45 protein-coding genes (2 of these 45 cut by a window edge) are annotated in these 57,671 nt (G+C 71.9%); 18 read left to right on the forward strand and 27 right to left on the reverse strand.

The window, feature by feature from the left end; all coding sequences use genetic code 11:
- Positions 1–944, forward strand: partial view of a glycoside hydrolase family 16 protein gene (locus E1269_RS13020; protein WP_131895100.1) — the 3' portion only. 79 nt of this gene lie to the left of the window's left edge; 944 of the gene's 1,023 nt are visible here — the last part of the coding sequence; its start codon lies beyond the left edge, outside the window; it ends in the stop codon at positions 942–944.
- A gap of 4 nt (positions 945–948) precedes the next feature.
- Here E1269_RS13020 and E1269_RS13025 read toward each other — a convergent pair whose 3' ends face one another.
- The 12 genes from E1269_RS13025 to E1269_RS13080 form a co-directional block, all read right to left on the reverse strand.
- Complete coding sequence (locus tag E1269_RS13025) at positions 949–3,132, reverse strand: glycoside hydrolase family 3 N-terminal domain-containing protein (RefSeq protein WP_131895102.1); 2,184 nt, start codon at positions 3,130–3,132, stop codon at positions 949–951.
- Positions 3,133–3,141: 9 nt separating this feature from the next.
- Complete coding sequence (locus E1269_RS13030; protein WP_131895104.1) at positions 3,142–5,079, reverse strand: formylglycine-generating enzyme family protein; 1,938 nt, start codon at positions 5,077–5,079, stop codon at positions 3,142–3,144.
- Positions 5,076–6,377: a hypothetical protein gene (locus E1269_RS13035; RefSeq protein ID WP_131895106.1), complete on the reverse strand. Its 1,302-nt coding sequence runs from the start codon at positions 6,375–6,377 to the stop codon at positions 5,076–5,078. Before E1269_RS13035 ends, E1269_RS13030 begins: the two co-directional genes overlap by 4 nt.
- Positions 6,355–8,088: an ABC transporter substrate-binding protein gene (locus E1269_RS13040; RefSeq protein ID WP_162606391.1), complete on the reverse strand. Its 1,734-nt coding sequence runs from the start codon at positions 8,086–8,088 to the stop codon at positions 6,355–6,357. The genes E1269_RS13035 and E1269_RS13040 overlap by 23 nt, the downstream gene beginning before the upstream one ends.
- Positions 8,089–8,090: 2 nt before the next feature.
- Positions 8,091–10,097 carry a hypothetical protein gene (locus tag E1269_RS13045; RefSeq protein WP_131895110.1) on the reverse strand — a complete coding sequence of 669 codons (2,007 nt, stop codon included), beginning with the start codon at positions 10,095–10,097 and terminating at the stop codon, positions 8,091–8,093.
- A 29-nt stretch (positions 10,098–10,126) separates the two neighbouring features.
- On the reverse strand, positions 10,127–12,949 hold the full coding sequence (locus tag E1269_RS13050; protein ID WP_131895112.1) for a transglutaminase TgpA family protein: 2,823 nt from the start codon (positions 12,947–12,949) through the stop codon (positions 10,127–10,129).
- The gene (locus tag E1269_RS13055) at positions 12,946–14,157 is read right to left on the reverse strand and encodes a DUF58 domain-containing protein (RefSeq protein ID WP_131895114.1); all 1,212 of its coding nucleotides are present in this window, start codon (positions 14,155–14,157) and stop codon (positions 12,946–12,948) included. Before E1269_RS13055 ends, E1269_RS13050 begins: the two co-directional genes overlap by 4 nt.
- Complete coding sequence (locus E1269_RS13060; protein ID WP_131895116.1) at positions 14,154–15,167, reverse strand: AAA family ATPase; 1,014 nt, start codon at positions 15,165–15,167, stop codon at positions 14,154–14,156. The genes E1269_RS13055 and E1269_RS13060 overlap by 4 nt, the downstream gene beginning before the upstream one ends.
- On the reverse strand, positions 15,164–18,307 hold the full coding sequence (locus E1269_RS13065) for an MFS transporter (protein ID WP_131895118.1): 3,144 nt from the start codon (positions 18,305–18,307) through the stop codon (positions 15,164–15,166). Before E1269_RS13065 ends, E1269_RS13060 begins: the two co-directional genes overlap by 4 nt.
- Positions 18,300–20,588, reverse strand: a complete 2,289-nt coding sequence (locus tag E1269_RS13070; protein ID WP_131895120.1) for an ABC transporter permease — start codon at positions 20,586–20,588, stop codon at positions 18,300–18,302. The genes E1269_RS13065 and E1269_RS13070 overlap by 8 nt, the downstream gene beginning before the upstream one ends.
- On the reverse strand, positions 20,572–22,233 hold the full coding sequence (locus E1269_RS13075) for a type 1 periplasmic-binding domain-containing protein (protein ID WP_131895122.1): 1,662 nt from the start codon (positions 22,231–22,233) through the stop codon (positions 20,572–20,574). Before E1269_RS13075 ends, E1269_RS13070 begins: the two co-directional genes overlap by 17 nt.
- A 103-nt stretch (positions 22,234–22,336) precedes the next feature.
- On the reverse strand, positions 22,337–23,401 hold the full coding sequence (locus E1269_RS13080; protein WP_131895124.1) for a DUF4185 domain-containing protein: 1,065 nt from the start codon (positions 23,399–23,401) through the stop codon (positions 22,337–22,339).
- Between the two features lie 38 nt (positions 23,402–23,439).
- Between E1269_RS13080 and E1269_RS13085 the strand changes: the two genes are divergently transcribed.
- Both E1269_RS13085 and E1269_RS13090 read left to right on the forward strand, forming a co-directional pair.
- Complete coding sequence (locus E1269_RS13085; protein WP_131895126.1) at positions 23,440–24,093, forward strand: SGNH/GDSL hydrolase family protein; 654 nt, start codon at positions 23,440–23,442, stop codon at positions 24,091–24,093.
- A gap of 2 nt (positions 24,094–24,095) precedes the next feature.
- Positions 24,096–26,273: a beta-L-arabinofuranosidase domain-containing protein gene (locus E1269_RS13090; protein ID WP_162606392.1), complete on the forward strand. Its 2,178-nt coding sequence runs from the start codon at positions 24,096–24,098 to the stop codon at positions 26,271–26,273.
- 5 nt (positions 26,274–26,278) lie between these two features.
- Here the strand turns inward: E1269_RS13090 and E1269_RS13095 are convergent, their stop codons facing one another.
- Genes E1269_RS13095 through E1269_RS13125 form a run of 7 tightly spaced genes read right to left on the reverse strand, consistent with a single transcriptional unit; the run spans position 26,279 to position 32,437 of the window.
- Positions 26,279–27,361, reverse strand: a complete 1,083-nt coding sequence (locus E1269_RS13095; RefSeq protein ID WP_131895130.1) for a Gfo/Idh/MocA family protein — start codon at positions 27,359–27,361, stop codon at positions 26,279–26,281.
- Entirely contained in the window at positions 27,358–28,350 is a 993-nt protein-coding gene (locus E1269_RS13100) for an aldo/keto reductase (RefSeq protein WP_131895132.1), read from the reverse strand. The genes E1269_RS13095 and E1269_RS13100 overlap by 4 nt, the downstream gene beginning before the upstream one ends.
- An 11-nt stretch (positions 28,351–28,361) precedes the next feature.
- Positions 28,362–29,291: a cyclase family protein gene (locus tag E1269_RS13105; protein WP_131895134.1), complete on the reverse strand. Its 930-nt coding sequence runs from the start codon at positions 29,289–29,291 to the stop codon at positions 28,362–28,364.
- Entirely contained in the window at positions 29,288–29,773 is a 486-nt protein-coding gene (locus E1269_RS13110; RefSeq protein WP_203433475.1) for a nuclear transport factor 2 family protein, read from the reverse strand. The genes E1269_RS13105 and E1269_RS13110 overlap by 4 nt, the downstream gene beginning before the upstream one ends.
- Before the next feature lie 11 nt (positions 29,774–29,784).
- On the reverse strand, positions 29,785–30,564 hold the full coding sequence (locus E1269_RS13115; RefSeq protein ID WP_131895136.1) for a 2-keto-4-pentenoate hydratase: 780 nt from the start codon (positions 30,562–30,564) through the stop codon (positions 29,785–29,787).
- Positions 30,564–31,661, reverse strand: coding sequence for a mandelate racemase/muconate lactonizing enzyme family protein (locus E1269_RS13120; RefSeq protein WP_131895138.1), 1,098 nt, complete (start codon positions 31,659–31,661; stop codon positions 30,564–30,566). Before E1269_RS13120 ends, E1269_RS13115 begins: the two co-directional genes overlap by 1 nt.
- Positions 31,658–32,437, reverse strand: a complete 780-nt coding sequence (locus E1269_RS13125; RefSeq protein ID WP_131895140.1) for an HpcH/HpaI aldolase family protein — start codon at positions 32,435–32,437, stop codon at positions 31,658–31,660. The genes E1269_RS13120 and E1269_RS13125 overlap by 4 nt, the downstream gene beginning before the upstream one ends.
- A gap of 46 nt (positions 32,438–32,483) precedes the next feature.
- On the opposite strand from E1269_RS13125, the gene E1269_RS13130 reads away from it, so the two are divergent.
- A complete protein-coding gene (locus E1269_RS13130; RefSeq protein WP_131895142.1) occupies positions 32,484–33,695 on the forward strand; it encodes a glycoside hydrolase family 172 protein in 1,212 nt (403 codons plus the stop codon).
- Positions 33,692–34,789, forward strand: coding sequence for a serine hydrolase domain-containing protein (locus tag E1269_RS13135; protein ID WP_131895144.1), 1,098 nt, complete (start codon positions 33,692–33,694; stop codon positions 34,787–34,789). Before E1269_RS13130 ends, E1269_RS13135 begins: the two co-directional genes overlap by 4 nt.
- Here the strand turns inward: E1269_RS13135 and E1269_RS13140 are convergent.
- Positions 34,779–35,735, reverse strand: a complete 957-nt coding sequence (locus E1269_RS13140) for an alkaline phosphatase family protein (protein ID WP_131895146.1) — start codon at positions 35,733–35,735, stop codon at positions 34,779–34,781. The two genes, E1269_RS13135 and E1269_RS13140, sit on opposite strands and share 11 nt — an antisense overlap.
- Positions 35,732–37,201 carry a DUF4185 domain-containing protein gene (locus E1269_RS13145; RefSeq protein ID WP_162606393.1) on the reverse strand — a complete coding sequence of 490 codons (1,470 nt, stop codon included), beginning with the start codon at positions 37,199–37,201 and terminating at the stop codon, positions 35,732–35,734. Before E1269_RS13145 ends, E1269_RS13140 begins: the two co-directional genes overlap by 4 nt.
- 82 nt (positions 37,202–37,283) lie before the next feature.
- Between E1269_RS13145 and E1269_RS13150 the strand changes: the two genes are divergently transcribed.
- The 11 genes from E1269_RS13150 (at position 37,284) to E1269_RS13200 (ending at position 49,587) form a co-directional block, all read left to right on the forward strand.
- On the forward strand, positions 37,284–38,270 hold the full coding sequence (locus E1269_RS13150) for a mannonate dehydratase (RefSeq protein WP_203433477.1): 987 nt from the start codon (positions 37,284–37,286) through the stop codon (positions 38,268–38,270).
- A complete protein-coding gene (locus tag E1269_RS13155) occupies positions 38,267–39,034 on the forward strand; it encodes an RraA family protein (protein WP_203433479.1) in 768 nt (255 codons plus the stop codon). The genes E1269_RS13150 and E1269_RS13155 overlap by 4 nt, the downstream gene beginning before the upstream one ends.
- 7 nt (positions 39,035–39,041) lie before the next feature.
- Positions 39,042–39,839: an SDR family NAD(P)-dependent oxidoreductase gene (locus E1269_RS13160; RefSeq protein ID WP_131895152.1), complete on the forward strand. Its 798-nt coding sequence runs from the start codon at positions 39,042–39,044 to the stop codon at positions 39,837–39,839.
- Positions 39,840–39,989: 150 nt separating this feature from the next.
- Complete coding sequence (locus tag E1269_RS13165; RefSeq protein ID WP_131895154.1) at positions 39,990–40,715, forward strand: GntR family transcriptional regulator; 726 nt, start codon at positions 39,990–39,992, stop codon at positions 40,713–40,715.
- 272 nt (positions 40,716–40,987) lie between these two features.
- The gene (locus E1269_RS13170) at positions 40,988–42,070 is read left to right on the forward strand and encodes a glycoside hydrolase family 172 protein (RefSeq protein WP_131895156.1); all 1,083 of its coding nucleotides are present in this window, start codon (positions 40,988–40,990) and stop codon (positions 42,068–42,070) included.
- 75 nt (positions 42,071–42,145) lie between these two features.
- Entirely contained in the window at positions 42,146–43,963 is a 1,818-nt protein-coding gene (locus E1269_RS13175; RefSeq protein ID WP_162606394.1) for an ABC transporter substrate-binding protein, read from the forward strand.
- 34 nt (positions 43,964–43,997) lie between these two features.
- Positions 43,998–45,836, forward strand: a complete 1,839-nt coding sequence (locus E1269_RS13180) for an ABC transporter substrate-binding protein (protein ID WP_162606395.1) — start codon at positions 43,998–44,000, stop codon at positions 45,834–45,836.
- 1 nt (position 45,837) lies between these two features.
- Positions 45,838–46,848: an ABC transporter permease gene (locus E1269_RS13185; RefSeq protein ID WP_131895162.1), complete on the forward strand. Its 1,011-nt coding sequence runs from the start codon at positions 45,838–45,840 to the stop codon at positions 46,846–46,848.
- Between the two features lie 3 nt (positions 46,849–46,851).
- Positions 46,852–47,769 carry an ABC transporter permease gene (locus E1269_RS13190; protein WP_131895164.1) on the forward strand — a complete coding sequence of 306 codons (918 nt, stop codon included), beginning with the start codon at positions 46,852–46,854 and terminating at the stop codon, positions 47,767–47,769.
- Positions 47,766–48,749, forward strand: a complete 984-nt coding sequence (locus tag E1269_RS13195; RefSeq protein WP_131895166.1) for an ABC transporter ATP-binding protein — start codon at positions 47,766–47,768, stop codon at positions 48,747–48,749. The genes E1269_RS13190 and E1269_RS13195 overlap by 4 nt, the downstream gene beginning before the upstream one ends.
- The gene (locus tag E1269_RS13200) at positions 48,742–49,587 is read left to right on the forward strand and encodes an ABC transporter ATP-binding protein (protein ID WP_131895168.1); all 846 of its coding nucleotides are present in this window, start codon (positions 48,742–48,744) and stop codon (positions 49,585–49,587) included. Before E1269_RS13195 ends, E1269_RS13200 begins: the two co-directional genes overlap by 8 nt.
- 69 nt (positions 49,588–49,656) lie before the next feature.
- On the opposite strand, the gene E1269_RS13205 is transcribed toward E1269_RS13200, so the two are convergent.
- The 5 genes from E1269_RS13205 to E1269_RS13225 all read right to left on the reverse strand — a co-directional run bounded on the left by E1269_RS13205 (position 49,657) and on the right by E1269_RS13225 (position 55,956).
- A complete protein-coding gene (locus E1269_RS13205; RefSeq protein WP_131895170.1) occupies positions 49,657–50,865 on the reverse strand; it encodes a Tm-1-like ATP-binding domain-containing protein in 1,209 nt (402 codons plus the stop codon).
- A 21-nt stretch (positions 50,866–50,886) separates the two neighbouring features.
- Positions 50,887–51,492, reverse strand: a complete 606-nt coding sequence (locus E1269_RS13210) for a cupin domain-containing protein (RefSeq protein ID WP_131895172.1) — start codon at positions 51,490–51,492, stop codon at positions 50,887–50,889.
- Positions 51,476–52,420 carry a DUF6807 domain-containing protein gene (locus E1269_RS13215; protein WP_203433481.1) on the reverse strand — a complete coding sequence of 315 codons (945 nt, stop codon included), beginning with the start codon at positions 52,418–52,420 and terminating at the stop codon, positions 51,476–51,478. The genes E1269_RS13210 and E1269_RS13215 overlap by 17 nt, the downstream gene beginning before the upstream one ends.
- A gap of 16 nt (positions 52,421–52,436) precedes the next feature.
- Positions 52,437–53,723 carry an enolase C-terminal domain-like protein gene (locus E1269_RS13220; protein ID WP_131895174.1) on the reverse strand — a complete coding sequence of 429 codons (1,287 nt, stop codon included), beginning with the start codon at positions 53,721–53,723 and terminating at the stop codon, positions 52,437–52,439.
- A gap of 118 nt (positions 53,724–53,841) precedes the next feature.
- Positions 53,842–55,956, reverse strand: a complete 2,115-nt coding sequence (locus tag E1269_RS13225; RefSeq protein ID WP_131895176.1) for a glucosidase family protein — start codon at positions 55,954–55,956, stop codon at positions 53,842–53,844.
- A 107-nt stretch (positions 55,957–56,063) separates the two neighbouring features.
- Here E1269_RS13225 and E1269_RS13230 point away from each other — a divergent pair, with 107 nt between their 5' ends.
- The gene (locus E1269_RS13230; RefSeq protein ID WP_131895178.1) at positions 56,064–56,912 is read left to right on the forward strand and encodes an SMP-30/gluconolactonase/LRE family protein; all 849 of its coding nucleotides are present in this window, start codon (positions 56,064–56,066) and stop codon (positions 56,910–56,912) included.
- A gap of 131 nt (positions 56,913–57,043) precedes the next feature.
- Here the strand turns inward: E1269_RS13230 and E1269_RS13235 are convergent, their stop codons facing one another.
- Positions 57,044–57,268 (reverse strand): hypothetical protein, encoded by a 225-nt coding sequence (locus E1269_RS13235; protein WP_131895180.1) that lies wholly within the window; start codon positions 57,266–57,268, stop codon positions 57,044–57,046.
- 143 nt (positions 57,269–57,411) lie between these two features.
- Here E1269_RS13235 and E1269_RS13240 point away from each other — a divergent pair, with 143 nt between their 5' ends.
- On the forward strand, positions 57,412–57,671 hold the 5' portion of the coding sequence (locus E1269_RS13240) for an ArsR/SmtB family transcription factor (RefSeq protein ID WP_131895182.1). The gene runs 106 nt beyond the window's last position; 260 of the gene's 366 nt are visible here — the first part of the coding sequence; its start codon is at positions 57,412–57,414; the stop codon falls past the right edge of the window.

The following is a 57,671-nucleotide window of genomic DNA, read 5'->3' on the forward strand; positions in this document are numbered from 1 at the left end:
TCGCCGGCACCCCCTCGCTGGCCCGGGCCACCGAGTCCCAGGTCGTGTTCTTCGACGACTTCACGTCGGCCGCGACGATCGACGTCGGCGCCACCGATGCGCCGGGCTACAACTGGTATCCGCGCAAGTGGTTCCGGACCACGGCGACCCGGCCGGAGAACATCAGTGTCAGCGACTCGGTCCTCACCCTCGGCGGCAACGGCGGCGAGTCGGACCTGACCAGGCTGTCGACCGCGATCGCCGTCGACACCAGCCCCTACGCCCGCGGGACCGTCTTCCACGGCGGCTACTTCGAGGCCCGCATCGCCTTCGACCATGCCGAACGCCCGCCGACAGCCGGCGCCAACCCCGCGTTCTGGTCGATGGCCATCGAGCACGTCGCCCACCAGTACGTCGGCACGTTCTACACGCAGTGGCCCGGGCAGGCGGCCGGCTACTCGCACTACATCGAGCTCGACTTCATGGAGCACTTCAGCGATCCGCGGCAGAGCTACGTCTGCACGGTCCACGACTGGTCCGGCCCATACGCCACGCCGCCGGGCAGCGACGACGACCCGTTCTGGTGGTACGACATCGCCAACGGCAACAACATCGTCCAGGTCGGCCCGGTCGACTGGAGCGAGTTCCACACCTACAGCTGCTACTGGGCGCCGCAGAACGGCAGCACGCCCGGGCACGTGCAGTGGTTCTTCGACGGCCTCGCCGGCCCGACCACCAACGTCTACTGGGCCGGCCCGATCGGCGCGCCGCCACTGCCGGGACAGGCCCCGGAGCCTGGCACCCCCGCGCACACGAGCTTCACGCCCGACACGCCGGCCGAAGCCGACCGGACGTTCGCGATCCTCGACCAGCAGCGCATCGCCCTCACGCTCACGACCGACCCCGGTTTCCCGATGTACGTCGACTGGGTCCGCGTCTCCGACAGCACCGTCGAGGTCCTGTAGCGGCTCACGGCAGGTCGAAGCGAGCCTCGTTCGTGGTGGTGCTGTCGCCGCCCACCATGACCGCGAACTCGCCGGGCTCGACAACTCGCTCGCCGGCGGCGTTCCAGAACGCCAGGTCGTCCCGGCTGAGCGTGAACACGACGCGGCGTGCCTCGCCGGCGCGCAGTGTCACCCGACGGAACGCCTTGAGCTGGCGCATCGGCCGCTTCAGCGAGGCGACCAGGTCCCGGAGGTAGAGCTGGGCGACCTCGACGCCGTCGCGGTCCCCGGTGTTGGTGACCTCCACCGTGACCGTGACGTCCTGGCCGACCTCCACGCCGACCTCCCCGTACTCGAACGTCGTGTACGACAGCCCGTGCCCGAACGGGAACCGCGGCGCCACCGGCGTGTTCACGTACCGGCCCCGCTCGTCGCGGCCGGTGTGCATGTAGTCGTAGGTGGACGGCAGCTGGGCGGTCGCCGCCGGCCACTGCACGGGCAGCTTCCCGCTCGGTGCCACGTCGCCGAAGAGCACGTCGGCCAGTGCGCTGCCACCCTCCTCCCCCGGGTTCCACGCCGCCACGGCGGCCGCGACATGGTCGAACGCCCACTCCATCGTGTTCGGCCGGCCGCCGATGTGCACCAGGACCACCGGCGTCCCGGTGGCGTGGACGGCGCGGATCAGCTCGTCCTGCCGCCCGGTCAGGTCCAGCTCGCCGGCGTCGCGGATCTCGCCGCTGGTGGCGGCGGACCCGCCGACCACGACGACGGCGACGTCCGCGCGCGCGGCGATCCGGGCCGCCGCGGCGATGCCGGCGTCGTCCGGCGGCTGGTCGACCACGGGGCACCCCTCGGTGTACAGCACGGCGGTTCCCGTACCGGCCCGTGCGCCGATGCCGGCCAGCGGGGTGACCAGGTCGGGGTTGCGGCCGCTGTAGTCGCCGGTCTCGGCCACGCCGGCGTTGGGCCCGATGACGGCGATGGTGCCCAGGTCCGCTCGCAGTGGCAGCGTGCCGTCGTTCTGGAGCAGGACGACGGACTGCCGGGCCGCCTCGCGTGCCAGGGCCCGGTGCTCGGGGCTGTCGCAGACGGCGTCGGCGGTGGTGGCATCGACGTAGGGGTCCTCGAACAGGCCCAGCTCCACCTTGGTGCGCAGCACCCGGCGCACCGCCCGGTCCAGGACCTCCTCGTCGAGGACGCCGGCACGCACCGCGTCGACGACCGGCGGGCCCAGCGCGCTGGCGAAGCTCTGGTCGACCCCCGCGCGCAGCGCCTGGACGGCCGCGTCGGCGGTGTCGGCGGCCACGGCGTGCGCGGTGTGCAGGAAGCCGATCGCGCCCATGTCCTCGATCACGAACCCGCCGAAGCCCCACTCGTCGCGCAGGATCTCGGTGAGCAGCTCGTGGGAGGCGTTGCAGGGGACGTAGCACCAGTCGCTGTAGGCCGCCATGACGCCGCCGGCGCCGGCCTCGCGGACGGCCGCCTCGAACGGCGGCAGCGCGAACTCGCGCAGGAACTCCCGCCCGTGGCCCGACGGCGCGCTGTCCCGGCCGCCCTGCGGCGCGCCGTGCCCGGCGAAGTGCTTCACGGTGGCGACGAGGCCGGGCCCCGCGCCGTCGCCGCCCTGCAGGCCGCGCACCATCGCCACGCCGAGCCGGGACACCAGGAACGGGTCCTCGCCGTAGGTCTCCTCCAGGCGGCCCCACCGCGGGTCGCGGCACACGTCCAGCACCGGGGACAGTCCGACATGGGTGCCGACGGCGCGTGCCTCGCGCGCCGTCGCCAACCCGACCTGTTCCAGCAACTCCGGGTTCCAGCTCGCCGCCAGCCCGATGGCCTGCGGAAACACCGTCGTACCCGCGGGACCGACCAGCCCGTGCAGCGTCTCGCCGATGAACAGCGCCGGGATGCCCAGCCGGGTGTGCTCGGCCAGGTACCGCTGGACGGCGTTCGAGCTCTCCGCGTAGGCATGTGGCGAGGCGTCGTCCTGGCGCTGCGACAGCGAGCCATGTCCGTCCGGTCCGAGGTTCGCCGCGGCGGTAGCCGGGTCGAACCGCCCGTCGCGCAGGAAGCTCTCGCCGTCGCCCCAGGACCGGTCGAGCATCTGCAGCTGCTGGCCCTTCTCGGCCGGCGTCATCCGGGCCAGCAGGTCGTCGACCCGTTCGGCCGGCTTCGCGGCAGGGTCGCGGTACAGGGGGAGGTCACTCATCGTCGGTTCTCAGCTCTCGTTCGGGGTCAGGTCGACGGCGCAGCGGAAGCCGACGGTGGAACAGCGGTCCAGCTCGGGCCAGGACAAGATGAACTTGACGGTGAACTGCGGCGGCCGCGGACCACCGTCCACGTACCAGACCGAGCCGTACGCGGTGAAGTCGGCGCCGCCCTTGAGCAGGCAGAATCTCGTGTGCCCGTCGGAGTGCACGCTCTCGGTCCACTCCCACACCCGGGCGTTGCCGTACCCGGCGGCACCGGTCTCGAGGGCGTGCTGCCACTCGTGCTCGGTCGGCAGCCGCCGCCCGGCCCAGCGGGCGTAGGCCCGCGCGTCGGCCAGGTCGACGTTCACCACCGGGAGGTGCTCGATGCCCGGCGCAGGTCCGCCGTCCGGCCAGTGCCGGAGGAATCCGCCGGGGTCGTCGGGCCGGTAGCCGGTGGCGGCGACGAACGCGGCGAACTCGGCGTTGGTGACCGGGGCGGCGTCGATCGCGTAGGCGCCGAGCACGGCGTGCACGACCTCCCGCACCGGGTGGTGGAACCGCGGCGCATGGTCGTCAAGCACCGGCGCGCCCTCGTACGTCCCGCACTCACGCAGTCGGAAGACGACGTCGAGGTCGCGCTCCACCCCGGCGACGGCGGCCATCGCGGCCGGCGCCGAGGTCGCCGCGGCCGGTGCGACCGGCAACCGCCCGATCGACGGCGTCGCGGTCGCGATCGTCCGGGCCACCGGCGCCGCCCCGTCCGGTGACGCGGCCAGCAGCGGGGTGACCCGCCGTGCCCAGGCGTCGGCATCGGCGACGACGACGCACGCCAGCCCGCGCGGCGGGAGCGGCCCGTCCAGCGTGACGGTGTCACCGTCGCCCGGCAGCTCACGGCCCGACACCAGCTCCGCGGACCGCAGGCCCGGCTCGGCGGCCAGGGACAGCAGCGGCCCCGTCGCCTCGTCCGTCGACCGGTTGACGACCGTCCACAGCCGCACATCGTCGCCGTCCCACCGGCTCGCGTACACGCCGTCGGCGAGCGTGTCGACGAGCGGCGTCCACTCCCCGGTCGTGAACAGGTCGGCGAAGGCGCGCTGCAGCGGGACGATGGCGCGCAGCAGGGCACGGTCACGCTCGGACCAGCCGTTCCACGTGCCGAAGACGTTCTCCCACACCAGCACGCCGGCGCCGTTCATCCAGGCGGCGTGCACCTCGTCGGAGTGGTCGCGGTCCCACCGGTGGATCAGGTGATGCTGGTGGCCGCGCTCGACCCAGCGGTTGCGCAGCACGGCCGGCGCGGTCTCGCCGACGTCGAACCACTGACCCCAGGACATGTGGTGGTCGTGCAAGTGCTCCAGCGGCAGGTGCCCCTCGGCCTCGAACACGACGCCGTCACGGCGGGCGTCGACCGCGGCGCGCAGCTCCCGACCCTGGTTCATCGTGTCCAGGAAGACGCCATCGGCGTCGACCGTGGCGATCAGGTCGGCCAGTGCCTCAGCGTCACCGACCAGTTCCCGGCGGGTCCCGACGTCCCACGGGTTGTAGTCGAGGAACACCCGCACGCCATGCCCGTGCAGCTCGTCGACGAGGCGGCGCAGGCCCGGCAGGCCGCCGGGGACCTGGCGGTAGAAGTCGAACTGGTTGCGCTCGTCCACGCCGATGCGCGGGTAGGCGTGCCACAGGACGACGGCGTCGTAGCCGCCGAACTGCTCCACGCCGCGGCGCAGGTACGACTCGACGGTGAACGAGCGGATCGCCGGATCGTGGAACTCCTCGTCCCACAGCATCACCATCGCGCACGAGTAGCACGAGCGCGTCCAGGCGAACTCCGGGCGCTGGTAGCGCCTGGACTCCAGGTCCAGCTCGCGCCGCACCGACTCGCGCCACCGCCGCAGCTCCGCCCGCCAGGCGGCGGCGTCGTCGGGCGGATCCGGCGCGTGGATGACCCCGAAGCCGAACCTCACGGTAGCGGCAGTCCCAGCGGATCGCGGAAGTGCGGCCCGTAGAGCATGACGTTCTGCAGCACGTCGTTGTCCGGCGTGCACGGGTTGCCCTCGTCCGGGTCGCACCCGGCCCCGTTCGTGCTGAACACCACCATCGGATCGGTCGGCGAGGTGCCCGGGACGTTGGTGACCATCTGCCCGCCGTAGTTCTGCCGGAGCTGTGGCCAGGTGGTCCCCGCGGTCACGTCGACCGGCTGGCCGGCGCCGTCGCGGACGACGGTCCACGGTCCGGCCGGCGACGGTGCCCGCCACAGGTACACCTGCGGCCCGAGGAACCACAGCGGACCCTGCTTGGCGGTCATGAGGAAGCCGCTGCCCCACGGGATGAGGCCGGCGAGCCCGACGGTGTTCGTGTCGGCCGGGAAGTCCAGGGCCATCGGCCGGGCCTGGCCGACCGTGGCCGACCACGTGCTGCCGGTCCAGTACTGCCAGCTGGACCCGGTGAGCAGCTCGTCGTCCGGTGCGCGCGCGACGTAGACTCCCGGCGCGAACGGCCCGCCCGCCGACGGCCCGTCGGGCTGGAAACCGCCGGCCCGGCCGTACAGGTACACGTAGCCGCCGTGGTGGAAGATCTTCGAACCGAAGTGCGGCATGTCCAGGGCGTCCGGGTCGTAGGGCACGGAGCTGACCGAGATCACGTCGAGCGTGGACGCCGACAACGTGAAGATCTTCACCGTGCACACCCGCCAGGCCTCGCCCGGGCAGACGCCGCTGGCGGTGATCCGGATGACCGCCGGGCTGACGGTGGAGTCGACGTAGCCGCCGGCGGCCCAGAAGATGACGCCGTCCTGGTCGGGCAGGAACGACGTCGGCGCGGACGTAGTGCCGCGGGTCACCGGGGTGAAGCAGGCGCCGTCCTGCAGCTGGGCGCTGCGGACCATCCGCCAGCCCGGCAGGAGCGCGTCGTTCTCGTCGATCTGGCCCATGAACGTGTCGCCGAACAGCCAGAGCTCGCGCCCGTCGGGCAGCGAGATAGGCCAGGCGCCGTCACCGCCGGCCCAGCCGCCAGAGCGGTGGTCGAAAGCCTCCTGGTAGTCGGCCGGGCCGCTCGGAACAGCGTCCAGGCAGTGCGTCGGCCACTCGACGGCGTCGACGGCCAGTGCCGCGTCGACGGCCAGTGCCGCGCCGGCGGTCACCCCCGCGTCGGTCTCGGCTGCCGGCGCGGTGCCTCCGGCGGGTGGCGCGGACACCGTCAGTGCCGCCATCGTCAGCAGACCGGTGGCGATCGCGCTGGCTCTAGCTCTCGGTGGTCGGTGCATCGGTGGTGGCCTCCTCGGTGGGTTGTGGTTCGACCCACACCTCGCGCAGTGCGGGCTCACCGAAGCGGTCGAGGACGGATTCGCGTGCCGAGCCCAGTGCCTCGGCACGCACCAGCCAATGCGAGCGCATGCTGACCACGGGGATCACCGGCATCAGCTCGCACACGCGCTGCTCCGCCCGCTCCAGCGCGATCAGTTGCTCCTCCTCGACGTCCAGGCCCGGCCCGGCCTGCCCGCCGAACGGGGTGACGTCGTTGATGAAGTAGCGGTCCAGCACGGGGTCGCTGAACCGGGCGACGTTGGCCGCCTCGCCCGTCACGACCAGGGACTGCAGGTACTCCTCCGGCGTGCCCATCCGGTCACCGTCCCAGCCCGTGAGGAAGGGCCCGTCGAAGCCGCCCTCGGCCATGGCCAGGAAGTCCTCCTCCGGCAGCGGCGTCGGCTCGACGGTCAGTCCGTACGCCGCCCAGGCCGCCACCACCTGGTCGGCGACCAGGGCGTTGGCCGGGTAGCCGTCGTAGAAGTACAGCGGCACGGTCTGCCCGTCCAGGGCGGCAGGTGCGCTGTCGGTGTCTGGCACGGCGGGCAGCTGGTCCGGGCACGCGTCCTCGTGGTAGGCCGGGCCGACCAGCGGCGGCAGGAAGCCGGTGGCCGGAACGGCACCGCCGGCGTACGCGGTGTCGGCGATCGCCTGCCGGTCCAGGCCGCGGCTGAGCGCCAGCCGGACCTCGGGGTCCTCGAACAGGTTGCCCGGCTGCCAGGGCAGCCCCACGTACACCATCAGCGGGTCGTTGCCGGTGACGTAGTTGTCCGGCTCCGCTTCGCTGATCGCGGCCCGCTCGGCGGGCAACGGCTGGACGATGTCGACCCAGCCGTCGACGTAGGCCTGGTGGGCCTCCTCCGGGGTGGCGAACGTGTAGAAGTGGATCTCGTCGGCGTAGCCGGCGCCGTCGGCGGTGTAGCCGGCGGGCGAGCCGTTGTAGTGCTCGTTGCGCACCAGCCGGATGATCGGGTCGCCCGGGTTCCACGGCGCGGCCAGCTGGTACGGGCCCGCGCACACGGGCTGGCGGGCGAAGCGCAACGGGTCGGCGCGGGCCGCCTCGTCGTCGACGATCGCCGTCGCCGCGTTCGCCAGCCGGCGCACCCAGCCCGCGTCCTCGAGCCGCGGCAGCACGATCTCCAGGCCGAACGGGTCGGAGACGCGGACGCCGGTGAGGTACTCGGTGCTGCGGTCCGGCGGGTCCTCGGTCTCGCCGCGGATGTGGTCGTATCCCTGCACGTCGCGTAGCAGCGTGGCCATCGACCCGGCGGTCTCCTCGCGGGCCAGCCGGGACAGTGAGTCCACCACGGTCCGCGCGTCCACCTGGGTGCCGTCCGGGAAGTACACGTCCTCGCGCAGGGACAGCAGGATCCGGGTGCCGCCGTAGTTCGCGTTCGGTGTCCACTCGTCGGAGATGCCTGGCACCAGCTCGCCGGTGACGGCGTCGGTGAGCAGCAGGGAGTCGCACATCGTGCGTACCACGAGCTGGCTGGCCGGGTCCGAGGCGTCGGCGGGGTCCAGCGACCGGGGCTGGAGGATACCGACCTTGATCACGCCGCCGGACTGCGCGTCGTCGCTCCCCGACGGCGTCCCGACCTCCTCGGTGGGCAGGCTCACGCACGAGGTGACGGTCAGCGCGAGCAGCGCCGCGCCCAGGAGCATCTTTCGCATGATCATGGCACCTCGGGTCGGCTCGCCAGGGTGTAGGCCAGGTTCTGCTGGAACGTCTCGACGCGGTCCACGCTGCTCACCGTCGAGCGGTACGCCACCGGCAGCCCGCCGAGGGCCGGCGCGAGAGCGAGCGCGTAGCTGGTCTCGACGTGTCCCTGGTCGTGCAGCAGGTCGGTGTAGCTGCGCATCAGGGCCAGCCCGGAGCGCGGTCCCGCGGCGGGCGCCGACGGGAGCGGCGGCTCCGGTGGTGCCGCGGTGGCCTCCGGCGGCGTCGGCTCCTCCGGAGGCAAGAGCCGGGTGTCGATGTACTCCTGCGGCGGCGGCTTCGGCGCCGGCTCGGTGCCCGGTGAGATGACGACGTCGACGGTCCAGGTCTCCACCGGCGTGCCGCACACCTCGACGACGGTGTTCGGCGAGAGGTAGCTCGCGGCCACCACGTCGCCGGTGCCGTCGGTGCCGACCGAGACGTACTCGGCAGCGGCGGAGCCGGCGACGGGGAACGGCACGATCAGCAGGCCGTCGCCGTCGTTGTAGGTGACGGTGTGGCCGTCGGGGTGCAGCGTGGACACCAGGTAGATCCCGGGCGCGCCCGGCTCGGGGCGCGCCGGCGGCGGTTCCGTCCCCGCCGCCGGCCCCGGCACGACGCGGTACGTCGTCACCGTCACCGAGCCGCCGAGGTCGTCGGCGACCTCGTACTCGAAGTACTCCCGCCCGGTCGGGTCCCACCGCACGTTCCGCACCGTCCGCACCATCGTGGTCGGGAACTTGCCGGCGTCGGGGCTGACGCCGTTCACCGTGTACGTGCTGACGGCGAAGCCCACGGACGGGGTCCGCATCACGTAGGTCGCCTCGACCGGCGGGGCGGCGATGCGATCCACGGCCGGTAGCGCCGGGCCGCCCACGGCGTCGGCCGGGCAACCGGCCGGTGGCGGCGGCGGACCGGGCGGCCGCGGCGCGCCCACCATCCGGGCGCTGATGGTCTGCTCCACCGACGACGTGGCGTCGCTGCCGACGGCGGTGGTCCGGCTGTCCGCGACGATGACGCCCCCGAACTGCGTCGCGACGTTGTAGACGGCGTCGACGCTGGCGCTCGGCCCGTCGCCGGCCAGCGGCGCGACGGTGGCGGAGATCTGCACCGGCAGGCTGTCCAGCCGGGTGCCGCACGCCTCGACCACACCGTCGTCCAGCACCGTGGAGGTGTAGGCGACGTGCTGGGCGGCATCGCCGGTGCCGACGGTGGCCTGGCCGTGGAAGGTGTCGCCGGCGTAGGCCGGCCAGCGCACCAGCAGCATGCCCTGGCCGGCGTTGAACGGGACCGGCTCGCCGCCGTCGGCCGCCATCGACATGACGTACATGCCCGGCTGCGCGGGGGTGCCGACACGGGTGGTGCCGACCACCGGCGGGAAAGCCGACGGGTCGAGGCTGGGCGGCGGCTCGCCGACATTGACCGGCCGCGGCACGTCCGGGCGGACCACCGAGGCGTCGTCGAGCACGACGCGGTAGGTCGTGGTCGTGGTCCCGTGCGGAGCCTCCACGACGAGGTCGAAGTCGTAGCTGGTGCCCCCGGCACCGAGCCGGAGGTTGCTCACCGTCCGGGTCATCTCGGCGGGCATCACGGCGTACTCGCCGCCGTCGGTGGACACCGCCTCGTGCCGGCCCTCGGCGAAGAACCGGTACTCGCCCACGGCCGGCGGCGCGACCGGCGACTCCAGCGCCGCCACCACCTGCTGGCGGGGGTCGGTGAACGGGCACGCCGCGGAGCCCTCGGCCGCCGGTTCCGGCTGGTCGCTCAGCCGCGGGTTGACCACCCAGTTCGCCGGCGGCCCGTCCTCGCCGCCGGCCAGGTACGGCGGCAGCGCGACCACCCCGGCGGCGAGGCTCGCCTGGTCCAGCCCCAGCTGGGCGAGCTCGCCGCGCACGTCCACCTCGACCTGCTGGGCGGGGCCGGCGCAGCCGGTCACGGCCAGCACGGCGACGACCGCCGCGGCCCAGCCTCGCTTCGCGTGCATCTGCCGCTCTCCTCTGCCGACGGGCCGGGTCATCCGGGACTCCCCAGACGCGGATCGGGCTGCGGCGGCGCCTCGCGCACGTTGACGATCTCGTGCACGTCGCCGCGCTGATAGGCCAGCAGGCCCTTGAGAATGCGTTCGAGCGCCTCCACCGGCAGGTCCTTGCGCGTCACCACGAGCTGGTAGTAGGTGTCGCCGGGTGCGAACCAGACCACGACGTTGGCGTCGGCGGCCTCCTTGACGTAGGCGCGCTCCTCACCGATGCGGGAGAAGACGAACTCCCCCGTCTCGATGGAGGCCAGCATCTGCCGCTTCGCCTCGTCCCGGTCCTCGATGCCGCTCTTGAACCAGGCGATCTGCAGCAGCGCCTGGCGCTGCGATCCCTGGTAGATCTCGTAGACGCGGCCGTCGGTCACCAGCGACTGGTCGGCCAGGCCGGTGAAGGCCTGCTCCGCAGACGGGCTGCGCAGCAGCGCGAACTCGGCGACGGTCTCCGGCACCACCGGCTGCACCGCTCGCTGCGGGTCCGGCGGGCCGCTCTCGATGACGACGCTGGAGCAGCCGCCCAGGGTGAAGAACGCCAGCCCGACGACGACGGCCGCGCGCAGCGTCGCCGGCCGGCGCAGCAGACCTCGCAGCGCCGACCCGATCGCCGTGAGCGGGCCGCGCCGGCGCCGCGGCCACAGGTTCGGGATCTCCCGGGTGTAGGGGTCGCGCAATGACTGCCGCGAGATGCCGGCCAGGACCCGCAGCGGCAGCGGCTGGGCCCGCGCCAGCCGCCGGCGCACCGAGCGGGCCAGGTCCTCGGCGAGCTCGGCGTCCTCGATGCGCAGGTCGCGGGCGAGGTCGCCCCACAGCGCGCGGGTGGTCAGCCAGGCCAGCTCGCGGTGCTCACGGTCCGGCCGCAGCGTGTCGAGGAACTGGATCGGGGTCAGCGTCGGGTGGCCGATGCCGAAGTCGTTGGCCACGTCGCGCAGGTCGGCGTATGCGACGGCGATGCGCTCGCGCAGCCCGCGGGCCGCCGCCCAGCGCCGGCGCTTGCCCCGTCGCAGCACCTTCAGCACCGCCGGGTACCACACCCAGGCCAGCACCAGGGCCAGCACCCAGGGCACGATCACCAGCACCCAGTAGCCGACGAACTCGTAGGCCAGCCGCACGGTCTGCACCCGCGTCGGCACATAGACGAGCAGGGCGCGGTCCTCGCTGGCGGTGACCTCCGGCCGCTCGGCCTCCGGCGCTGCCTCCACCGGCGGCGGCGCCTGCTCCGGCGACCTGGGCTGCGGCACCCAGCCGATGCCCTCGTGGTAGGTCTCCAGCCAGGTGGCACCGTCCTCCGGGCGCACCTCGACCACGCCCTCGGCGTTCGGCTCGCGCCCCTCGGTGTAGTAGCCGTAGCCGATCCGCGACGGCACCCCCAGCCAGCGCGCGAGCAGCGCATCGGCGGCGGTGATCTCGTAAGGTGACGCCTTGGTGCCGGGCTGGACGATGATGTCCTGGGCGCGTTCGGCGGAGACGTCGACCGGCTCGCCGCTGCCGGCGGCGACGACGTTCTCGTACAGCGCGGTCCGGGCGAACTGCAGCCGTTCGTACTGGCCGTCGGCCTCCGGCGGCGCGGTCAGCAGCAGTTGCTCGACCAGAGCCGGGATCTCCGGCGCCGCCAGGAACTCGGACAGCTCCTCCGACGTCGACGGCGGTGCCTCGGCCAGCGTGTCCCGGTCGACCGCCACCGACGCCACGGTGTACTCGGTACCGTCGGCGATCCGCCCGGTGGACTGGAAGGTCTGGGTGCGTGGGTCGTACTGCGCGGACACCCCGGACAGGGTGGCGACGTCGCCGCTGACCGGCAGCTCGCGCCCGCCGCCGGCGACGACCGTGATCACGGCCTCCTCGGCGTCGTCCGGGCTCGGCCCGTCGTCGCCGGGCACCGCACCGGACTCGGGCAGCGGCACGAACCTGTCCGGGTCGTAGGGCGGGGTCAGCCAGGCGTTCTCGTCCACCGAGTAGACGTCGAGCACACCCGTGCGCCAGATGTGGTCGGTGCCGTCGGGCTCGCTCACCTCGAAGACGACGGCCGCGTCCGACGGTGGCGGCGTGCCGGGCCGCTGCGGCGGGAAGCTGTCGTCGTCGTCGCCAGCCGGGTAGAGGAAACCGACCTGGCTCAGCCCGGCGACCCCGGCACCGAGCACCGCCACGACGACGGCGCCACGAGCCAGCCGGCGCACCTCGAACCGGCCGCCGCCGACGCCCTCCTGGCTGAGCCGGACGCCGTAGGAGACACCGAGCCCGGCCAGCACGAACACGAGCGCGACGACGGCGGTGACGGTCTCGCCGGTGCTGGGCTGCACCAGCATGCCGCCGACGATCACGACCAGCGGGACCGCCAGCGCCAGCCGAGGCATCGCGAACTCCACCGCCAGCGCAACCCCGGTGACCACCACCACGGTGCACAGCACCACGACGATGACCCGCCAGCCGGGGTCGAAGGCGATCGGCGGGGTGGAGAGCCCGCCCTGCTCGAACGCGTCGCGGACGAACCCGGGCAGCTCACCCAGGTCGCCGCCGGAGTCCGGCAGGACGAGCAGCGATCCGGCCACCAGGGCCGCGGGCACCGCCAGCAGCTGCATCAGCGCCGGCCGGCTCGTGCGGTACGACGCCCAGGCGATCAGCGCGCCGAGCACCGCGCCGCCGATCGCGGTCAGCCGGGCCAGCCCGCCGCCGAAGACGCCGCCGATCACCCAGGCGGCGCCCGCACCGCCCAGCAGGGCGGCGGCGGTCGTCGCCAGCACGCCGACGGGCCGGCCGCTCTCCTGCCGCTCGGTCCCCTGCGGCTCGGTCTGCTGAAGCTCGCTCATCGTCTCACCCCCGTCACGCCGACGACGTGCTCGAAGACCTGCCGCATGGAGCTTCCCGCCGACACCTGCACGAGGTTGCAGCCGAGCAGGCCGGCCCGGTGCAGCGTCGCCGGCTCGGTGTCGTCCCACACGGTCAGCACGAGGAGGACGGCCACGCCCTGGCTGCGCAGCAGCCGGATCCGGCGGGCCGCCACCGGGTCGATCTCGGGGGTGACGACGACGTTGTGCGCGTGCCGCATCGGGTCGATCAGCAGCCGCTCCAGTGCCTGGCTCAGCGGCGCCCGCTCAGTGTCGACGACCGCGAGTTGGTCGAGGAGGCGCACGTGCTGGGTGCGCCCGCGCAGCGGCCCGGCCAGCCGCTCGCTGTTCAGGTCGAGGTTGAGCCCGAACCCGTTGTCCAGGTGGTGCACGGCCAGCGACGCGGCGACGCTCACGGCGAGCTCGAACGTCTCGCTGGGCGTGCCCGGGCTGTGCCGGCGCGCGTCGGTGTCGAGCAGGATGTTGACCCGGTCGGTGATGCCTTGCTCGGACTCGCGCACCAGGTAGCGGTCGTACCGGCCGACCGCGCGCCACACGATCCGGCGCGGGTCGTCGCCGGGCACGTAGTCGCGCAGGCCGTAGAACTCGAACCCGGTCGGCCAGGGCTTCAGCACGGGCGGGCGGACCGGCGGGTCCTCCCATTCGCGGGTGGTGATCCGGTCGGTCACCCGCTCCACCCGTGGGTGCACGATGACCTCCTGCGGCTCGACCAGGGTGACGCGCCGCCTGGTCAGCCCGAACGGGTCGCTCCACTCCGCAACCAGCGGGCCGACCCGGAAGACCCCTCGGGCCTGCGGGACGAAACCGTAGGTGTGCCGCACGGACCGACCGCCCGGGAGGACGGCCACGGGGAACCGGGACGACTGGCCCAGCCGTTCGTCGAGCTCGTCCTCCACGACGACGGTGCTGACCCGTCGCCGCGCGGTCAGCTCCACCTCCACCTCGACGCGCCGGCCCGGCCGGACCCGCGGCGGCGGCGTGGACCGGCTGGCCGAGAGCGCGGGGCGTCGCTGGCCGAGCAGCCACGAGACGACGAGCGCGACGATGCCGCCGTAGACCAGGAGGAACACCCCCCGGCTCTCCAGCAGCCGGCCGATCGCCCAGCCGGCGGCGCCGAGGACCACGACGGCCACGCCGGCGGCCGTGAGGCCGAGCCTGCGCTCGATCATGCCGGGGTGACTTCCAGGCCCTGCGGGACCTTGACCCGGTGCAGGATCCGGTCGATCACCGCGTCCACCCGCTCCTCCTGCAGCTGGGCGTCCGGTGTCAGGACCAGCCGGTGGTTGAGCACGGCGCCCGCGATCAGCTTCACGTCGTCGGGCAGCACGTCGTCGCGGCCCTGGGACGCGGCCATCACCCGTGACGCGCGCATCAGCGCCTCCGCGGCCCTGGTGCTGGCGCCCATGAGCAGCGCCGGGTCGTCTCGGGTGGCCTGCACCAGGTCGGTGATGTAGTAGAGGATCGGGTCGGCGGTCGTGACGCCGCGAGCCCACACGATCATGTCGATCACCTCGTCGATGGTGACGACGGGCTCGAGGCTCAGGATGGCCGCCTGCTGCCGGTTCGCTCGCAGCACCGAGACCTCGGCGTCGCGGTCGGTGTAGCCGAGGCTGAGCTTGAACTGGAACCGGTCCAGCTGGGCCTCCGGCAGCGGGAACGTGCCGGCCAGCTCGATCGGGTTCATGGTGGCGATGACGAAGAACGGCGAGGGAAGGTCGTAGGTCGTGCCGTCGAACGTGACCCGCTTCTCCGCCATCGCCTCCAGCAGCGCGGACTGGGTCTTCGGCGTGGCCCGGTTGACCTCGTCGGCCAGCAGCACGTTGGTGAAGACCGGTCCTTCGCGGAACGTGAAGTCGCCGGTCGCGCGGTCCAGGACGGTGGAGCCGGTGATGTCGGCGGGCAGCAGGTCCGGGGTGCACTGCACCCGCGAGGTGCTGCCGCTGGTGGTCGCCGCGATGGCGCGGGCCAGGACGGTCTTGCCGGTGCCGGGCAGGTCCTCGAACAGGACGTGGCCCTCGGCCAGCATCGCCACCAGCGCCTGCCGGATGACGTCGTCCTTCCCCTTGATGACCGTGCCGATGTTGTCGACCATGGCGGTGAAGCGCCGTGCGAACTCGCGGCCCGATCCGATCGTCGGCGCGGCCACGCTCTCCTCCGGTGGTGCGGGCAGGTGCGTCATGTGCTCTCTCCTTCGCGATCGCGCCGCGCGGCTCCCGTCAGCCCGGCCTGGGCCAGCGCCGCGGTGACGTGCGATCCGGATCTCTGCAGGGTGTCGACGGAGGCGGACAGGTACGACTCCACGACCTTCGGGTCGGCGCAGACACCTGCCGGGTCGCCGTCGGCGATCACCTCGCCGAGGTCCATGGCGACCAGGCGGTCGGCGATCGACGTGACGAGCGGCAGGTCGTGCTCGATGACGATGAGTGCGCAGCCGGTGTCGTGCACGATCCGGGTCAGCGCCGGGCCGAGCGTCTCGGCCTCGGCCTGGGCCAGTCCGGACGACGGCTCGTCCAACAACAGCACCGCGGGCTCGGCCGCCATCACGCAGGCGATCTCGACCGCGCGCCGGGTGCCGGTGGACAGCTCCCGGACGAACTTGTCGGCGTAGGCGCCGAGGCCGAGCAGGTCGACCAGCCCGTCGACGCGCTCGGCGATGCGGCGCTCGCGGCGGCGCACCGGCGGCGTCCACAGTGCCGCGAGGACGGCGCTCCTCACCGCCCGCCGCTCGTGTGCCAGCGCGATGGTCTCGCGCACGGTCAGAGCCGGGAAGAGCAGCACCGACTGGAACGAGCGGCCCAGGCCGGCGCGGGCCCGGGCGTCTGGCGAGAGCCTCGTCACGTCGTCGAGGTCCGGGCCGAGCAGCACGGTGCCGCTGTCGGGCCGGGTGTAGCCGGAGACGACGTCGAACAGCGTCGTCTTGCCGGCTCCGTTGGGTCCGATGACGCCGACGATCTCTCCCGCGGCTGCCTCGAGCGTGACGTCGTGCAACGCACGCACCCCGCCGAAGGCGGCGCCGATACCGTCCGCGCGCAGGACGGTGGCGCGCTCGGCGCCGCGCCGCAGCGGGCGGCGGGCCGCCGACCCGGTGACCGCGCCCATGAAGACCGCCCGGACCAGGTCCGGCCGGCCGAGCAGCTCCCGGGTGGGCCCGTCGAAGCGGATCTCGCCCTTCTCCATGAAGACGGCACGATCGGCGACGGTCAGCGCGACGTTGAGCGACTGCTCGACCAGCACGATGGTGGTGCCCTCGTCGCGCAGCCGGCGCACGATCGTCAGCAGCTGGTCGACCACCGCTGGGGCTAGCCCCAGCGACAGCTCGTCGATCAGCAGCAGCCGCGGCCGCATGAGCATCGCCTGCGCCATCGCGACCATCTGCTGCTCGCCGCCGGACAACGTGCCGGCGCGCTGCTGGAGTCGCTGGCGCAGCACCGGGAAGGCCTCGAACACCTCGGCCGGGATGCCGCCGGCGCGTCCGGCACCGCCCCAGGCGGCGGCGCGCAGGTTCTCGTCGACCGTCATCTCCGGGAACACCGCGTGCCCGCCGGGCAGCATGACGACCCCGCGCCGGGCCAGCTCGTGCGCCGGTGCGTGGGTGACGTCGACCCCGTCGAGGAAAACCGCGCCGTTGGCGGGCTCGTGCAGGCCGCAGACGGCCCGCATCAGGGTGGACTTGCCGGCGCCGTTGGTGCCGACCAGGGCGATCGTCTCGCCCTCGTCGACGTCCAGGTCGATGCCGAACAGGACCTGCGTGCCGGCGTACTCCACCTCGAGGCCGCGGCAGACGATCATCTTGGTGGTGCCGGCCGCCTTGGCCGCCTGGACCACCTGGTCGGCGATGTTGGCCAGCTCGGCGGCGCGGATGTCGCGCTCCACCGACGACGCCGACGTCAGGAACATGATCCCGCCGAACAGGTAGATCGGCGCCATCGCCAGCAGCGCGCCGCCGGTGCCCCACTGCTGGTCGGCGTAGCCGGTGAGGAAGGGCGCGAGGATGAGCCCGACGACGGCGAACGGCGCGTACACCTGCATCCCGATGCCGCGGAACTGGGCCGGCACGATGCGGGCGTAGAGAACGGCGGTGGCCGGCGTGACGGTGGCGCTGGCGAAGCCGAGCACCACCTGGAAGGCGACGACGTAGACCAGGCCCGGCGCGAACACCATCACGACCAGGCTGACCGCGCCGAGGATCATCAGCAGCGACTGGATGACCACCAGCCGGCTCGGCTTGTGGTCCATGAGCCGGTCGGCGATCGGCCCGGCCAGCAGCAGACCGGGCGTCGCCACCAGCGCGACGATCCACACCACCCAGGCCCGCTCCGCCGGCGACAGCAGGAACCGGTCGGCCAGGAACAGGCCGGTGATGAGGAAGATCGGACCGGACACGATGCCGATGACGAGTCCCGCGTACGCCTGGCGGCGCAGGGTGCGGATGCTCCAGGCCGCCTTCAGCGATGCCGTCATGCTCAGCGGCGGAGGCTCCTGCTCGGCCTGTTCGTCGGAGAGGCCGGCGTCCTTGCGGTCGACCTCGCCGCGGGTCGGCTCGCGCAGCAGGAACGACAGCAGCACGAACAGCGTGCCGGGGATGGCCAGGGCGATCACCGCCTGCCGCCAGCCGTACATGGTGACCATGACACCGGCGACCGGAACGCTCAGCAGCGTCCCGATCTGGCCGCACGCACCGAGGAAGGCGAACACCCGGCCGCGCAGCTTCGGCGCGAAGTAGTCCGCGGTCAGCGGGCCGCTGGCGGGACCGGCAAGGGTGGTGCCGAGGAAGCCGACGGACCGCGCCAGCACCAGACCGACGAACGACCCGGCCAGGGCCTGCAGGACGATGCTGACCTGGCCGACGATGCCGCCGACGCGCACGAGCCAGACCCTCTTGACCCGGTCGACCAGGTAGCCCATCGGCAGCGCGGCCAGGATGCCGAGGAACCCGAGCACCGAGCCGAGCGCCACCAGGTCCGCGACGCTGACGCCGAACTCGGTGCGGATCTCCGGCGCGACCAGGCCGAGCACCTGAGCGTCCCAGCCGACGAAGATCGCCGACAGGCCGAACACCAGCAGCGGCATGGCCGGAGCGCCGGTGCCGCGCAGGTCCAGGCTGCGGGCGTAGGTGCGCAGCGATCGGCGCAGCCGGCGCCCGCGCGGCTCCGGTGCCGGTGCCAGCTCAGGACCGACGGTCTGCGTCGGCGCCTCGCCACCCTCGGCGCGTTCCCTCGTGGTGGGCACCAGAGCGCGCGGCCGCGGCGTGGCGGCCAGCGCGGCCAGGTCGTCGCGGGTCGTGTCGGGCGAAGGCGCCCGCGTCGTCGTGTCAGCCACCGATTCGCTCCCTCGACGCCGGGTCGTTCGTGCCGTAGCGCCGCAGCGCCCACTGCCCGTCCGGTTCGAACCGGGTCGGCAGGAAGCGGTCGCGGGACCGCCGCTCGTCCAGCGGTGCCTGGTCCGGCGGTGCGTTCGGGTCGCGGTCGGCGAACAGGCTCGGGACGACGATCCGCTGTCGAGCGGCGACCCGCCGCAGCATCGCGTCGCGCGCGTCGTAGAGCGCTTGCGCGATGCCGCCGGGCAGCGCCGCCAGCACCAGCAGGCCGACCAGCCCGGAGCCGATCAGCTGGACCAGCTGGTCTGCTCCGAACAGCGTGAGCACCGCCAGGTACAGCATCCCGAGCACCGGCCCGAGCAGACCGCCGAGCCCGCCGATCACGGCGAACGCGAACAGCGTGATGCTGACCTCCGGTGCGAACGCGCCGGGTGTGACACCGCCGAGCAGGTAGGCGAGGATCGCGCCGGCCGCGGCGGCGAGGAATCCGGAGAACGCGAACGCCGTCAGCCGGGTCCGCAGCAGGTTGATCCCGTAGCTCTGCACGGTGGCCTCATTGTCGCGCGCGGCGATCAGCGCCCGGCCGGTGCGGCTGCGGCGCAGCCCGGCGACCGCGGCCAGGCCGGCGGCGAGGACCACCGCGGTGACGTAGTACATGGCGCGCTGGCCGCTCAGGTCCAGGCCGAACAGCGACATCGCCGGCATCGCCTGCGGCAGGTGCTCGCCGAGGTAGTCCGCGCTGAGGAAGACCGTGGTGACGCTGACGGCGAAGGCCAGCGTCATGATCGCGAGGTTGAGCCCGCGCAGCTTCAGCGCCGGCAGCCCGATCACGACGGCGGCGGCCGCGCCGGCCAGGCCCGCGACCGGCAGCGCCACCAGCAGGTTCAGCTCCAGCACCGCCGTGACCCACGCGCCCACCGCGGCGAACCCGAATTGGCCGAGGCTGACCTGGCCGGCCCAGCCGGTGAGGACCAGCAGCGACACCGCGACCAGGACGTAGGCGAGGTGCACGCTGAGCACGTTCGTGTCACTGGGCGACAGCACCCACGGCAGCCCGAGGACGACGACGGCGACGATCACGCCGCCGCCCCGCACCCAGCCCCGCACGACCGGGACTCCGCGCAGCTCCCGCGGTATCGGTCTGGGTTCCCGGGCGCCCTGCCAGCCCGCCGCCGTGACGACGTCGGCGCGGCTGTCGCGGCGGCGCTGCAGCAGCAACAGCGCCCCGACGATGACGACGAACCCGGCCTCGAGCGGTGCCGTCGACGACAACGACCAGACCGCCGACTCCTGCACGATGCCGAGGACCGCCGCCGCCAGCGCGGCCATCCCAAGGCTGGCGAACCGCGCCACCACGGCGACGGCGAGCACCAGCACCAGGGTCCGCACCGGCAGCACCACCACCTCGGACTCCGCGCCGCCGCTGGCGCCGCTGGAGAAGGCGGTCAGAATGCCGGCGGCGCCGGAGAGTAGGCCCACCAGCACCCAGACCCGCGCCGTCACCCCGGTGGTGTTGATGCCCAGGGTGCGTGCCCGCGGCTGGTTGTCCGCGGCGGCGCGGATGGCGATGCCGGCCGAGCCGTACCTCAGGTATGCCGCGATCGCCACGACCGCGACCAGCCCCGTCGCGATGGTGAGGATGCCGTCCAGCCGGATCCGGGCCGGGTCGATGGCGATGTCGAGCGTCCACGGCGGCGGCGAGGCCGCGAGCGGGTTCACCCGCTCCAGGTCACGCTGGTCCTCCGTGGTCAGCCAGGTCCCGATCTGGCTCTGGAAGGCCATCAGGATCTGCGCGAAGAACACCGTCGCGATGGTCAGGATGAGCGGGGACTGCCGGGCGAAGCGCTGGACGACCAGCCCGTAGCAGATGATCGAGATCAGCACCGACGCCGCGAGCCCCAGCACGACGGCCAGCGCGAAGTTCACCACCTGCACGGTCTGCGACGGGTCGGGCCCGATGCACGAGCCGCAGGCGGAGTCGAAGACCCGCACGAGGAGCCCGCCCTGCATCAGCGACGTGTAGAGCGCGGCGCCGACCAGCCCGATCTGGATCTGGGCGAAGTTGACGAAGCGGCCGGTGCGGTAGACGAGGATGACGGCGATCGCGTGGAGCAGGATGACGAAGCCGTTGACCACGCCGATCGACGCGATGCCCAGCGGCAGCCCGTCGCCTGCGAGCACCGCGACGAGCAGCAGCACCACGAGCGCGGCCAGCTCGCCGCGGTAGGGGGCGGCGGCCAGCGCGGCCCGGGCGCTAGGAAGCGCCTCACCAGCACGAGACATCGTCCGGCCTGCCCTCCGGGTAGAACTTGGACACGGTGTCCGACGGCCACCCACCCAGCTGGTAGCGCGCACCGCCGTTCACGTAGCAGTACGTGCCCAGCTGCGGGTCGTCGTAGGGGCGGATCGTGGGGTCCCAGTACGTCAGGCTGACGTCCTCGATGAACGCGTGGTCTCCGACGCCGAAGCCGACCCGCGGCTGGTAGAGCGGTGGAGCCGCGGCGCCGGGGTTGGGGAACTCCGTCCCCTGCAGGGCCGCGGCGAACGTCTCCGGGGTGAGGTTCGGCCCGGCGCCCTGGATGCCCGACGCGATGATCAGCAGCGACAGGTACAGCTGCTCGACCGACCGGCCCCAGTTGCTCTGCTGCTCCCGCCCGTAGGCCGGGGTGATGGTGGGGTCGCCCTCGCGGGCGGCGGCGAACCACGGCCGCTCGGGCAGCGGGATGGCCTTCGTCGCCGGGGCGAGGCCGAAGAAGTGCGCCAGCTGCTCCGGCGGCCAGAACGGCGCCAGGTTGGCGTCGCTGGCCTGCGAGCCGATGCCGGTGGACACCCACTCCGGATGCCAGCCCAGCTCCTCGGCGGCGATCATCATCCGGCCGATGAAGTGGTTGCCGCACACGCAGGCCAGCGACGTCACGCCCTGCGAGCGCAGCCGCGCCAGCGTGGTCTCGGCGCCGGCGATCTCCGACGCGCCGAACTCGAACGTCAGCTCTTGCGGCTCGACCAGGTCCGCGTCGCACGCCTCCAGGCCGGCCAGCAGCACCGATGGGTCGAACGAGGCGCCGACCGCGTTGCGCTGCACCAGGACGCCGAACCGGCGGGTGTCGTCGTCGAGGTCGTCACCGGCGTGGATGGCCGGCTGCCCGACCAGGTTCGTGCAGGCCCACTCGACGAAGTGCTGCTGCAGCACGTCGTCGGGCTCGAAGAACGACCACTGGTAGAGGGCGTTCGGGCCCTCGTTGAGCTCGGCGGCGCTGCGGGTGCCGGCGCCGACGTCGACGCTGATGATGCCGCGCTCGGCGAGCAGGTCGTAGAGCGTGGTGGCGGTGCCCATGGCGCTGTCCGACGGCGACATGACCGCGAACGCGTTCATCTCGGTGTCGATCTCTTCGGCGTACGCGGCGTACTGGGCCGGGTTGAGCTGGCTGAGGAACTCCTCGGTCTGCAGGAACTGGACGTTCAGCTCCCGGCCGTAGAACTCGTACCGCTCGTTGAAGTGCGCGACCAGCCCGTTGATGCCCTTGACGATCTGGTGGATGCCGCCCGGCATCACGATGTTGATCTGCGTCTCGGTGACGCCCGGCGCCGTCTCGCCGCCGTTGTCCTCGCCGTCCCAGTAGGGCACGCACGGCGGCGACATCGGGTCCTCGGTCTGGCGGGGCGGGTCACCGACGCAGCGGCGCACCCTGGACCGGTCGATGCCGGCGTACGGGTTCTCCGCCTCGGCGGTTGGCTCCGGCGACTCCGTCGCCTCGTCCGGCCCCTCGACCTGCCGCGAGCCCGGCGCCAGCTGCGCCGTCGTCGGCGGCGCCGGCGGGGACGTGACCAGAGCGATGCTCGCCGACAGGGCGAGGATGACCAGGACGAGCGCCGCGTGCGCCAGACCCATGGCTCGGCCCAGGCCGGACGTTGGCTTCCTGATCGGCACGTGACCTCCCGAGGACAACCTCAGAATTAATGTCGACTAGTATGGCAGTACACCTGTTTGGTGTCTAGATGCGTAACAAGCGGGTCAAATCCTCGGTCGCGGGCTACCGCGGCACCCGCACGAACGTCGGGTAGTACAGCTCCGGCCGGCCCATGAGCATCTCCGAGCGCAGCGCGTTGTTGTTGTAGGTCAGTACCAGGTCGCCGCCGGCACCCCGCTGCTCCGGGTGCGCCTTGGCGCCGTAGACGAAGCCGCCCTCCACGTCACCCTCCGGCGGGTGGTAGACGGGCGCGAACGGCGTCCACGGCCCCTCGGGTCGCTCGCCCTCGCGCACCACGATGTCGGCGCGGAACAGGCCGTCGGTCTGCACCCACACGAGTCGTCCCGCCGCGTCGCGATGGACGGTGAACTCGGTCTGCGGCGCGTCGACGGTGGGCGCCGGCACCGTCGGCAGGGGCGCGTGCTCCGACAGCCAGCCGGCATCCGGCCCGAACCACCATTCCCGGTCGGTGAGGTGGCCGTCCGCGGCGTCGGCGATGCGCCAGCGGGCCAGGTACTGGCCTCTGGTGTCCGAGCCCGCGCTCGCGTGGGCGTAGAGGTGGTCGCCGTCGACCAGCAGCGCACCGGCGCCCAGGGTGGTCGCGAACCGGCAGGTGCCGGTGTCCAGGTCACGGACGCGCCACCGGTCGGGGTCGTCCAGGGGGTTCTCGACCAGCCTCGCCACCCAGCCCACCAGCTCGAAGCTGGCCAGGTTGCCGGCGCGCTCGTACTCCTCCGGCGTCATCTTCCGCGACCGCACCCGCATCGCGAACAGCAGCAGCCGGCCGTCGAGCAGCACCGCGTTGCACGGCCAGAGGAAGGTGTGGTCGTCGGTGCCGAGGAACGACGCCGGCCGGCCGTCGGCGCGGCGGCGCCAGAAGAACCGCATCGTGCCGGTGGCCGGGTCCAGCCCGTCCTGGATGCCCACGGAGTTGTTGATCATCGTGGAGTCGGCGGAGCGGCGCTCGCCGCCACGCGCGGAGATGAAGGTGTCGGCGAAGATCCACACCGCCCGGTCCTCGCCCACCGGTACCGAGTACGCGCTGTCGCCGCCGACCCAGAACTCGTCCTCGCGGAACAGCCGGTCCGCCTCATGCCAGTGCTTTCCCGGGTGTTGGGGAGTCATCATGTGTTCTAGTATGCAAGCTCCGTCAAGAGGAGGTGGCCATGGGATTCCTGCTCCAGCCGGGCCAGACGGTCGTGTTCGCCGGCGACAGCATCACCGACGCCGGGCGCACGCTCGACCTGGGTATCGTCGGCGAGACACCACTCGGCGAGGGATATGTCCGCGACGTGGTCGGGCTGATCGACGCCCGCTACCCCGGCCACGGCCTCGCCGTGCACAACACCGGCATCGGCGGCATCACCACCGCCGAGCTCACCCACCTGTGGGACGAGCACGTCCTCGCCCGTGAGCCGGACTGGGTCACCATCCTCATCGGCATCAACGACTGCCACCGCACGCTGTACGAGGACGGACGCGCCGTCCCGCCCGCGACCTACGAGGCGAACCTGCGCGACATCCTCGACCGGACCCGGGCCGCCGGCGCCAGCGTCGTGCTGCTCGACCCGTTCTACATGTGGCTGCCCGCAGACCGGGGCGACCAGCCGGGTCAGGTGCTGGAGTTCCTGGGTGCGTACCACCAGGTGGTACACCGGCTGGTCGCCGAGTACGGCACCTTGCACGTCCGCACGCACGACGTGTTCCAGGAACAGCTGGCCCACCGGCCGCTGCCGGAGATCGGCGTCGAGCCGGTGCACCCGACGCCCAGCGGCCACCTCGTCATCGCACACGCCCTGCTCGACGTTCTGAGGTGGTAGACGTGTCCGACCATCGACCCGCCCTGAGCCGGCGGACCCTGATCGCGGGCGCCGCGGGCTTGGCCGGCGCCGCTTCGTCGGCCGCCCTGAGGGGCGCCTCCCCCGCGGCCACCGCTGCCACCGTCCCGGCCTCCGTCACCGACCCGCTGCGGACCTTCGACTTCACCGGCGTCCGGCTGCTGCCGTCGCGGTGGAGGTCCCAGCAGGACCAGGTGGCCGACGACTACCTCCACGTGCCGACCGACGACTACCTGCACGGTTTCCGAGTGCGCGCCGGCCTCCCGGCACCGGGGCGCGAGCTGGGCGGCTGGTACTCCGACGACGTCTTCCACGACTTCGGCCAGATCGTCTCCGGCCTGGCCCGGCTGCACGCCGGGTCCGGGCGGCCGGAGCTGGCCGCGAAGGTCGCTGAGCTGGTCGAGGGCTTCGTCGAGTGCATCGAGCCCGACGGGTACTTCTTTTACACCCGCCACCCGAACTCCGTGCACTACGTCTACGAGAAGGTCCTGTGCGGCCTGCTCGACGCCTGGCTCTACTGCGAGGTCGACGCGGCACTACCGGCCTTGCACACCGTCACCGACTGGGCCGTCGACCCGGCGCACCTCGGCCGCGTGCGCGAGCACGGCGGCGGCTGGGAGGGCGAGTGGTACACCCTCAGCGAGAACCTCTACCGGGCTCACCTGGCCACCGGCGATCCGCGGTATCTCGAGTTCGGCCGGGTGTGGGAGTACCGCAGCCTCTGGGACCGGTTCTTCGCCGGCGAGAACATCTTCCAGACGCCCGACGGGCAGCCGGTCGGGCACTACCACGCCTACAGCCACGTCAACTCGCTGGCCGGCCTCGGCGCGGGCCACCGTGTGACCGGCGACCCGTACTACCTCACCGCGCTGCGCAACGCCTACGACGTACTGCGCGGCACACATCTCTGGAGCACCGGCGGGTACGGGCCGTTCGAGCAGCTCCTCCCCGACGCCGCCGCCCGCGCCGCGACCCTGCAGCCGTGGCACAACCACTTCGAGACGCTCTGCGGCTCGTGGGCGGCGCTGAAGGTCAGCAAGTACCTCGTCACCGCGACGGGGCAGGCACGCTACGGCGACTGGGCCGAGCAGATGCTCTACAACGGGGTCGGCGCGACCATCCCGATGGCCGCGGACGGGCGGGTCCAGTACTACTCCGCCTACTCGCCGCGCGGCGGCCGCAAGGTGCTCGTGTCGCCGTGGTCGTGCTGCACCGGCACCCGCCCCCAAGGCGTCGCCGACTACACCGACCAGGTCTTCCTGCACGCCGAGCGTCGCCTGATGGTCAACCTGTTCCTGCCGGCCCGGCTGGAGTGGCCCACCGGCGACGGCCGGATCGTCGCGCGGGTGGTGACCGACTTCCCGGCCTCCTCGCGGGTCCGTCTCGAGCTCGACGAGGTGCCCGACGTGGGGCTCACCCTCGGGTTCCGGGCGCCGGGATGGTTGTCGCGCCCGCCGCGGCTGCTCGTCGACGGTGCCTGGCGCCCCGCGCGTCCGGACGCCGACGGCTGGATCGCCGTGACCCGCCGATGGCACCCGGGCGACCGGCTGGAGCTGGACCTGCCCATGGAGCTGGAGACGACGCCGGTGCTGCCCGACCGGCCCGCGCCGGTCGCCGTCACCTACGGCCCGGTCAGCGTGGCGTACGCCGCCGGGCGCAATCCGGCCCGCGACCTCGGCGTCGACCAGCTGGTGCGCCGCAGCCAGCGCGCCGCCGGGCCGGACCTGGCCTGGCGGGTGAGCGGTACGTCGGTCACCGCCCGGCCGTTCTTCGCCTACGGCGAGGACGAGCTCTACTACCTCCACCTCGACCCAGATGCGGGCCTCTACGTCCGCCTCGACGGCCAGTGGGGTTCGCTGTCGTTCATCTCGGTCACGAGCTTCGCCGGCGACACCGCGTCGTGCGAGTTCGACGGCACCGGCCTGCGGTGGGTGTGGGTGGAGGGCGAGAGCAACGGGATCGCCGACGTCGAGGTCGACGGCTCGATCCTCCGAGCCGTCGACCTCTACGGACCGCCCGGCTCCGCATTGCGCACCACCGAGATCACCGGGCTCGCGCCGGGCCGCCACCACGTGCGCCTCATCTGCTCCGGCCGGCACAACCCCGCGTCGGGCGGCATCAGCATCAACGTCGTCGACGTCGAGGCGATCCCGCCCGCCTGAGGGCACTACACGGCAGCCCGAGCCTGCTCCAGGAACTCGGCGACGTCGACGGTCTGGTGGCGGCGGCTGCTCTCGATCGCGGCGAACATCACGGCCGTGGAGTGCAGGTTCTCATCGACGGCGGTGGGTGCGACCGGTCCGCCGTCGAGCCAGGCCAGAAAGTCCTCCAGCAGGGTGAAGTGGCCCCAGCGCTCGCCGTCGAGCAAGGGGACCTCCTCGCCGACGGGGACCCAGTCCGCACCCACGTTGTCCGGCGTGTACCGCTGGATGCGGCGGCGGTCCATGATGACCGTCGCGTTCTCGCACTCGGCGCGCACGTACTCCTGGCCCCAGCCGTTGAGCCCGACGGCGGTCGCCTTCGCGCCTTCGTAGAGGGCCCGCACGCCGTTCTCGAACTCCATCAGCACCATGCCCTCGGAGTCGCCCTTGTACTCGCCCCACGCCGGGTTCCAGGTCAGCGCCGACACGGTGGCGCAGCGGGCGCCGGCCAGGTCCACCAGGATGTCGAGGTGGTGGATGGCGCCCTCGATCATCAGCGGGTCGGCCATCTGGTGCCGGAACGCGCCCCACGAGTTCAGCCGGCGGTTGGCCGAGGTGAACCGGCCGACCAGGTAGTCGAGGGTACCGTTGCGTCCGGAGGCCAGCTCCTCGCGCAAGGTCGTCTTGTCCTGGTCGAAGCGGTGGCTCATGGTCACCGACATCTTTCGCCCGGCCGCCTGGACCTTCGCCGCGATGCGCGCGCTCGCCTCCAGCGTGTCCGCGATCGGCTTCTCGGAGAAGATGTGCATGCCGTGCTCCAGCGCCGCGTCGACGACCGTCTCGTGGAACGCCGGCGGGACGACGATGGTGCAGATGTCGGCCGGGTGGTTCGCCAGTGCCGCGGCCAGGTCGGTGTAGCAGCGCTCGGGCTCCAGGCCCAGGCCCTCTGTCGCGTGCGGCAGCGCGTCGGCGTTCACGTCGACGGCGGCCACCACCTCGATGCGCCCGTCGGCCACGAACGGCGGCAGGATGTGCCGGCACCAGGCCATGCCCATGCCGCCGGTGCCGACCTGGATCACGCGGTACGGCCGAGTCGCTTCTGCAGTCATGACGTGACTTCCTCTGTGTCGGGGACGGGTGCGTCGGGATGGAGCAGTCCTTCGTCCTTCAGCGTGCTCCACAGCTCGGCCGGTATCGGCGTGCGCAGCAGCCGCAGGTTGTCGTCCACCTCGGCCGGCGACCGCGCTCCGACGACGACGCAGGCCACGGCCGGGTGGGCGTAGGGGAACCGGATCGCCGCGGCCCGCAGCGGCACGCCGAAGCGGGCGCACACCGCGTCGAGCCGCCGGGCCCGCGCGACGACGGCGGCCGGGGCCGGCGCGTAGTCGTAGGTCGAGTCCGGGCCCGGCGCGACCAGCAGCCCGCCGTTGAACACGCCGGCGGCGACGATGGAGATGCGCCGCCGGAGCGCCACCTCCAGCAGCGGCAGCGAGTCCTGCTCGAGCAGCGTGTACCGGCCGGCCAGCAGCATGCAGTCGAACGACGCCTCGGTGGCGAAGCGCAGCAGCGGCTCGGCCCGCGTCATCCCCAGGCCGACGGCGCCTATGACACCGTCGGCGCGCAGCCGGTCCAGCAGCGGGTACGTCTCGGCGAGCACCTGGTCGTGGTGATCGTCCGGATCGTGCACGAGCGCGATGTCGACGCGGTCGAACCCGAGCCGGTCCCGGCTCCCGGCGAGCGAGCGCTCCACGGCCGCCGCGGAGAAGTCGAACTCCGCGTGCACGGGTGGCGTGCCGGCGAACAGCGACTCCGGGTCGATGCCCGGCACCAGGACCCGGCCCACCTTCGTCGACAGGGTGAACGCCGAGCGGTCCTCCCCCGCCAGCGCGGCACCCACGTAGCCCTCGGACAGCCCGTGTCCGTACAGCGGCGCGGTGTCGAAGTAGCGGATGCCCGCGTCCCAGGCGCGCCGCACCGTCGCCACCCCCACCTCGCGCGGCAGCGCCGCCGGCCAGCCGCCGAGCGGACCGGTGCCAAGCCCGAACCGGGCGACCCGCACGTCGGTGGTGCCGATCGGGACGCGTTCGAACGGGTTCATCGCCACTCCTCTCAGACCAGCGCGATCGGACGCATGGCGAAGGCCCCGGTCGTCCCGCGGAGCTTGGGCGCCAGCGCGACGTAGCAGAAGCGGGAGACGCCGACCGCGGCCAGCTCCTCCAGGTAGTGCAGCTCGCCGAGGTGCACGCCCTGCTCGACCAGGAGGTACGTGTGCACGGGGTGGACGTTGGCGCCGTCGACCGGTGGCAGGATCTCGACGGTGGAGGTGTCCGCGCCGATCATCATGGCGCCCTTGGTCTCGACCAGCCAGCGGGCGGCGGCCAGGGTGATCCCGGACGAGTCCGGGCCCGCCAGCCGTTCGTGGTCGGCGCCGTTCTCGCCCCAGTGCCGCAGCGTGCCGGTGCGGATCAGCACGACGTCACCGGGCCGGATGTCGGTCTCCTGCCGCTCCAGCGCCCCCGCCAGGTGGTCCGGGCCGATGGCGAACCCCGGTCCCAGCTCGGGCTCACCGATCAGTGCAGGGACGTCCAGCAGCACGCCGGGCGCCACGATCGGGGGTATGCCGTGCGCGCCGCAGCGCAGTGGGCCGAAGTCGCGGCCGTGCTCGGCGTCGGTGAAGCCGTTGAACCAGTGCCGGTCCTCCCCCGAGACCGCGTGGCACAGCGCGTCGAGGTGGGTGCCGGCGTGGTCGGACAGCATGACCACCGAGGTGTTGAAGCTGACCCGGTCCGCGCCCGAGTCGGGGAAGCTGCCGTCGCGGTACAGGCCCTCCGGGGTCCGGTAGGCGACGACCTCGGTGCGTGCGTGCGCCGGCGCGAGGTAGGACGTCCGGTCGACGGTGACGCCGAGGTCGAGGACGCGGCCGTCGCGCACGGCGCCCAGTGCTGCCAGGACGGTGGCCTGGGTCATCGCGTTGAGCGCGCCGATCTCGTCGGCGTCGCCCCAGGCCCACCCCCAGCCGGTGCCGGGCGTCCAGCTCATCGCGACTCCGCCCGGCCGGCCGCCCGTTCCCCGCGTGAGATCGGCGGCTGCAGCGCGTAGCCGCGGCCGGCGTAGTCGAACCCGCCCAGCTCCAGCCTCTGCGTGTCGGCGGCCTGCGGCGAGGCGTAGTAGGCGCGGATCTCGGTGATCAGCCCGCTGGCCGGGTCGAACGTGTACCACTCGTCGCCGCGCAGCACGGTGTCGGTGAAGGTCTTGAAGTGGGTCCACTCCGCGGCGGCGCGGCCGCCGCCCGGGTCAGTGAGGATCTGGTCGATCGTCCAGACCGAGCCGAGCGTCTCCACCGCGTGCACCCACCGCCGCGCGATGGTCGCCGCGCCGACGAACGGGCCGCCGTACATGCCCGGCGGGAAGTAGTGGACCGCATCGTCGGTGAGGCAGGAGGTCATCTTGCCGACGTCGGCCTCGTTGCAGCCGTCGAAATAGGTGCGGATGACCTGTCTCATGCCCTCGTCGGTCAGCATGGCGGGACTCCCTAGACGAACCGGCACGACACCGTGCCGAGACTGGTGAACGTGGCCTGGTACGACCGCCCCCGCACGGCCGGCGCGGCACGGGTCATCGACCCCGACAGCACCAGCGATCCGGCTGGCAGATGCCGGTCGTACCCGGCGAGGACGTTGGCGAGCCAGGCAACCGCCGCGGCCGGGTGACCGAGCACCGCCGCCCCGTCGCCGCGGTACAGCTCGGTGCCGTCCCCGGTGAGCACCACCTGCTCGACGACGAGGTCGCGCCCGTCCAACGGCACCGGCGGGCCGAGGACGTAGCGGGCGCTGCTGCCGTTGTCGGCGACGGTGTCGACGAACTCGATCCGCCAGTCCTCGATGCGGCTGTCGATGATCTCGACGGCGGGCACGACACGGTCGGTCGCGGCCAGCACGCCGGCCGCGGTGGCGTCCGGGCCACGAACGTCCGCGGCGAGCAGGAAGCCGATCTCGGGCTCGACCATCGGCGCGATCAGCCGGTCGATCGGGATCGGCACTCCGGTGCCGACCACCATGTCGTCGAAGAGCTGGCCGTAGTCGGGCGTGTCGATGCCGAACAGCTCCTGGATGGCTGTGCTGGTGCAGCCGATCTTGCGGCCGACCAGCCGGGCGCCGTCGGCGGTGCGCAGCCGCGCGTAGTGCTCCTGCACCTGGTATGCGGCGGCCGGGTCGAGGCCGGGATGCCGGGAGCTCAGCGGTCGCAGCGCGGTCGCCTCCCGCTCCGCGCGGTAGATCTCGGTGCCCAGGCGCTCGATGGTCGCGGTGTCCATCACGCCACCCGGTAGCGCGCGAACGCGTCGTCGTCGAAGGCCGTGGACGCGCCCGGGGTGTCCGGCACGTGGAACGTGCCCTGGCGGATGTCGGCGGGCTCGGCGAAGACCTCCTGCAGCCACGGGATGCACTCGATCATCGGGACGGCGGCGTGCCCGGCGCCCAGGTGCTGGTGAACGCGCATCATATCCGCGTGGTGCGGCACCACCGGGACGTGGTGGGCCTGCGCCATCTCCGCCACCGCCAGCCACTCGGTGATGCCGCCGAGCCGGGTGACGTCGGCCTGCAGGTAGCCGACATTGCCGCGGCTGACGAAGTCGCGGAACGCCGTGCGCGAGTAGACGTGCTCACCCAGCGCGATCGGGATGTGGGTGGCGTCGGCCAGCCGGGCGTGGCCCTCGACGTCGTCGGGGTCCATCGGCTCCTCGAGCCAGGTGATGTCGAACGGCTCGAACCGGTGCGCCCAGCCCAGCGCGCGGGTGCGGTCCCAGCGCTGGTTGACGTCGATCATCAGGTCGACGTCGGGGCCGAGCGCCGCGCGCACCGCGGCGACGCGAGCGACGTCCTCGCGCGGGTTCGGCTTGCCGATCTTCATCTTCACGCCGGTCCAGCCCTGCTCCACGATCGCGGTCATCTCGTCGACCAGCCGCGGGACCTCGAAGTTCAGCCAGCCGCCGTCGGTGTTGTACGACGGGACCGAGCCGGCCTTGTGGCCGCCGACCAGGCGCCACAGCGGCAGCTCGCAGGCCTGGGCCTTGAGGTCCCACAGCGCGATGTCGACCGCCGCGAGCGCCATCTGGGTGACGCCGAGCCGTCCTACCCAGTGCGCGTCGGACCAGTACAGGCGCTCCCAGTGCCGCTGGGTGTCGCGGGGGTCCTCGCCCAGCAGCAGCGGCGTGTAGACGTCGTCGATGATCCGCGTGATCGCCTCGTCGCCGTGCGACAACGTGCTCGTGTAGCCGGTGCCGACGAGACCGTCGTCGGTGCGCACGAGCACGCCGGGCAGTCCCCAGCGGTCGGCGCGGTTGAACGCGTCCGTCACCAGTCGCGGGATCGGCACCCGCAGGATGAAGCTCTCGACCTGGACGATCTTCACGGCTCCATCACCGTGACCTCCTTCAGGTAGCGCCCGAACGCGTCGCCGGCCATGGCGATGTCGGCGGACAGGGCGACGAACCGTGCGCCCAGCCCCAACCACCGGCGCGCGGCGGCCGGCGTAGGCGCGTACACGGCCGGCGCGACGCCCGCCGCCCCGGCCTGGCGCAGCAGTTCCCCGACGGCGGCGACGACATCGGCGTGTTCCGGCTGACCCGGCCGCCCGATGGCACCGGCCAGGTCGACCGGGCCGACGAAGACCCCGTCGACACCGGGGACGGCGACGATCTCGGCCGCGGCCGCCACCCCCGCCGCCCCTTCGACCATGACCATCACCGCGACGCCGGCGGCGGCGTCGGCCAGGTACGACGCCGACCAGCCGTGGCCCGCGCCGCGCACGTACGGGTTCACGCTGCGCGTGCCGTCCGGCGGGAACCGTGCGGCGGCGACCGCGGCCGCCGCCTCCTCCGGCCCGCCCACGTGCGGGACGATCACGCCATCGGCGCCGGCGTCCAGGGCGCGGCCGATGGCGGTCTCGGACAGCTCGCTCACGCGCACCAGCGCCGCCGCGCCGGCTCCGTGGGCGGCGGCGACCAGCGGCGACAGCTCCGGCACGTCATACGGGCCGTGCTCGAGGTCGAACACGACGGCGTCGAAGCCCGCGGCGGCCAGCGTCTCCACGATCTCGACGCGCGGCACCAGCACGAAGGTGGCGGTGAGCCGGGTCGACGGGTCACGCAGACGCGGCCGGAGCGAGAGTCCCGGACCGGCAGGCATACTGGCATACTAGTGCGGAACTCTCTCGGCCGACAAGGATGGAACGATGAGTCGACACCCGGTCCTCTCCACGTCCCTCGCTACGCTCTTCAGCGCCCGCCGGGCCCGCAGCCTGCGCGCGTCGTCGTTCGACCGCACCGGCGCCAACCAGGATTTCGTCCGCATCGGCCCAGGTGAGACGTTCACCCTCATGGAGCACGACGGGCCGGGCTGCATCACCCACTTCTACTGCGCCCTGGTGCTGCCGGACGTGCGCGACTACCGCAACGCGATCCTGCGGTGCTACTGGGACGGCGCCGCCGAGCCGTCGGTCCAGGTGCCGCTCGGCGACTTCTTCGGCATCGCGCACGGGCGCGTACGCGAGTTCGCCAGCCAACTGCTCGTCGTCAACCCCGGCATGGGCTCGTCGCACGGTCTCAACGCGTACTTCCCCATGCCGTTCGGCTCCGGCGCCCGGATGACCCTGGAGAACCGCGGGTCCACGCCGTTCGGGGGCCTCAGCGGCGCGTTCTGGTACCACGTCGACTACGAGGCCTACACCGAGCCACTGCCCGGCGACATCCAGCGCTTCCACGCCGCGTACCGGCAGGAACGGCCGACGGTACCGGTCGGCGACCAGCCCAACGTGCAGTTCAACGACGAGCCCAACACCGACGGCGCCGAGAACTACGTCGCGCTGGACACGACCGGTGCCGGCCGGATGGTCGGCCTGCACCTGCAGGTCGACAACACCGCCGGACCGGTGTGGTACGGCGAGGGCGACGACATGGTCTTCGTCGACGGCGAGAGTTGGCCGCCGTCGATCCACGGCACCGGCAGTGAGGAGATCTTCGGCGGCGGCGCCTCGCCGAAGCACGCCTACGCCGGCCCGTACACGGGGTTCCACCTGGTGGAGTCGCCGCGCTACGACGGCCGCGTCGCCATGTACCGCTGGTACGTGCACGACCCCATCCACTTCTCCAGCTCGCTGCGGTGGACCGTCGAGCACGGCCACGGCAACAACTTCGCCGTCGACTACGCCTCGGTGGCGTACTGGTACCAGGAGCCGCTCGCGACGCCGCACCCGCTGCCGGAGGCCGCGGCGACCCTCCCCCGCCTGGACGGCTACGACGAGGCGTGGGACGCCCTGCGCCAGGCACGCGACGAGGCCATGCGCGCGGGCTCCGGGCACGACGTCGTCAACGCCGCGAGCGTCGCGCTCTACGGCGGCGACTACGCGCGGGTCCGTGAGCTGCTCACGCCGCTGCTGGGCGGATGAGCCCACCCGCGGGGACGGCACCCGCGCGGGTCATGGAGCTCCTGGCCGACCTCGTCGACGGCGGCGAGGTCGGCCTGCAGGTGGCGGCCTACCTGCACGGTGAGCTCGTCGTCGACGCGTGGGCCGGCCTGGCCGACCGGCGGCACGAGCGCCCGGTCACCGCGGACACGCTGTTCCACGGCTGGTCGGCGGGCAAGGGTGTGACGGCCACCGCGGTGCACGTGGTGGCCGAGGCCGGCTGGGTGGACTACGACGCTCCGGTCGCCGCCTACTGGCCGGAGTTCGCCGAACGGGGCAAGGGCGCCGTGACGCTGCGACACGCCCTCACGCACGCCGCCGGCGTGCCGGACCTGCCTGACGGGGTGAATACGCCGGCCCAGCTGCACCGGTGGGACGACGTGTGCGCGGCCGTCGCGGACCTGGCGCCGCGCTGGGTCGCCGGCGCGGGCACGGGTTACCACGCCTTCACCTTCGGCTGGATCGTTGGCGAGGTCATCCGCCGCGCCACCGGCCGGACCGTCGACGACGTGGTGCGCGAGGACATCGCCGGCCCGCTGGGCGTGACCGGCTCGCTGTACTGCGCGGTGCCTCCGGACCAACTGCACCGGATGGCGGTGCTGGAGCTGCCGGCGCCCGACGCCTTGCCACCGCAGCCGCCGGCCCTCGCCGTCGGCCCGGACCTCGGCAACGACCCGGTCTTCCTCACCGCCAGCGTTCCGGCCGTGGGCACCATGACCGCGCGGGCCCTGGCCCGCATGTACGCCGCTGTGATCGGGCCGGTCGACGGGGTCAGGCTGCTGCCGCCGGAGCGGGTCCGCGCCGCGTCCGCGGTACAGACCTCCGCCGTCGACCAGGTCCTGCTCACACCGCTGCACAAGAGCCTGGGCTACCTCAACGGCCACGCCGGCACCGGCGGGCGCACGACCGCCTTCGGGATGAATGGCGCCGGCGGCGGCGTGGGCTTCGCCGACCCCGGCAGGGGCTTCGCGTTCGCCCTGATGCGCAACCGGATGAACGGCTTCGCCCCGGCGCCGCGCGACCCCGCCGAGGAGGTGGCCGCCGCCGTCCGGTCCGCCCTGGCCCTCAGCTCGTGACCCGGTCGGCGGGCTCCGGGTGCAGCGGGACCGCGGCCGTGCCGTCGAGGCCCCAGGCCGGATCGATCTCGACCCCGAGGTGGTGCAGGACCGTCGGCGCGACGTCCACCATTCGCACGCCGGCGCCGGCGGGCCCGCTGGCCACCGGGGCGTCGCCGCCGGACACCAGGGACCAGATCTGGCGGACCTCCGGCTCGCTGCCCCCGTGCCCGCCCGCGTCGACGTGCCCGTGGTCGGTGACCGCGAGGAACAGCCAGTCCTCGTCGTCGTACCCGGGTCGGGCGCGCACCGCCTCCAGGATCGTTCCGATCGCCGCGTCCACCTCGTGGATGGCTCGCAGATACTCGTCGGAAAGAGCGCCGAAGTGGTGCGCCGTGTGGTCGCAGTCGAGGAAGTAGACGTAGCCCAGGCCGGGGTCGCCCATCACTAGCTGCTGGATCACCCAGTCCGCGATCCGCCGGGTGGAGGACGCGGACGGCCCGGAGCCGTCGTCGTAGTCGACCAGCAGCTTGACCGTCGGACTGCCGATGATCTGGTCGATCAGGGGCGGCCAGTCACCGACGGCGAACGTGGCAAGCTCCGGCCGGAGCCCACCCAACCGCGTCAGGACGTCGGGGTAATGCCCCAGCGCGTTGGGGTCGATCCGGTTGTCGGCGACCAGGTGCTTGTCCGGCCACACTCCGGTGAGGAGGGTGCTGTGCCCGGGCCCGGAGGACGTCACGGCCCCGTGCACGTCGGGATCGTGGGTGAGCGTGGGCCCCAGCCGGCCGCGCGCCGCCAGCGCGTCCAGGTGCGGCGTGTCAGCCTCGCGCAGCTTGTCGCGCCGCACCCCGTCGATGTCGAAGACCAGGACTTTCGGCCGGCGGCCGGCGGCGGCCGGCGTCGCGCCGCCGGCCGGCGCAGCGCCGGCGCCCCGGTCGGGCGCCGGCCAGCTGTCGCGCGTCACGAGCCCGCACGATCGGCGAAGGTCACTTTGAGCACCGGGAAGTCCGAGCTGAAGATCGCGGTGGAGTGTGCGTAGGTCACGTACTGGACCCTACCGTCCTGCTCGGCGTACTCCGGGTGCGCGAACCCCGCGTAGCTGATCGAGCCCAGGCCGGTCCCGGCCGCCGGCAGCGCCCGGCCGAGGAAGTGCGCCCGCGACCACGGTCCCTCGGGCCGCTGCGCGACCCGGTAGTGCAGGTCGTTGCTCAGCGGCACGCTGTAGATGGTCATGAACAGCTCGAAGTACGGGTTCCAGAACACCGAGGAGCCGGCCGCGCCGGCGGTGAGCGCGTTCGGCGTGCCTTCGGCCGGCGCCGGGACGGCGCACGCGATGTCCTTCGACCACGGCCTGGGGCACTGCCGCGGGTCGCGGCTCTCCCCCGCGTAGAACTCCCACGCAGAGCGGTCCCAGACAGCGTCCGGCTTGCCCATCAACACTCGCGCGACGCGGCACTCCGAGGCCAGGAAGCCCCAGCAGCCGTAGGCGTACAGATGGTGGCCGTGAATCATCATGCCCTTGTCGAAGGCCCGGTCCGGCGTCGACGGGTCGGTGTCCCAGTCCCAGAGCGCGGTCGGGTTGGCGGGGTCGTCCGGGTGGGCCACGACCTGGCGCGCCCAGCCGTCGCCGTCGGCCGGATCCTCCGTCCACACGGCCACGCCGAGCCCGACACCGTCGAAGGACAGTCCCCGGCAGGCCTCGACGCGGTTCGCGATGTCCTCGTCGGTGCACGGGAGGGGATTGTTCGGGTCGTCGGGGTTCGGCCGCTCCGCCAGCCGGTAGTGGTAGCGCGTGATGACGGCGTAGAAGGCCAGGATGCGGTCGCGGGCGTTGTCGGCGACGATCGACCCACCCCAGATCGCCAGGTGGTCGCCGCACTGCATCCAGTCGACGCCCGCCGCCGGCTGGCAGCCCGCGGTGTCCGGGTCGGTGTCGGCGTGCTCGTGGCTCCACGCCTCCTCGTCGTCGTTGAGCTGCACGAACTCGCGCGGCCCGTCGGGTCCGCCGTCGTACTGCCAGTCGCTGATGCTGTCACTCATGTCCAGGTCGTACGTGCGGGCGCCGGTGTTGCCGAGGAAATTCACGCCGTCGCCGTTGGGTTCGGTCAATCCGGTGTCGCCGAACGACCAGTACGAGAAGCGCAGGCCGCGGCCGTTGTCGTAGCCGGCGCTCTGGCCGTTGTCGTGCCCGGCGATGAATGCCGGCTCGTCGAGTGGGCTGTACACGGTGCCGTCGGTCGCGGTCTCGTACCGAGGGCCGTTCGCCAGCGTCTCCGCCGACTCGACCGCGGGAACCGGTGGTGCGGCGGCTGGCTCGGGCGCGCTGGGTGCGCCGTCGCCGGCGGCGTCGGCGGGGAGTCCCGCCAGGCTCGCGACCAGCAGCGCCGTCCCGGTGAGTGTGGTGGTAACCAAGAGCGCGGGTCTCGGCATGAGATGCCTCCTTGCCCAGTAAGGTGTCACGCTAGTATACAAGTACTCAAGTCGTTCTGACCAGATTTGGGGTGGATGCACCGTGCCGCTGTCCATCAAGCTCGCCGACGCTTTGACGCCGTCCCGCTCCCAGATGTGGGACCTGTGCCTGCAGCTGGGCGTCACACACGCCGTGTCGAGCATTCCCGAGGGTCCCGAGTACCCGTCGCCATGGGACTTCGACCATCTGTTCCGGCTCCAGCAGCGCTTCGCCGACGCCGGGATCACGCTGTCGGTCATCGAGTCCGCGCCGGCGGAGATCCAGGAGCCGATCAAACTCGGCCTGCCGGACCGCGACCGCCACATCGAGCAGTTCTGTCAGCTGCTGTCGAACATGGGGCGGCTGGGCATCCCCGTCATCTGCCACAACTGGATGGCCGGTTTCACCTGGCAGCGGACCTCGTTCGCGATCGAGGCCCGCGGCGGCGCCCTGGTCACCGGCTACGACCACCAGCGACTCGCGACGGCGCCGCTGTCACCGTGGGGCGAGATCAGCGAGTCCCAGCTCTGGGAGAACATGCACTACTTCCTGGAGCGGGTCGTGCCGGTCGCCGAGGAGAGCGGCGTGCGGCTGGCAGTCCATCCCGACGACCCACCGATATCGCCGATCCGCGGCGTCTCCCGCATTCTCACCAGCCCCGAGGCCCTCAAGCGGGTCATCGATTTAGTGCCCAGCCCGAACAACGGCGTCACGCTCTGCCAGGGCACGGTGTCGTCGATGGGCGTGGACGTCGTCAAGGCCATCCACCTGCTCGGTTCCACCGGGCGTGTCTTCTTCGTCCACTTCCGCGACGTCCGCGGCGGGCCGGAGTCGTTCGTCGAGACCTTCCAGGACGACGGCCAGACCGACATGGCCGCCGCCATGCGGGCCTACGCCGACGTGGGCTTCGACGGGTACCTGCGCGTCGACCACGTGCCCACCATGGCCGGCGAGGACAACCAGGCCCCCGGCTACGAGACGCTGGGGCGGCTGTACGCACTGGGCTACGTGCGGGGCCTGGTACACGCGATCGAAGGGGACCAGCGATGACGGCCACGACGACCACCCGGGACGAGCCGCGGCGGCTCGACATCGACGACCTGGAGCGCATCGCCCGGTTCCGGCGGGCCGGCTACGGCGGCAACGTCTCCGACGCGCTGTGGCACCTCGGCGTCACCGACACCGTCCTGTCCGCCGAGTTCACTCCCCTACGCCCCGGCATGGTGCTGACCGGTCGCGCCCTGCCGGTGAAGATCCACTCCCTTGCCGACCAGGGACTGTCGCCGGAGGAGGCCGCGGCCCAGGAGGCCGCGTGGGAGGCCGAAGGCGGTCATCCGCAAAAGCGCATGATGCGCCGGGTCGCCGACCGGCCCGACGGCACCATCCTGTGCTTCGACACCGGCCGCGAGACCCAGGCGGCGCACTTCGGTGAGATGAGCTGCCAGTTGGCCTACGCGCACGGCTGCCGCGGCATGCTGCTGGCTGGCAACTGCCGCGACACCGAGTACGTCCTGCGGATGGCGGACTTCCCCGTGTACAGCTTCGGCACCCGCCCCAACGCGTTCGGCGGCTGGATCATCACCGACGTGGACCGGCCGATCTACCTGCCCGGCCACACGACCCACTCGGTGCGGATGACCTCCGGCGACTTCGTCTTCGGCGACAACGACGGTGTCCAGGTCATCCCCGAGGCGCTGGTCGACGAGGTGCTGTTGCGCGTCGAGAAGACCTTCGAGATCGAGAACGCCGAGCGGGAGCAGATCGCCGCGGGGATGCCGATCGACGAGGTGTACCGGGTCTTCGGGGTGCTGTGAGGCCGTCATGGGCGAGTTCACGGGCTCCGTCGCCGCCGTCACCGGCGGCTCCACCGGCATCGGCCGCGCGACGGTGGCGGCGCTCGCGCGCGGCGGCGCGCAGGTCGTCTACTGCAGCCACGACCCGGCGACGCTGCGTGAGGCGGGCCACGCGCTGGCGGAGTTCGGCGACGACGTCACCGCAGCGCGGGCCGACGTCCGGTCCGCGGCCGACATGCGCGGCCTCATCGGGCTGGCCGCCGAGCGCTACGGCGGACTGGACGTGCTGGTGTGCTGCGCCGGAGTCCAGACCTACGGCACCGCCGAGGACACCACGGAGGCCGATTGGCACACCGTCATCGACATCAACCTCACCGGGACGTTCCTCGCCGCCAAGGCCGCGATCCCCTACCTGCGCTCGCGTGGCGGCGGTGCCATCGTCGCCGTCTCCTCGGTCCAGGGCTTCGCACCGGCTCGGCGGGTCCTGGGCTACTCGGTGAGCAAAGCCGGCATCGACGCCCTCGCCAGGTCGATGGCGGTCGACCACGCGCCGGACGGCATCCGGGTCAACAGCGTGGCGCCCGGCCCCGTCATGACGCCGCTGGTCACGGTCAGCGGCAACCCGGACGGCGACGCGGACCGCGACGGCCTGAACCCGGTGATCGCGCCGTCGGGTACACCGAACGGACGGATGGCCGGACCGGACGAGATCGCCGGTGTCGTGGCGTTCCTCGCCGGCCCGGCGGCCTCGTACGTGACGGGCGCGACGGTGGTGGTGGACGGTGGCATGCTCGCGAACCCGGGACGGGTGCTGCTGTCGGGCTGAGCCTGTCGCGCGATCTTCGCCCGCCACGGCGGCTACACTGCGAAGTGGGGGAAGCTGCCATGGTGACGACTGCGTGAGATTGGTGACACGCTCGCGATCTGGCGCTCTACCATACCAGTATTGCGAAATATCAAGAGTAGGATCACCGCCATGGCAGGACGCCCGCTCGGCGCGGCGCGACGCAATCAGGTCGGCGTGCTTCGACGCGCCAGTACCCGAACGCATGTCTACACCGTTCTGCGACGCGCCATCGTCTCCCTGGAGCTCCCTCCGGGCCAGGCGCTGTCGGAGAACGAGCTCGCCGCACGCTACTCCGTCAGCCGTACCCCGGTGCGCGAAGCGCTCATCCGCCTCGCCGACGACGGCCTGGTGGAGGTCGTGCCCCAGCTGGGCACGTTCGTCTCACGCATCAGCGTGCGCGACGTCGTCGAGGTGCAGTTCATCCGCGAGACCCTCGAACGCGCCTCGCTCCCGCACGCGATCAAGCGGGTGAGCGCCGCTGACGAGAAACGCCTGCGGCGCCTGCTGGACGAGCAGGAGGAGGCCGAGCTCGAGGGCGACCTGCAGCATTGGTTCACCACCGACGAAAGCATCCACCGCAGCCTGCTCGAGATCGGCGGGCACCCGAAGATCTGGCCCATCGTGTCCTCGGCCAAGGCCCACCTCGACCGGGTCCGGATGCTCACGCTCCCCGACCCCGGCCTGCTGCACGAGCTGCACAGCCAGCACCGCGACATCGTCGAGAGCGTCATCGCCAAAGACCGCAGGCAGGCCGACCAGATCCTCCGGCGCCACCTGCGCCTGGCCGTGGACCTCCTCGAGGCGCTCGAGGCCGAGCATCCCGACTACTTCCTGCTCGACGCCGACGACGCCTGATACCCCCTGCCGGCCCGCGTGCGATGTCGGCGACATCACGAGGATTGTGTGTGCTTGACCATGCTTGTATGCCTGGTGAAGCACGAGAACACCTCGTGATTCCCCGCGCCGCCGAGCCACAGGCGGGGAGGGCAGGGCGGGCTTCCTGCTCGACGCCGACGCCTCGTCGCTGCATGGCGACCCGCGCGGTTCATCGAGTATCGCGTTCCTCTTGACGTGCGGCCATTCTGGTTATACTAGTATGGCAGGTCATCAAGGAGGCTGGTCAGCAGATGAATCCGATGCTCGGCGAAATCGGCAGCCACATGGGCAATCTCCACCGGCTGTCAGACGCCCGTTCTCGTTCGATTTCGGCCGAGAACCCCACAGGTGAGAGGGGTAATGGCGCACTCGCCACCGACGGCCCCGGCGCGCACGCCGCCCGCGACCTCGGGCCGGGGTGGAAGATCCGCCCGGCGGTGAGCATCCCCGCCGGCACCACGTTCGACCTCGCCGACATCGAGGGCCCCGGCTCCATCCAGCAGATCTGGATGACCGCCACCGTCAGCCCACGGCTCCTGGTGCTGCGGGTGTACTGGGACGACCAGGAGAATCCGTCGGTCCAGACGCCGGTCGGCGACTTCTTCGCCTCCGGGTGGGGACCGTTCGAGCAGATCAGCTCGCTGGCGGTGTGCGTGAACCCGAGCAACGGCTTCAACTGCTACTGGCAGATGCCGTTCCGCCGGCGGTGCCGGATGACCGTCGAGAACCTCGCCGACAACGACGCCACCCTCTTCTACCAGGTCAACTACCAGCTGACGGACGTCCCCGAGGACGCCGCCTACTTCCACGCCCAGTTCCGGCGCACCAACCCGCTCCCCTACCTCGACGTCTACCGCATCCTCGACGGCGTCCGCGGTCCCGGCCACTACGTGGGCACCTACGTGGCCTGGGGCGTCAACAACAGCGGATGGTGGGGCGAGGGGGAGCTCAAGTTCCACCTGGACGGCGAGACGTCGCCCACCATCTGCGGCACCGGCACCGAGGACTACTTCTGCGGCGCCTGGGGGTTCCACGTGGAGGGCCGTTACCAGCCGTTCACCACGCCGTACGCCGGCATGCCGCACGTCATCCAGCCCGACGGCAGCAGCGCCAACCAGACGCAGACCAGGTTCGGCCTCTACCGGTGGCACATCACCGACCCGATCCGGTTCGAGTCCGGCCTGGACGTCACGATGCAGGCGCTGGGCTGGCGAAGCGGCGGCCGGTACCTGCCGTTGCAGGACGACATCGCGTCGGTCGCCTACTGGTACCAGGCTCTGCCGACCGCGCCGTTCCCGGAGTTCCCGGACCGCGACGCGCTGGAGATCGTCTGACCATGGTGCGCAGCCCGCGCGCGCCCCGCCTGAAAGTCCTGTCGCGTCGATACGGACGCAGAGGGGTTGATGACGATGGGTGAGCACGGGCCCGCGCGACTGACGCGGCGCCGGTTCCTCCGCGACAGCGCGGCCGGCGGCGCAGCGCTCGGCAGCGTCGCTCTCGGCGGTGCCGCGGCGCTGCTCTCCGCCTGCGAGGGCGGTGGCGGCACTCCGGGCGACGACCGGCGCGCCCGGACGGTGCGCTTCGACCTCAACCGCCGCATCGAGTCGCCGGAGCTGTGGAACCCGCTGGCGCCGGGGTTCCGCGACGACAGCGGGTTCAACGCCGCGCTGTGCGAGCCGCTGTTCATGCTGAACTACGAGACCGGCGAGATCGAGCCGTGGCTGGGCTTGGAGTTCACGTCCAACGACACCCTCGACGTGTGGACGCTGCGCCTGCGCGACGGCGTCACCTGGTCCGACGGCGAGGCGTTCGACGCCGACGACGTCGTGTTCACCACCGAGCTGCTCCGGACCGGCCCGGCCGAGATCAACTTCGGCCATGCGATCGCGATCCAGCGCTGGGTGGCCGCGGTCCGCGCGGTCGACCCGCTCACCGTCGAGTTCACCCTGACCGCACCGAACCCGCGGTTCCAACTCGACCACTTCGCGGTGAAGATCGTGCGCTGCATCCCGATCCTGCCCGAGCACATCTGGGCCGGGCAGGACCCGCTCACGTTCCAGAACTACGACCTCGACCAGGGCTGGCCCGTGTTCACCGGCCCCTACAAGCTCACCAGCACCGGCCAGAGCCTGGTCACCTGGGAGCGCGACCCCGAATGGTGGGGCGTCGACGCCGGCTTCCAGGAGCTGCCGGCACCGGAGTTCCTCGAGTTCGAGGTCGCGGAGACCGAGGAGGTCCGGGTCGCCCGGGCCGGGGACAACGAGTTCGACGTGCTCGACGACGTGAGCGGTGGCGCGTTCGAGACCCTGCGGGCGCGCAACGAACGCTTCGTCAGCTGGTACCCCGAGCTCCCCTACGCCTGGGAAGACCCGTGCACGCGGCTGTTCTCCCTGAACAACGCCGTCGAGCCGTGGAACGACCGCGACCTGCGCTGGGCGGTGAACTTCGCCGTCGACAAGGACCAGATCGTCGAGATCGCCTACGAGGGCACCACCTCCAAGCCGCGGATGTTCTTCCCGCCGTACCCGCCGCTGGAGGTCTACGTCGACCTGCTCGAGGAAGCCGGCGTATTCGAGGAGTATCCGATCCTCGACCACGACCCGGACCGCGCGCGGCAGCTGATCGAGTCCAAGGGCTGGACGAGTGACGGCGAGGGGTACTACAGCCGGGACGGAGTCGAGCTGACCCTGCAGATCGACGTGATCTCCGAGGGCTCGGAGGGCATCCGACTGGCCAACGTGGTCTCCGAGCAGCTCCAGCTCGCCGGCATCCGCACCACGCTGCGGCGGCTGGCCTTCGCCACGTTCGCCGAGAACCTCGCGCAGGGTGCCTTCGAGGCCGCGGTCGACTTCTCGGCCTGCGGCTCGGTCAGCGAGCCGTGGTTCTCGATGGACCTGTTCCACCAGCGCCGCGTGGTCCCGCTCGGCCAGCCGGCCGACGGCAACGCGGTGCGCTGGGCCAACGCCGAGTACAGCCGGCACGTCGACGCGATGGCCGGGCTCCCGCTGGGCGACCCCCGGATCGAGGGGCACTTCATCGCCGCTGCCCGCGAGTACCTGCGCGACCTGCCGTTCTTCCCGGCCGCGCACGCCAAGAAGCTCTACTGCTTCAACACCACCTACTGGACCGGGTGGGCGACGTCGGAGGACAACTACATCCACCCGCCGCCCGCCGTGAACTCCAGTCACCGCATCATCCACCACCTGCGCCCGGCCACCGACGGCTGACCGGCGCATGGAATCCGAAAGGAGTGTGGTCGCCATGGGTGACGACCTGCCCCGCCCGCTCGGGCCTGCGGAGCTGTCCCGACGACGTTTCCTCCAGGGCACGGCTGGCTTCGCCCTGGTGCCGATCACCGCGACTCTCGCGGCCTGCGAGGGGGGATCACCGAGCCCCGGCGGCGAGGGCGACGGCGACAGCCGGCGGGCCCGCACGCTGCGGCTGCCCATCACCTCACGCATCGCCTCGCCGAACCTGTGGAACCCGATGGCGCCGGGGATGCGTGACGACGCCGGATTCCAGTGCGCGCTCAGCGAGCCGCTGTTCATGCTGAACTACGAGACCAGCGAGATCGAGCCATGGCTGGGCGAGGAGTTCACACCCAACGAGACCCTCGACGTGTGGACGCTACGCATCCGCGACGGCATCACGTGGTCCGACGGCGAGGTCTACGACGCGGACGATGTGGTGTTCACCATCGAGCTGCTCCGGACCGGCCCGGCCGAGATCAACTTCGCGCATGCGATCGAGATGCAGAAGTGGGTCCGGTCGGTCCGCAAGGTCGACCCGCTGACCGTCGAGTTCACGCTGACCGCGCCCAACCCGCGGTTCCAGCTGGACTACTTCTCGGTCAAGATCTTCCGCAGCATCGTGATCCTGCCTGAGCACATCTGGGCCGGACAGGACCCCCTGACGTTCGAGAACTACGACCCCGAGCAGGGCTGGCCGGTGTTCACCGGGCCGTACAAGCTCGCCAGCGCCTCGGAGAACCTGGTGACGTGGGAGCGCGACCCCAACTGGTGGGGCGCCAAAGCCGGCTTCCAGGAGCTGCCGGAGCCGGAGTTCATCGAGTTCGAGGCCGCCGAGACCGAGGAGATCCTGGTGGCGCGGGCGTCGAACAACGAGTTCGACTTCCTGGACGACATCACCACCGGCGCGTACGAGACGATGCACGGCCGCAACGAGTCGATGGTGTCGTGGAACCCGGACCGGCCATACTCGTGGGCCGACCCGTGCACACGGTTGTTCTCGTTCAACACCGCGCTGGCGCCGTGGGACGACCGCGACATGCGATGGGCGGTCAACTTCGCCGTCGACAAGGACGAGATCGTCGACATCGCCTACGAGGGTTCGACGACGAAGGCGGCTATGTTCTTCCCGCCGTACGAAGGTCTCGAGCGCTACGTCCAGCTGCTGGAGGACGAGGGGGTGTTCGAGGAGTTCCCGATCCTGGAGCACGACCCCGACCGCGCCGCACAGCTCATCGAGTCCAAGGGCTGGACGCGCAGCGGCGACGGGTACTACACGCTGGACGGCCGCGAGCTGACCCTGCAGATCGACACCCCGACGGAGGCGACCGAGCTGTCCCGGTACGCCGAGGTCATCGCCGAGCAGCTGGAACGCGTCGGCATCCGGGCCTCGCTGCGACGGCTGGCCTTCCCGACGTTCGCCGACAACATCAAGCTCGGCGAGTTCGAGGCGGCCAGCGACTTCTCCGCCTGCGGCTCGGTCAGTGAGCCGTGGTACTCGATGGACCTCTACCACCAGCGCCGCGTGGCACCGGTGGGCCAGGCCTCCGGCGGCGGCGCCACGACGACCGGCGGCAACGGGGTCCGCTGGGCCAATGCCGAGTACAGCCGCCAGGTCGACGCGATGGCCAGCCTGCCGCTGGGCGACCCCCGAATCGACGAGCACTTCGTCGCGGCGGCCCGCGAGTACCTGCGCGACCTGCCGTTCTTCGCCGCCGCGCACGCCAAGAAGCTGTACAGCCACAACACCACCTACTGGACCGGATGGCCGAGCCGGGAGGACGCCTACATCCAGCCGCCGGTGGTCTGGAACTCCAGCCACCGCATCATCCACAACCTGCAGCGGGCCTGACGTGCGCGGTCTCACCTGGGGGTACGTGGCTCGCCGGCTGGGCATGTATGTGTTCACGCTGTGGCTGAGCGCGACCATCATGTTCTTCATCCCGCGCCTGTCCGGCGACCCGGTCGAGGGCATGGTGGCCCGCATCACGATGCAGTCCGGCCACGTCGCTGGCGGTGAGGAGCTGATCGCGGCGTGGCGGGAGCGGTTCGGCCTGGACGACCCGCTCTTCGTGCAGTACCTGACCTACCTGCGCAACATGCTCACGTTCGACTTCGGCTACTCGCTGGCGAACTTCCCCACCGAGGTCAACAGCCTGATCGGCCGCGCGGTCCCGTGGACGCTCGGGCTGCTCACCGTGGCGACGGTGCTGTCGTTCGTGCTGGGCACCGTGATCGGCGCGCTGCTGGCGTGGCGGCGCACCCCGCGCCTGCTGCGGGTGCTCATGCCCCTCTCGCTGACGTTCACCGCGATCCCGTTCTACATCCTCGGGATCCTGCTGATCTACCTGTTCGTGTTCACGCTTCGGCTGTTCCCGGTGTCGGGCGGGTATCGCAGCGGGTTGACGCCCGACGCGTTCGATCCGGCCTTCGTGAACAGCGTCATCCAGCACGGCACGCTGCCGGCGCTGTCGATCGTCGTCGCCAGCATGGGCGTGTGGGCGCTGGGCATGCGCGGCATGATGATCACCGTCGAGGGTGAGGACTACCTCACGCTCGCCAACGCCAAGGGCCTGCGGCCGGGCCGCATCCTGTTCCAGTACCAGATCCGCAACGCCATGCTCCCGCAGGTCACCGCCCTGGTGCTCGGCCTGGGCGGCCTGGTCGGCGGCACCGTCCTGGTGGAGTACCTGTTCGGCTATCCCGGCACCGGGGCGCTGCTCTACCAGGCGATCACGAACGCCGACTTCACCCTGATCCAGGGCATCGTCTTCATCCTCATCCTCACAACGGTCACAGCGGTGTTGATCATCGATCTGGTCTACCCGCTGCTGGACCCGCGCATCACCTACGAGAGGAGGTGACGGATGGACCCGACGCTCACCCGGATCGCCGAGGCCGAGATCGAGGCCGAGGAGGCCGGCGCTCGCCCGGCCTCGCCGTGGCGCAACCGCAAGCTGGTCGCCGGTGCCGTCATCGTCGGCGTCATCCTCGTCAGCACGTTCATCGGCGGCCTGGTCTGGGACACCACGCTGGCGCGCGCCGCGACGTCACCGCTGAACCTGCCGCCCTTCTGGGTCGACGGCGGCAGCATGGACCACCCGCTGGGTACGGAGAACTCCGGACGCGACATGCTCGCGCTGATCGTCGTCGGCAGCCCCACGACGCTGCGGGTCGGGCTGATCGTGGCACTCATCAGCATGCTGGTCGGGGTCGTCCTGGGCTTCCTCGCCGGCTACCTCGGCGGCGCCGTCGACGCCGTCATCCGCATCCTCTCCGACACCGCGATGACCATCCCGACACTGGCCATCATGATCGTCATCGCGGCGTACATCCCGGAGATGAACGCCACCACGATGGCCCTCATCATCGCGGTGTTCGCGTGGGCGGGCCCGACCCGGATGATCCGTGCCCAGGTGCTGTCGATGCGCGAGCAGGGCTACGTGCGGATGGCCCGGCTCTCCGCCGTGTCCGACACCGAGATCATGTTCAGGGAGATGCTGCCCAACCTGCTTCCCTACCTGGCGGCTAGCTTCATCGGCGGGATGTCCGGCGGCATCCTGGCGGCGGTCGGCCTGGAGGCTCTCGGCCTCGGGCCGCAGCGGGTCCCGACACTGGGCATGATCGTGTCGCAGGCGATCGAGGGCTCAGCCATCCTGCGCGGCATGTGGTGGTGGTGGGGCTTCCCGGCCATCATCCTCATGGTCATCTTCATCGGCCTGTTCCTCATCGCGATCGGGCTGGACGAGATCGCGAACCCGCGGCTGCGGGGAGCTCGGACATGACCGGCGACCAGAACGTGCTGCGGGTCAGGGACCTGCGGGTGCACTACGGCACCGGCCGCGGCGACATCATCGCCGTCAACGGCGTCAGCTTCGACGTGCGCGCCGGCGAGACCCTCGGCCTGGTCGGCGAGTCAGGCTCCGGCAAGTCCACCACGGCGATGGCCCTGCTGCGGCTGGTGTCGCCGCCGGGACGGATCGTGGGCGGCACGGTCATGCTGCACGGCGAGGACCTGCTGGCCGCCGACGAGCGCACGCTGCGGCGCCGGCGCTGGTCGGAGGTGTCGCTGATCCCCCAGGGCTCGATGAACTCGCTGAACCCCGTCCTGCGGGTGGGCGACCAGATCGTCGACGTCATCCGCACCCACGAGGGCCGCGCTCGCGGTGCCGCGCTCACCGAGCGGGTGACCGGCCTGCTCGAGACGGTGGGACTGCCGCCACGGGTGATGCGCCTGTACCCGCACGAGCTGTCCGGCGGGATGAAGCAGCGCGCGTGCATCGCGATGGCCATCGCGCTGAGCCCGTCGCTGATCATCGCCGACGAGCCGACCAGTGCCCTGGACGTCGTCGTGCAACGCGTCGTGGCCCGCACCCTGATGGAGGTGAAGGACCGGCTGAACAGCTCGATGATCCTGATCGGCCACGACATGGCGCTGCAGGCGCACCTGGTCGACCGGATCGCGGTCATGTACGCGGGCAACATCGTGGAGATCGGCCCGGTCGCGGAGATCTTCCGCGACCCGCGGCACCCGTACACGCGCCACCTCATCGCGTCGGTGCCGTCCATCCACCGGCGCAAGCCGATCGTCCCGTCTGAGCTGCGCTTCCCCGACCACGGCCGAGGCACGCTTCTCAGCCGAGGACGGCAGATGTCCAGTCGGCGGCGTCCAGTTGATCTGTACGAGGTCAGTCCCGGCCACTTCGCCGCGCGCGCCGACGACGAGACCTGGGCCGTCACCGAGGAGGACCCGACCCATGCCTGAGCCGCTGCTCGCCGTCCGCGGCGCCACCAAGGTCTACGGCAAACGCCAGAACGCCGTCACGGCCCTGCGCGACGTCGACCTCACCATCGCCGACGGCGCCGCCAGCATCACGACCATCGCCGGCGAGAGCGGCAGCGGGAAGACGACGCTGGCCGACGCGATCCTCGGCTTCACCGGGCTCACGTCGGGCAGCATCACCTACCGCGGCCGCGACCTCGCCGGGCTGAGCCGCCGCGGGCGGCTGGAGTACCGCCGCGAGGTGCAGGCGATCTTCCAGGACCCCTTCGGCGTCTACAACCCGTTCTACCGGATGCGGCACATCTTCGACGTCGCCGTCCGCCGCTTCGACCTGGCACCGGACAAGCGGGCCGCCCAGCGGCTGGTCGACGAGGCGCTGGCCGTGGTCGGGCTGCGGGCGGACGAGGTGCTCGACAAGCACCCGCACCAGCTCTCCGGCGGCCAGCGACAGCGGATGATGATGGCGCGCGCGTACCTGCTCAAACCGCGGCTGATCGTCGCCGACGAGCCGGTCTCGATGGTGGACGCGTCGGTGCGCGCGATGATCCTCGACATCATGCTCCGGCTTCGCGACGAGCACGGCATCTCGTTCCTCTACATCACCCACGACCTCAGTACGGCGTACCAGATCGGTGACGACATCTGCATCCTCTACCGCGGCGAGATCGTGGAGCGCGGCGAGACCCGCGCCGTCATCGACGCGCCGCAACACGAGTACTCGAAGCTGCTGATCGGTTCGATCCCGGTGCCCGACCCCGAGGTCGTGTGGGACCTCGACGCACCGGTGAGCCTCACCGGCGAATCCGCACGAACTCCCTGACCTGCTCGGTCATGGCCCGCCCGGTGGGCAGCCGCTTCATCGACGAGGCGCCGTAGAAGCCCGACGGACTCAGGCACGGTAGGCGTCCAACCTGCGCGCCATCGCGGCGGCGAACGCGGGGTCGTTGACATCCAGGTCGAGCTCGACCAGCTCGACGACGCCACGGTCGACGGTGTCGCGGATCGCGTCGAACAGCGCGGCGTCGGCGACGGGGTCGTGGAACGGCCCGCCCTCGACGGCGATCGCCGAGACCCCGCGCAGCGGCAGGAACAGCGAGGCCGGCCCGGTGGCGGCGCAGAGCCGGGTCGCCAGCCGCCGGCCCAGCTCGGCGCACTCGGCGGGGGTGGTGCGCATCAGCGTGACGCTCGGGTTGTGGACGTAGAGCAGTCGGTCGGCGAACTCGGCGGGCACGGTGTCGCGGGGGCCGAAGTTCACCATGTCCAGCGCCCCGACCGAGACCACCTGCGGGAGCCCGGCCGCGGCGGCCGCCGTCAGCCTGGTCTCGCCGGCCGAGAACACGCCGCCCACCAGCTCGTCGGCCAGCTCCGTCGTCGTCACGTCCAGCACGCCGGCCAGCCACCCGGTGGCGGCCAGCTCCTCCAGCGTCCGCCCGCCGATCCCGGTCATGTGGAAGACCAGCACCTCGTAGCCGAGATCCTCCAGCAGCTCCCGGGCGGCGGTCACGCACGGCGTGGTGACGCCGAACATGCTCGCCGCGACCAGCGGCCGGTCGTCGTCGGCCGGCGGCATCTGCACGCTCACCATCCCGGCGACCGCGGCGGCGGCGTTGGCGAGGATGCGCCGCGACAGCCGGTTGACCCCGGCCACGTCGGTGACGCTCGGGACGAGGACGAGGTCGGTCACGCCGACGTACGGGCGGGTGTCGCCGGAGGCAGCCGTCGAGACGATGACCTTGGGCACCCCGAGGGGCAGCGCCCGGAACGCCTCCGCGGCGATCGACGTGCCACCGGTGCCGCCGAGCGCCAGGGCGCCGTGGATGCGTCCGTCCCGGTGCAGCTCGGACAGCACCGCGGCCGCGCCGCGCGCCATCGCCGTCACGGCGGCACCCCGGTCCGCGGCCGCCGCGAGGTCGGCCAGCGAGACACCGGCCGCCGCGGCGACCTCGGCCCGCGGCACGTCGGCGGCCAGCCCGGGGGTGCCCAGGACGCCGGCGTCCACGACCACGACGCCGACACCGGCCTCGGCCAGCAGGTCACGGACGAACGCGTACTCCGCGCCCTTGGTGTCGAGTGTTCCGAGCAGTGCGACCGTCGCCATGGTGTCCTCCTGCCGCTCGGGTCACTTCGCGGCCACGGCCGGGCCGTGGGTGTGCTCCCACAGGTGGCCGCGCCGCAGCTCGCCGCGCATCGTCGTCTCGAAGAACACCGCCAGTACCGGATCGGTGACCAGCGGGAAGTCGTGATGGCTGCCCATCCTGGTGGCCACGCAGTCACCGGGGCCGACCTCGTAGAGCACGTCCTCCGACGAGGCCGTGCCGCCGCCGCGCAGGACGATCCAGTACTCGTCGCAGTCGTGGTAGTGCCGGTCGAAGTTCGTCTCCTTGGGGTAGGACGCCGGGTCGCCGATGTCGCCCAGCTCCTCGGCCTTGGCCACGCCGAACAGGCCGGCGCCGCCGCAGTCCTCACCCCAGTGCCCGCCCAGCAGCACGACGGTCGCCTCGTCGTCGGACCGCACGGTGTGGTCGCCGGCTGGCACGTCGAGCGTGCCGCCGCGCTCGACCGCCTTCTCACCGACCGTGCACCGGCCCTCGACGACCACCAACTTGTTCGCCGGGTGGGCCGCCGCCCAGCGGTGTTCACCGCCCGGCGGCAGCGTCGCGATCTCGAACCGCTCGAGCTCGCACCAGTCGGGCCGGCCACGCAGGTCGTCACGGAACACGGGCATCGGAGGTTTCCTCCCTGTGCTGTCGTCGGACGGCCGTCACCGCGGCGTCGGCGGTGGCATGGTCCCACGCGCCGGCCGCGACGACCAGGTCGTAGTGCAACGTGAGGCTCGCACCGTCGGCGAGCCGGTGTGCGCGGTCGAAGAACGGCGCCGGGCAGACGCACGCGTACGGCTGGGACCGCACGAACCACTGGGTCGGGTGGCCGACGTTGTCCGGGTGGTCGACGAACACGAGTGTCGACGCGCCGTGCCCGTCGTCGTGCCGTCCGACGTAGGCCAGCCACGCGGCACGCTCCCCCATCATCGCCGGACCGCCCGGTCCGTCCGCGGCGAGGATCGTGCCGTGGCTGAGGTCGCGCTGGCCACGCCAGAAGAAGCCGCTGTACCCCGCGTCGGGCCGCCCGTTCGTGGTGGGGCTGCCGAACTCGATGGCCGAGCCGCGCACGTTGGTCAGCGTCGTGGTGAACGCCAGCACCCACGCCTGCCCGCCGGGCAGCAGCCGCACGCCGATCCGGCGCACCTCCGACAGCCAGTGCTCGCCGTGCTCGGTGAGCCAGCGCAGCCTCTCCACGGCCTCGACGCGGCCGTCGCGGACCTCGACCCGGTCGAAGGAGTCGTGCACCTGCGTCCCGTTGTTCAGCACGTGCTCGATGTCGCCGTTCGGCCGCAGGATCTGCATGCCGCCGCCCCAGAAGTTGGCGTCGTCGACGTTCGGCATCGCCAGCGAGATGCCCTTGTGCCACGGATGGTCCCACGGCCGGTGCAGCGTCACCAGGTCGCCTGCGACGGTGCGGACCGGGTGGAAGTACGGCTGCGGCGCCTCGACCTGGTCGGCGTCGCTGAGGTAGGTGTACCTGCACAGTTCCGTGCCGCCGTACATCACCGCCAGGGCGGTCCGCCCGGCGGCCTCGGCGTCGAGCTCGAGCACGCGATCCTCCGTTCGCTCAGCTCCGCCAGGGCGGGGCGGGGATGTCGGCGAGCTCGGCCAGCCCGGCCAGCCCACCGCTGTCGACGTGCTTCACCGGCGCCCAGTCCGCGTTCGGCAGCAGCGGGAACCACTCGGGCCGGTCGAGGTCGCGGTCGTACGGGTAGGTGCCGAGCTTGTGGTACAGCTCGTTGTAGTAGGCCAGGCGCTCGGGGTCGAGGGTCACGCCGAGTCCAGGTCCGTCGGGCACGGCGATCGAGCCGTCCCGGTACTCCAGCTTTCCGCCGACGATGACGTCGTCGTCCAGGTGGTGGTAGTGGGCGTCGGCCGCATAGGTCAGCGACGGCAGCACCGCGCTCATGTGCAGCATGGACGCCAGCTGGATGCCCAGCTCGCCGGACGAGTGCACCGAAACCGGCAGCTGGAAGGTCTCGCACACACCGGCCGCCTTCACGCAGGCGCGCATGCCGCCCCAGAACGTGGTGTCGAGCAGGATCACGTCGACGGCAGGGTCGCGGACGTTCGAGGCCAGCTGCTCGAAGTTGACCACGACGGCGTTGGTGGCCAGCGGGATGCGCACGGCCTCGCGCACCAGCCGCATCCCGTTCAGCCCCCACACCGGGTCCTCGTAGTAGTCGTTGTGGAGGTCCTCGATGGCGCGGCCGAACCGGATCGCGTCGTCCATGGCGAACACACTGTTGGGGTCGTAGCGCACCCGGTCGTCCGGGAAGGCCTCGGCCAGCGCCCGGAAGCAGGCCAGCTCGTACGCCGGCTCGAACACGCCGCCCTTGAGCTTGTGCGTGGTGAACCCGTGCTCGTCGCGCAGCTCCTTGGCGTGCGCGACGAGCTGGTCGGGCGTGTACACCTCGCCGGTGCCGGTGGCGGGGTTGTCGTAGCGGAAGAAGAGGTAGCTGGCGAAGGGGACGCGATCGCGGACCTTGCCACCGAGCAGCTGGTACACCGGCACGCCGAGCGCCTTGCCGCAGATGTCCAGGCAGGCGAACTCCAGCGCGGCCAGCAGCTGGGTGCGGTTGTTGTACAGCGACGCGGTCGGGTTCGCGATCTTGAACCGCAGTGCCTCCAGGTCGAACGGGTCGTGCCCCAGGAGATACGGCTTGAGCCCGGCGAAGGCCAGCTCGGCGCCCTGCCCGCCGCCGCCCATCTCCCCGACGCCGGTCAGACCCTCGTCCGTGTCGACCTCCACGATGGTGCGCACGAAGCGACCCCAGTGCGCGCCGTTGGAGTGCCGCAGGGACGCTTCGAGCGGCACGGTGACCGTCGTCGCCCGGATGTTGGTGATCTTCATTCCGCTCCCCGTCGCTTGCTTGCATACTAGTCTTCCAGAATTCTAGTATCGCCGGTTCGCCGTGTCCATGGACGGGTCACGACGTCGGCACGGCGAGCCCGGGCGCCGGCGGCCGTCCTCACGCCCGCGAGGACCGGTGCGCTCCCCCGCGGTCGATCGTGTAGTCGACCCCCTGGCAGGCCAGGCCGACCAGCCGGGCCTGCGGATCGAACCGGTCGACCAGCTCCGGCCGGGCGGAGACGGTGCCGGCCAGGTCCGCCGTCACGCCGAACACGCCCTCCAGCACCAGTGAGACCCAGGACCCGTGCGACGAGCACGCCCAGTCGCTGATGTAGGGCACCTCACAGGGCGCCTTGCGCGCGCCGCCGCCGTCGGCGTCGATGACCCGCTCGTCGAAGTGCGCCTGGCCGAACGGCCCTTGCCGGGCGGTCCGCGCCAGGCCCGTCATCCACTCCGCGGCGACCTCCGGACGGCCCATCCGGATGAGGGCCATGGCGGCCTCCGACGGCCAGGCCGTGTACGCGCCGTTCCACTGGTGGTCGGGACGGACGCTGAAGACGGCGTCCTCGTCGCGCGACGAGAGCGCGCGCAGCCACGTCGGCGTCTGGAGCTCGGCCTGGAAGAACGCCGTCATCTGCGCCCGTTGCTCGGCGCTCAGGTCACCGCCGAGCAGGCTGCCGATGGTGGCGAAGTCGTAGCAGTGCCGCACCGGGCGCTTGCTGCCGTCGGGGTGCCGTGCGTACCAGTACCCCTCGCCCTCGACGTACAGCTCCCGCAGCGAGGCCAGCACGTCGGCGGCCTCCGCGCGCAGCACGCCCGCGCCGGACCCGTCGCCGATCACTTCGGCGATGTCGGCGGCGGTGCGGAGGTTGAAGACGTTCGCCGCGTTCAGCCCGGCCACCTCGTGCACGTAGCTGCTGACGCACTCCAGCAGGTTGCCCAGGGCGCCGTAGTCGGCCAGGCCGCCGGGAGTCTTGAACTGCCGCCAGGCGCGGGCGTAGCCGGCCAGGTGGTCCCAGACCGTGCCGCCGTCGCCCACCCGGTGCCGTAGCCAGCGGTGGTCGCCGCTCCAGCGCAGGTACTCGCGGGCGGAGCGGATCATCGCGAAGTCGTTCACCGCGTACCACATGCCGATCGGTGCGCCGGTGACGGACTCCGTCGCCATGCAGGTGTGGACGTCGGTGCGCATCCAGTGCTCCAGCTGACGGCGCATCGGCTCGGGGTCGAGCAGCCCGTGCACGATCGAGCTCAGGCTGAAGTCCCACAGGAAGGTCGACGTCTGCCAGTACCGCGGCATCAGCGTGTCGTAGCTGGGGTCGAGGACCGCGACCGGCCGTTCGCGGCGGAAGTACATGACGCCGACGATCCCGGTGAGGTACAGGCGACGCAGCGTGTCGTCGGAGGTCTCCAGCAGCGGCAGCCGGCCGGTGTAGCGGCCGCCCCCGGTGAACACGGCCGCCAGCTCGTCGTCCCAGAACCGCTCCGCTCTGGTGACCGCGCCGGACGGGTCGCGCGCGATGTCGTCGTACACCGCCAGGCAGCCGGCCCGGTCCGCCCCCATCACGTGGACGTAGGCGACGGTGGTTCGCGCCGGGTGGCCGCCGGGACCGAGCGTCAGCCGGGCGGTGAGCCGGCCGGGCGCGGCGTCGGTCTCCACTCGCCCGTCGACCGCCACGACGCCCTGCACGGCCACCGCGGCACTGTGCCGGGCCGTCGCCACCCAAACCCGCCGCGCCGCGTCCACGTCGAGGGCGTTGTCGCCCTCGTGGTAGGGCAACCAGCCGGTCAGCGCCTCGTGGGTCGCCCCGATGGTGGAGCGGACCGCCAGCCCCAGCTCGACCGAGCGGTCCGCGCCGCCGAGGTTCTCGACGGTGACCAGCACGACGGCCGCCATCCGGCCGGGCACGAGCACCGTCGTCGAGGTCAGGCGCAGGCCCGAGCAGGTCATCGAGCGCTCCACCCGGTCCGGCCGCCAGGTGAACGTGATCGGCTCGCCGTAGGACGGCAGGTAGCGCCCGTCGAGGTAGAGCGACGCGGTCACGGTGTCCGCGTGGGCGTACGGGGCGAAGTTGAGGCTGCGGATGCCGGTGAGGTCGAGATCGGCCTGCAGGCAGCCGAGATAGTTCGTCAGGGCCGGCGGGTTGAACACGTCGCCGTGCCGGTGCCGGAGCGGTGCGCTTCGCAGGTCGTCCACTCGTGGGAAGGCGTCGGTCGCGGCGTGCGCGGTCGTCATCGAGGACCTCCATCTCCCGCCTGCGGCGAGACATCGGGAACCGTGGCGTCACCGGAGCTGGCGCTCTAGCATACAAGTACCCAGTACGCCGACTGCGAGAGGCGACGATGACGATCGAGGTCTTCTTCGACGGGCTTCTGTCCGAGCCCCGTCTGGACCATCCGGAGGGCGTCGCGGTCCATCCCGACGGGAGCGTCTGGTGCGGCGGCGAGCGCGGCCAGATCTACCGCATCGAGGACGGTCGGATCGAGCAGGTGGCCAGCACCGGCGGGTTCTGCCTCGGGTTGGCCTTCGACTCCCAGGCCAACCTCTACGTGTGCGACCTGGCCCACGCCGCGCTCTTCCGGTTGCCCGCGCACAGCGACCGGCCCGAGCGGTTCGCCGACGGCGCGGACGGCCGGCGCTTCGTCGGGCCCAACTTCCCGGCGGTCGACGCGGCTGACCGCGTGCTGGTGTCGGACAACGGCCACGCCGACCGGGCCGGCCCGGGGATCTTCGCCTTCGAGCCAGACGGCGCCGGCCGGCTCTGGCACGCCGGACCGTTCCACTTCGCCAACGGGCTCGCGTTCGACGCCGACGACACCGTCTTGTACGTGGCCGAGACCTGGGCGCGCAGGGTCACCGCCATCGACGTGCGGCCCGACGGCTCGGCCGGCCGGTCCCACGTCGTGGTGGAGCTTCCCGGCATGCTGCCCGACGGTCTCGCCGTCGACGCGCGGGGGCGGCTGGTCGTCACCTGCTATGAACCGAGCCGGCTGCTGAGCGTCGACCCGAACACCGGCGACTGGTCGGTTCTGGCCGAGGACCCCGACGCTCACCTGCTGTGCCACCCGACGAACGCCGCGTTCCAGGGCGACGCCCTGCTGGTGGCCAATCTCGGCCGGTGGCACCTGTCGAGGATTCCCGGCGTCGGCACGGGCCTGCCACTCCCCGCGTTCCGCCGCCCTCTCCCATGATCATGGGAGAGTGGGCCGGCGATTCTCAGCAGCAACCGGTGTCGCAGCAGTCCACCACCAGGTCGTCGCAGCAGTCCATCGTGGTCACCTCCCCTCGCAGGTCGTCCCCGACGGGTCCGGCCGGCGGCCGGTCAGCACACCGCGCAGCAGGCAGTGCCGCGGCAGGCGATGCCTCGACTGGCGGTGCCTCGGCCGGCGGCCAGGGCACCCCAGGCGTCGCGGAGTCGCGACACCGTGCGCGCCAGGCCGCCCGGCCGCCCGCGCGTGGCCTGCGCGACGAGGCGCCCCCTTTCAGCCGCGGCGAGCAGCTCGCGCCGGTGTTCAGCCGCGAGTGTGTCGGACAGGTACGGGTGCATCGCGCCTCCTCGGCGACATCGGTGCGGCCCGGAACATCCGAACCTTGTTTCGACGTTCATCTAAGCACTGATTCGACGATTTTCAAAGCAGTAATTCGACAATCATGGAAACAGTTGACCGTCCCGGGTAGCCTGGAGCCACCATGACCATCGACACGTTGAACGCCGACACACCCGCGGCCGCCCGGCCGCTCCCGGTCCTGAACGCCTGTTGCGTGCCGACCTCGACCATGGGCGACGACGATGCCGTCTCGCTGGCCGGCATGTTCAAGGCGCTGGCCGACCCGGCCCGGGTCAAGATCCTCTCGATGCTGCTCAACGCCGACGAGGTGTGCGCCTGCGACGTGTCGGACGGCATCGGAAAGACCGCGGCCACGACGAGCCACCACCTGAAACTGCTCCG

Source organism: Jiangella asiatica (assembly GCF_004349065.1).
GTDB lineage: Bacteria > Actinomycetota > Actinomycetes > Jiangellales > Jiangellaceae > Jiangella > Jiangella asiatica.

Excerpts from the sequence above, each read along its gene's own strand:
- E1269_RS13025 (WP_131895102.1), bottom strand. The coding sequence starts at position 3,132 with ATGAGTGACCTCCCCCTGTACCGCGACCCTGCCGCGAAGCCGGCCGAA.
- E1269_RS13035 (WP_131895106.1), bottom strand. The coding sequence starts at position 6,377 with ATGCACCGACCACCGAGAGCTAGAGCCAGCGCGATCGCCACCGGTCTG.
- E1269_RS13040 (WP_162606391.1), bottom strand. The coding sequence starts at position 8,088 with ATGCGAAAGATGCTCCTGGGCGCGGCGCTGCTCGCGCTGACCGTCACC.
- E1269_RS13045 (WP_131895110.1), bottom strand. The coding sequence starts at position 10,097 with ATGCACGCGAAGCGAGGCTGGGCCGCGGCGGTCGTCGCCGTGCTGGCC.
- E1269_RS13050 (WP_131895112.1), bottom strand. The coding sequence starts at position 12,949 with ATGAGCGAGCTTCAGCAGACCGAGCCGCAGGGGACCGAGCGGCAGGAG.
- E1269_RS13055 (WP_131895114.1), bottom strand. The coding sequence starts at position 14,157 with ATGATCGAGCGCAGGCTCGGCCTCACGGCCGCCGGCGTGGCCGTCGTG.
- E1269_RS13060 (WP_131895116.1), bottom strand. The coding sequence starts at position 15,167 with ATGACGCACCTGCCCGCACCACCGGAGGAGAGCGTGGCCGCGCCGACG.
- E1269_RS13070 (WP_131895120.1), bottom strand. The coding sequence starts at position 20,588 with ATGTCTCGTGCTGGTGAGGCGCTTCCTAGCGCCCGGGCCGCGCTGGCC.
- E1269_RS13080 (WP_131895124.1), bottom strand. The coding sequence starts at position 23,401 with ATGATGACTCCCCAACACCCGGGAAAGCACTGGCATGAGGCGGACCGG.
- E1269_RS13085 (WP_131895126.1), top strand. The coding sequence starts at position 23,440 with ATGGGATTCCTGCTCCAGCCGGGCCAGACGGTCGTGTTCGCCGGCGAC.
- E1269_RS13095 (WP_131895130.1), bottom strand. The coding sequence starts at position 27,361 with ATGACTGCAGAAGCGACTCGGCCGTACCGCGTGATCCAGGTCGGCACC.
- E1269_RS13100 (WP_131895132.1), bottom strand. The coding sequence starts at position 28,350 with ATGAACCCGTTCGAACGCGTCCCGATCGGCACCACCGACGTGCGGGTC.
- E1269_RS13105 (WP_131895134.1), bottom strand. The coding sequence starts at position 29,291 with ATGAGCTGGACGCCCGGCACCGGCTGGGGGTGGGCCTGGGGCGACGCC.
- E1269_RS13110 (WP_203433475.1), bottom strand. The coding sequence starts at position 29,773 with ATGCTGACCGACGAGGGCATGAGACAGGTCATCCGCACCTATTTCGAC.
- E1269_RS13115 (WP_131895136.1), bottom strand. The coding sequence starts at position 30,564 with ATGGACACCGCGACCATCGAGCGCCTGGGCACCGAGATCTACCGCGCG.
- E1269_RS13125 (WP_131895140.1), bottom strand. The coding sequence starts at position 32,437 with ATGCCTGCCGGTCCGGGACTCTCGCTCCGGCCGCGTCTGCGTGACCCG.
- E1269_RS13130 (WP_131895142.1), top strand. The coding sequence starts at position 32,484 with ATGAGTCGACACCCGGTCCTCTCCACGTCCCTCGCTACGCTCTTCAGC.
- E1269_RS13135 (WP_131895144.1), top strand. The coding sequence starts at position 33,692 with ATGAGCCCACCCGCGGGGACGGCACCCGCGCGGGTCATGGAGCTCCTG.
- E1269_RS13145 (WP_162606393.1), bottom strand. The coding sequence starts at position 37,201 with ATGCCGAGACCCGCGCTCTTGGTTACCACCACACTCACCGGGACGGCG.
- E1269_RS13155 (WP_203433479.1), top strand. The coding sequence starts at position 38,267 with ATGACGGCCACGACGACCACCCGGGACGAGCCGCGGCGGCTCGACATC.
- E1269_RS13160 (WP_131895152.1), top strand. The coding sequence starts at position 39,042 with ATGGGCGAGTTCACGGGCTCCGTCGCCGCCGTCACCGGCGGCTCCACC.
- E1269_RS13165 (WP_131895154.1), top strand. The coding sequence starts at position 39,990 with ATGGCAGGACGCCCGCTCGGCGCGGCGCGACGCAATCAGGTCGGCGTG.
- E1269_RS13170 (WP_131895156.1), top strand. The coding sequence starts at position 40,988 with ATGAATCCGATGCTCGGCGAAATCGGCAGCCACATGGGCAATCTCCAC.
- E1269_RS13175 (WP_162606394.1), top strand. The coding sequence starts at position 42,146 with ATGGGTGAGCACGGGCCCGCGCGACTGACGCGGCGCCGGTTCCTCCGC.
- E1269_RS13180 (WP_162606395.1), top strand. The coding sequence starts at position 43,998 with ATGGGTGACGACCTGCCCCGCCCGCTCGGGCCTGCGGAGCTGTCCCGA.
- E1269_RS13190 (WP_131895164.1), top strand. The coding sequence starts at position 46,852 with ATGGACCCGACGCTCACCCGGATCGCCGAGGCCGAGATCGAGGCCGAG.
- E1269_RS13195 (WP_131895166.1), top strand. The coding sequence starts at position 47,766 with ATGACCGGCGACCAGAACGTGCTGCGGGTCAGGGACCTGCGGGTGCAC.
- E1269_RS13200 (WP_131895168.1), top strand. The coding sequence starts at position 48,742 with ATGCCTGAGCCGCTGCTCGCCGTCCGCGGCGCCACCAAGGTCTACGGC.
- E1269_RS13205 (WP_131895170.1), bottom strand. The coding sequence starts at position 50,865 with ATGGCGACGGTCGCACTGCTCGGAACACTCGACACCAAGGGCGCGGAG.
- E1269_RS13210 (WP_131895172.1), bottom strand. The coding sequence starts at position 51,492 with ATGCCCGTGTTCCGTGACGACCTGCGTGGCCGGCCCGACTGGTGCGAG.
- E1269_RS13220 (WP_131895174.1), bottom strand. The coding sequence starts at position 53,723 with ATGAAGATCACCAACATCCGGGCGACGACGGTCACCGTGCCGCTCGAA.
- E1269_RS13225 (WP_131895176.1), bottom strand. The coding sequence starts at position 55,956 with ATGACGACCGCGCACGCCGCGACCGACGCCTTCCCACGAGTGGACGAC.
- E1269_RS13230 (WP_131895178.1), top strand. The coding sequence starts at position 56,064 with ATGACGATCGAGGTCTTCTTCGACGGGCTTCTGTCCGAGCCCCGTCTG.
- E1269_RS13235 (WP_131895180.1), bottom strand. The coding sequence starts at position 57,268 with ATGCACCCGTACCTGTCCGACACACTCGCGGCTGAACACCGGCGCGAG.